This is a genomic window from Collimonas sp. NPDC087041 (assembly GCF_044745265.1).
Lineage (GTDB): Bacteria > Pseudomonadota > Gammaproteobacteria > Burkholderiales > Burkholderiaceae_D > Collimonas.
In genome coordinates this window covers 170125-226821 of sequence record NZ_JBIUZX010000008.1, presented here as the reverse complement: position 1 = coordinate 226821, position 56697 = coordinate 170125, and the positions used below count along the sequence as shown (strand labels likewise).

Sequence of the window (56697 nt, the reverse complement as noted above, 5' to 3'; positions counted from 1 at the left end):
GCCATCGGCTTGTGCACGCGGCCGTGAAAATCGACGCCGATGCCGATGTGCGGACCGACCGCTTCGCGCACCGCAGCGACGTTGGCCAGGGTAGCTTCCACTTTTTCATAGGAATCGACGAACTGCAATTCCTCGGTGCCGTTCATCTTCACTGCAGTAAAGCCGCGCGCCACGGCATCTTTGGCCGCAGCGGCGGTATCGGCGGGACGATCGCCGCCGATCCAGGAATAGACGCGAATGCTTTCGCGCACCGGGCCGCCCAGCAACTGGCTGACCGATACGCCGAGCGCTTTGCCCTTGATATCCCACAGCGCCTGGTCGATGCCGGCCAGTGCGCTCATGTGGATCGCGCCGCCGCGATAGAAGCCGCCGCGATACAGCACCGTCCAGTGGTCTTCGATATGGCGTGGATCCTTGCCGATCAGGTAATCCGACAATTCCTCGACCGCCGCCGCCACGCTATGCACACGGCCCTCCACCACCGGTTCGCCCCAACCAACGATGCCCTCATCGGTTTCGATCTTGAGGAAGCACCAACGTGGCGGTACGATGAAAGTGGTCAGTTTGGTGATCTTCATTAATGTTATCTCCTAGAGTCTGTTGCTGGTGCCGGGGCTGGCCCGCACCTGATTAATTTCTCTCTTGCGTCGCGCACCAGGCGGCAACGAATTTGTTCGCGTTATGGCCGACCTGCTCGGCGCTCAAACCGGGTTTGTACAGCGCCGAGCCGAGGCCGAAGCCGGAAGCGCCGGCGCTGATGAAGGTTGCCAGGTTGTCCGGCGTGATGCCGCCGACTGGCAGCAAAGCCACCTCATGCGGAATCACGGCACGCCAGGCCTTGACGACAGCGGCGCCGAGCTGCTCGGCAGGGAACATTTTCAATACATCGGCGCCGGCGGCAAGTGCGGCAAAGGCTTCGGTGACCGTGGCGACGCCTGGCGCGCACGCCAGGCCAGCCTGTTTGGCGGCAGCGATCACGTTGGCGTCGCTGTGCGGCATTACGATGATTTCGCCGCCGGCGTGCTTTACCGCAGCGACCTGGTCGGTGGTCAGCACGGTGCCGGCGCCAACCATGCAGTCGGCCGGCAAAGTGCCGCGCAGCGTGGCTATGCTGTGAAAAGGCTCGGGCGAATTGAGCGGCACTTCGATGATCCTGAATCCGGCTTCGTACAACTTGATGCCGATCGCCGCGACTTCATGCGGCTGGACCCCGCGCAGGATGGCGATCAGGCCACATTGTTTCATTGCAGTTTTAAGCATGGTGCGTTCCTGGAAATTGGGCATGGAATTGGGCTCGCATCAAACCGGCTTCAGCAGACCTGCGCTCAGCGCAAGCTGCCACAAACCGCGTTCGGTAGCTTGCGCCATGACATCGATTCGTTCAAAGCCATAGGTGCGTAACGCATGAGCATAGCGCTCGCACAATGCGGACTCGCCAACCAGTATCACGCGCCCCGGCCTGCGTTCCCGCTGTTGCAGCATGTCTTGCAAAGCCGCGATCTCATGGCCGATCAGCAGTCCCGACAGGTACTCGCGCTGGGCGGCGCCATCCAATTCGCCGGTCAGCCCCAATGTGCGGGTGCTGAATATGGTCGATAGTACGCCTGCCCGGCCGGCGGCGGTTTGCGGCACCTGCAGACCGCGATCGAAGGCGCTGGAGCCGGCGATCGCGTTCTCTGTCGTTTGCATGCCACGGCCGAGGATGGTGTGTCCGCAGAGTGCGGCAAATACTTCACCGGTCATGAAAGTGTCGAAGTGCGCCAGTTCGGCTTGTGTCTCCGTGCAGCGGATCTGCACCCATTTTGAATGTGTACCGGGCAAGCCGATCAGGACTTCGTCCCGTGGCAAGGTCTCTTTGCCAAGCGCGCCAAGGACGCCGACAACCTGGGTTTCTTCGCCACGCATCACGTTCGGCAGCAAGCTATTCTGGATCAGGCCGGGCACGATGTGGATCAATTGGCCGTGGCGATTGCGGACGATGCTCAAGTTGCCGCCGATACGTTCGACCGCAATCGGCACCGGCAAGTAGGGCGCTTCAAGCCATCCCTGGCGGCTGCCGACCATACCCGCTGCGATCACCGGCGTGCCTGGCGCGGCTTGCAGCCAGTCGCCGCAAGCCTGCTCGAAGGCCGCCTCGAATCCGTCTTTTTCACCGGCGCCGGCTTCAGGCAATTGCATCACGCCCCACGGCAACGCGCGCATTTCCAGGGTTTGTCCATCTGTTCCAAGCCGATATGCGCGTAGCGACGAGGTGCCCCAGTCGAGGGCGATCAAGCGCGTTTGTTGCGAGGCTGCATGCATGAGTCTTGTCAGTTTGAAAATTGTCGGCGAAATTGCAGGGCCGAAGTAGTGTGCCGTACTTTATTCTTGCTGCAATTTTCTGTCAATATATGATATCGTGTCCCAATATATGGGATTTAATTGTTTTCGACAGGCACATGCAATGCGTAAATCACTCGATTCATCCGACTCCAAGGCCGCCGGCATACATACCGATGAGCAAGCAGTTGCGGCGCCAAGTGGCACCCAGACATTGACGCGCGGCCTGGCAGTGCTGCAGGCAGTCGCTGGCGGCGCGCGTGATTTGAAAGAAATCGCGAAACTGCTCGGCACCACGCGCAGCACTACGCATCGATTGGCAAGCTGTCTGGTGCAGGAGCGTTATCTGCGGTTTACGCCGAATGCCGGTTATGTGCTGGGGCCGAAGTTGATCGAGCTGGGCTTCCAGGCGCGTGACGAAGTCTCGCTGGCGGTGGTGGCGCGGCCGTATCTGGAACAACTGGCGGAGCAGTCTGGCGACACCATACATCTGGCCTTGCAGGATGATGATGACGTGCTGTACCTGGATAAGATACCCGGCAAGAAAGGTTTGGAAATGCGTTCGCGCGTCGGCCATCGGATGCCTATTGCGACGACCGGCGTCGGCAAGGCCCTGATGCTGGGCATGGATGAAGAAGAGTGGAAAAGCTTGTATCAAAAGCGCAGTTCGGCAACCAGCGCCGATACCTCGCGCTTGCTGCCGAAGCGCAGCTGGAGCGAGTTTCGTGACCAGATGCGGCAGTACGCCAAAGGTGGTTACGCGTTCGACCTGGAAGACAACGAGCCGTCGATACGCTGTGTGGCGGCGCCGATCTATGATGCCGGCCACGCGATAGTAGCTGCGATCAGCGTCTCCAGCACTGTGCCTTATATGCCGCTCAAGCGGATGCAGACGCTGATCGCCGTGGTGCAAGCGGCGGCGGCCGGCATTTCAAGCGAACTCGGCGCCGGCCGCTAGATGAGTGCTCAGGTCGCCAGCGGCGGCAACTGGCGTGGTTTACGGTCTGCATCGGTAGCAACATACGTCAGCGTCGCTTCGGTCACCTTGACGATTTCGGTCTGCAGCCGGTTACGCTCGGCGTAGACTTCAACGTTGACCGTGATCGAGGTATTGCCGACCTTGACGATATCGGCATAAAACGACAGCAGGTCGCCGACAAATACCGGTTGCTTGAACAGGAACGAATTCACCGCAATCGTCGCGACCCGGCCGTTGGCGCGGCGCGTGGCCGGCAGCGAGCCGGCAATATCAACTTGTGCCATGATCCAGCCGCCGAACACGTCGCCGTGAACATTGGCATCGGCCGGCATCGGCATTACGCGCAGTTGCGGCATGGTGCCATGCGGTAGTTGGTTGTCTTTTTGGTCAGTCATCTTTTATTTTCCCCGAGGGCTACAATTAACCCTCGTAGCTTAAACCATTCTTTCAGATTGTCATTCATGCGCCACCATTCTTCGGGTCCGTCGGACGCTGCTCCTGCCGCGACGGCCAAGCCCAAACGCAGCGATTGGGCCACCATCAAGACCCTGCTGCCTTATTTGTGGACCTACAAATGGCGGGTCTCGCTGGCCTTGCTGTTCATGGTTGGCGCCAAGCTGGCCAACGTCGGCGTGCCGCTGGTGCTGAAGAAACTGGTCGACAGCATGACCATCACCGTCAGCCATCCGCAAGCGATGCTGGTGCTGCCGCTGGGTATCCTGGTGGCGTATGGCGCGCTGCGTTTGAGCACCACATTGTTTACCGAGTTGCGCGAGTTCGTGTTCGCGCGCGTCACCCAGCGCGCCGTGCGCACCATTGCGCTGCAAGTGTTCCGGCATCTGCATTCGCTGTCGCTGCGTTTCCACCTGAATCGTCAGACCGGCGGCATGACGCGCGATATCGAACGCGGTACGCGCGGCATCTCGTCGCTGGTGTCGTATGCGTTGTTCAGCATCTTGCCGACCTTGATCGAGATCTCGCTGGTGCTGGTTTATCTGGTGCTGCATTACGACATCTGGTTCGCCGGCATCACGCTGGTGGCGCTGGTCAGCTACATCCTGTTTACGATCACTGTGACCGAGTGGCGCACACACTTCCGGCGCACCATGAATGCACTCGATTCGAGCGCCAACACCAAGGCCGTCGATTCGTTGATCAACTACGAAACCGTCAAGTATTTCGGCAATGAAGAGTACGAAGCAAGGCGCTACGACGACGGCTTGATGCGTTATGAAACTGCGGCCGTGAAATCGCAGACTTCGTTGTCGCTGCTGAACACGGGACAATCGCTGATCATCGCGATCGCCGTGACCTTGATTTTATGGCGCGCCACGCAAGGCGTGATCGACGGCAAGATGACGCTGGGCGACCTGGTGCTGGTCAATTCCTTCATGATCCAGTTGTACATTCCGTTGAATTTCCTCGGCGTGATTTACCGCGAAATCAAGCAAAGCCTGGCCGACATGGAGCGGCTGTTCAATCTGCTCGATGAGAACCGCGAAATCGCCGACGCTGAAGGCGCGCGGCCGCTGCTGACCGGTGGCGCCCAAGTCCGTTTTTCGCATGTCGATTTCAGTTACGAGAGCAAGCGTCAGATCCTGTTCGACGTCGATTTCACGATCGCCGCCGGCACCACCACCGCGGTGGTCGGGCATAGCGGTTCCGGCAAGTCGACCTTGTCGCGCCTGCTGTTCCGCTTCTACGACATCAACAGCGGCCACATCACGATCGATGGCCAGGATTTGCGCGACGTCACACAAGCGTCGCTGCGCCAGGCCATCGGCATCGTGCCGCAGGATACGGTGCTGTTCAACGACAGCATCGAATACAACATCGCCTACGGCAAGCCGGGCGCCAGCAAGGACGAAATCATTGCAGTCGCCAAGGCGGCGCATATCCACGATTTCATCGAGTCGCTGCCGGACGGTTATGACTCGATGGTCGGCGAGCGCGGTTTGAAATTGTCAGGCGGCGAAAAGCAACGCGTCGCCATCGCCCGCACCTTGTTGAAAAATCCTGCGGTGCTGATTTTTGATGAAGCGACTTCGGCGCTCGATTCGAAATCCGAGCAGGCAATCCAGGCGCAGTTGAAGGAAATTGCCAAAGACCGGACCACGCTGGTGATTGCGCATCGGTTGTCGACGATTGCCGACGCCGCACAAATCCTGGTGCTCGATCACGGCCGGATTGTCGAGCGCGGTACGCACGCCCAGTTGTTGGCGGCAAACGGCGCCTACGCGCAAATGTGGTTGCGCCAGCAGGCGCATCCGGAAGAGATTGGCAGTCCGTCGCCGGCCGAATCCGGCGCCGACGACTATCCCGATAACGTAGTGCGGATGGTGTAGCGGCACAACGTGCGCAGCGATTTTCGATGCTGGAATTCCCGACTCGCGTTACGATAGCGGGATGGAAAGCAAATGGCTAGAAGACTTCATCTCATTGGCGGAAACCCACAGTTTCAGCCGCTCCGCAGAATTGCGTCACGTCACGCAGCCGGCGTTTTCACGCCGGATCCAATCGCTGGAGGCGTGGCTGGGCGCCGATCTGATTGATCGCACCTCGTATCCGACGCGCCTGACCGCGGCCGGCGAAGTGTTTTACGAGCAGGCGCTGGAAATGCTCGGGCAGATCAACAATGCACGGGCGCTGATGCGCGGCAAGCGGCCAACGGCGCTGAGCACGGTCGATTTCGCGGTGCCGCATACCTTGTCGCTGACCTATGTGCCGCGCTGGATACGGGTGCTGGAAGAGGGCTTCGGTCCGCTCAATACGCGCTTGCTGGCGCTGAATGTGCACGATGCGGTGATGGCGATGGTCGATGGCGGTTGCGATCTGCTGCTGTGTTACCACCATCCGCGCCAGCCGGTGCAACTCGATACCGGCCGCTACGATTTGATCACGCTCGGCAGCGAAGTGCTGCGCGCCTACGCGCATTGCAACAAGGCCGGTGTCCCGGATTACCTGTTTCCCGGCAGCGCCAGCGCGCCGCTGCCATTCCTGTCCTATACCAGCAATGCCTATCTCGGGCGCATGGTTGAACTGATCCTGGCAGATTCCAAGAAGCCGCTTTACCTGGAAAAACGCTACGAGACCGACATGGCGGAAGGCTTAAAAATGATGGCGCTTGAAGGACATGGCGTGGCATTTTTGCCGGAGTCGGCAGTGACGCGCGAGGTCAAGCTGAAGCAGTTGGCGAGCGTCGACCAGGATGCGCCGGAGTGGGAAGCGACGATGGAAATCCGTTTGTACCGCGAGCGTCCTACCGTGCAAAGGCCGGGCAAGCCGGTGGTTGCCAGGTTGTGGGCCTATCTGTTGCAGCAGCAGGAAGCGGCTGCCAAGGGTAGCAAGCGCAAAGTCGCCAATCCGGCCTCGAATTCCGTCTCGTAGTCATCCAATTGCGGTCAGTCCGGCTAGCGGGAGTTCGCCAAGCCGGATTCTTGCCACCAGGATTGCATTATTCATATCAATGCAAAAAATGCATAGTTACATGCGCACAAAGCATTGGCTTTGCCCTGTGCCGTTGTCCTACGATCTGCCACTAGACCGATTTAGCCCCGGTGTAGTCTCCTTAAAAGGGGCCGGCCTGCAATTTCAGGAGCGCGCAAAGAATGACTATCAAGCATGAAGTCCCATCCTATCTGACGCAACATGGCATTGGTCCATGGGGCGACTATCTCGAACAAATTGACCGTGTAACTCCCTATCTTGGCAACCTGGCCCGCTGGGTCGAGACCATGAAGCGTCCCAAGCGGATCCTGGTCGTCGATGTCCCGATCGAGCGCGACGACGGTACCATCGCCCACTTCGAAGGGTATCGCGTACAGCACAACACCTCGCGCGGCCCAGGCAAGGGCGGCGTGCGTTTCCACCAGGACGTGACCTTGTCGGAAGTGATGGCGCTGTCGGCCTGGATGACCGTCAAGAACGCGGCAGTCAACGTGCCGTACGGCGGCGCCAAGGGCGGTATCCGGGTTGACCCGAAGACCCTGTCGCAAGGCGAGCTGCAGCGCATGACCCGTCGCTACACCAGCGAAATCAACATCATCATCGGCCCGAACAAGGATATCCCGGCACCGGACGTCAACACCAACGAACAGATCATGGCCTGGATGATGGATACCTATTCCATGAACCAGGGCAGCACCGCATCCGGCGTAGTGACCGGTAAGCCGATCTCCTTGGGCGGTAGCCTGGGACGGCGCGAAGCTACTGGCCGCGGCGTGTTCGTGGTCGGCTGCGAAGCGGCTGCCAAGCGCGGCTTGAATATCCATGGCGCCAAAGTTGCAGTGCAAGGTTTCGGTAACGTCGGCGGCATCGCTGCGCGTTTGTTCTCGGAAGCCGGCGCCAAAGTGGTGGCGGTGCAGGATCACATTTCCACCGTAGTGCGTTCCAGCGGCCTGGATGTGGCGGCATTGCAGGCGCACGTCAATGAAACCGGCAGCGTTGCCGGCTTCACGGGCGGTGACGAGATCAGCGATCGTGCGCAGTTTTGGGCAGTCGACTGCGATATTTTGGTGCCCGCAGCATTGGAGCAGCAAATCACCGTGGAAAACGCCTCGTCGATCCGCGCCAAGATCATTCTCGAAGGCGCGAACGGTCCGACCAGCCCTGCCGCAGACGACATCCTGCATGAAAAGGGTGTACTGGTAGTGCCGGACGTAATCGCCAATGCTGGCGGCGTGACGGTCAGCTATTTCGAATGGGTGCAGGATTTCTCCAGCTTTTTCTGGACCGAAGATGAAATTAATCTTCGCCTTACCCGGATCATGCGCGAAGCCTTCACGGCCGTTTGGCAGTTGGCTGAAGAGAAGAAAGTCTCGCTCCGTACTGCGGCATTTATTGTCGCTTGTACCCGCGTACTGCAGGCGCGCGAAATGCGTGGTTTGTATCCTTGATTGATGTTGCGTTATAGTCGAAATATTTTTCTCACGCGCAACTGGCATGCTATATCGCCAGTTGCGCGTATTTGCGATCTGGCTCCGGTAGAATCCGGGGCCATTATTCCATTCGGCAGCACAATTAAGTTGCCCAAAGAAAATAAATTGGCTGGCTTGAATATTGCATGTTTAAGCACGTCCATTGCATAAAAGATATTTCGACATCATTAGCGCAAATTAACAGGAGAGTAATGTGGTGACTAGGGAATGTAAGGGGACCGATCATGCCGTATGGCGCAATTCCGGCTATGGCGTGGCGTTGGCATTGTTGCTCAGTGTCACAGCGACAGCTGCCCGAGCCGACGATGTATTGGCAAAAATACGCGACAGCAAGACGATTACTCTTGCTTATCGGGAGGCTTCTTTCCCATTCTCCTATTTGGATCAGGATAAAAAGCCGGTTGGCTATGCGATCGACCTGTGTCTCAAGATAGCCGATGCGGTCAAGCAGCAACTGAAGCTGCCGCAATTGAATATTGCGTATGTTCCGGTGACTTCGTCCAACCGGATTGACGTGATTGCAAGTGGAAAGGCCGACCTGGAATGCGGCTCGACGACCAACAACGCGGAGCGCCGCAAGCGTGTCGATTTCACGATTGCGCATTTCATGGCGTCGTCGCGCATGATCGTCCGGGTTGACGATAAGATCAAGAACTGGCCCGATTTGCGCAACAAGAAGGTGGTGACGACCAAGGGAACGACCAGCGTGAAGTCGCTGGAAGACCGCGGCCAGGTGCGTTCGCTGAACATGACTGTGCTGGAAGGCCACGATCACAACGAATCGTTCAAGATGGTGGAAGACAAGACTGCTGACGCGTTCGTGATGGATGACGTGCTGCTCTACGGCTTGAAAGCCACTGCCAAGAATCCAGCTGCCTATGCGATCGTCGGTGAGCCACTGACCACTGAACCATATGCCATCATGTTGCCGAAGGGCGATCCGGCATACAAGGCGCTGGTTGACCGCGAAATGGGCCGCATCATTCACGATGGAGAGATTTACAAGCTGTACACCAAGTGGTTCCTGAGTCCGATCCCGAGCAAAAATAATCTCACGCTGAACATGCCTATGGGCTATCTTTTCAGAGAGTCATTGCGGTTCCCGTCGGATCAAGTGGGCAACTAATCTATTGCGGGACAGAGTTGAAGAGTCACCGTAGGGTGGGCAAGTTTTTTGCCCACGTGTTGCTGAAATACTCGGCGCGGCTGAATTTGAGGTAACGCGTGGGCACACGTGCCCACCCTACGGCCTGATTGTATAAAGCGGTTAAATTGTAAAAAGTAGCAGAGTAGAGTTCAAGAGCCACCGCAGCGTGGCAAATTTTGACGGACCAGGCAAGAAATTGCCGTAGCAAGGTGGGCATCTTGATGGGGAGCATCAAGATGTTTCACGGCACCGAAGTAGAGAAAACGAAGTAGTTGAATGTTTTATAAAATGAAGGAGACGGGTATTTTTGGACCAGGAGTAAGAATAAAAAATAAGCATCAGTTTAAGTCTGCTTTTAAAGCAGTCATTTGTTAAACTACACAGATAATTTTTTTCGGGAGTTGTTATGAAGTCATCAAAATTAGTTGTTGCTTTGATTGGTCTGGGCATCATGGCTGGCGCCGTGCAAGCGCAAGAATTGACCGGTACCCTCAAGAAAATCAAGGACACCGGAACCATCACCCTGGGTGTGCGCGATTCTTCCATCCCTTTTTCGTACCTTGATGACAAGCAATCTTATCAAGGCTATTCGATCGACCTCTGCCTGAAAGCCGCAACCGCCATTCAGAAGCAACTGGGCCTGACCGCGCTGAACGTCAAGATGGTTCCAGTGACTTCGGCTACCCGTATTCCGCTGATCTCGAACGGTACGATTGACCTGTCTTGCGACTCCGCGACCAACAATGCCGATCGCCAGAAGGTTGTTTCCTTCGCCCCGACCATGTTTGTTACCGCTAACCGTATCCTGGCGAAGAAGACATCCGACATCAAGTCTTTGGCAGACTTGAAGGGCAAGACTGTCGTATCGACTTCCGGTACCTCGAACCTGAAGCAGCTCACCATCCTGAATGGCGAGCGTAACCTCGGCATGAACATCCTGGCAGCCAAGGACCACGCAGAAGCGTTCCTGATGGTTGAAACCGGCCGTGCAGTGGCATTCGTGATGGACGACATCTTGTTGGCTTCGCTGGCTGCCAGCTCGCGCGCGCCGACCGACTATATGATCACTTCGGAAGCCCTGTCGGTTGAGCCATACGGCATCATCGAGCGTAAGGACGACTTGCCTTTCAAGAAGGCTGTCGACACTGCATTGGCTAACTTGTACAAGTCGGGCCAGGTCAATGACATCTACAATAAATGGTTCTTGAAGGCAATCCCACCAAAGGGTGTCAACCTGAACGTGCCGATGAGCCCGCAATTGAAGGCCGCATTCGCCCATCCAACCGATTCCGGCGATCCGGCTGCCTATGATGTCGTGCCTGAAGCGCAAAAACAATCTTCGAAGAAAAAATAAGATTGGCAATCTAGCGAACTGAATAGGGAGGCGAAAGCCTCCCGTTTTGTTTCTGGATTCGAATTGCTGCGGCGCACAAATTCGTTTCTTGTGCGCTGGATTCAGACGGTAGCAGTGAGGATTTGAGTAATAAAGAGGGGACTTAATATGCATTACAACTGGAACTGGGGCATCTTCTGGCAAGAGTCTCCCGACGGTGTCAGTACTTACATGGACACCTTGCTGGCTGGGCTGAAATGGACGCTTGCGTTGTCCATATCCGCCTGGATCATGGCGCTCGTCATTGGTACGGTCATCGGTACGATTCGTACCATGCCGAACAAATGGGCAGTGCGCGTAGCCAATGGCTACGTTGAGTTATTTCGTAACATCCCGCTGATCGTGCAGATGTTTCTCTGGTATTTCGTCATGCCGGAAATCGTCCCTGCGGGCTTAGGCAACTGGCTCAAGAGCCTGCCAAACGCATCATTCGTCACCGCCTTCCTGGCGCTGGGTTTCTTTACGTCGTCGCGGATCGCTGTACAAGTCTCCGCTGGCATCAATGCACTGCCCCGTGGCCAAAAGCTGGCGGGTACTGCACTTGGCTTGACGTTGCCACAAACATATCGTTACGTATTGCTGCCAATGTCGTTCCGGATCATTATTCCGTCGCTGACCAACGAATTTGCCGCAATCATCAAGAACAGCTCGGTCGCACTGACGATTGGCCTGGTCGAACTGACCGCCGCCACCTACTCGATGCGCGAATTCACCTTCCAGACGTTCGAGTCCCTGACCGGCGCCACGGTGATTTACGTGATCATTTCGGGAATTGCCTTGTTACTGGCGCGCTGGCTTGAAAAAGCGATTGCGATTCCAGGATTTATTGCCTCCGGCAGTGCGAATACAGGAGGTCATTAATCATGTTTTCGAATTTCGACTTTGATGTAATCCAGCGCTCCTGGTTCTACCTGTTCACCACCGGCATGAAGTTCACGCTGACGCTGACCGTGGTGGCGATGATCGGCGGCATCCTGTTCGGCACCGTGCTGGCGATGATGCGGCTATCGCACAACAAGGTGATCTCGTTCGTTGCCACCAGCTATGTCAACCTGATTCGCTCGGTGCCATTGGTGCTGGTGATTTTCTGGTTCTATTTCCTGGTGCCGTTCATCGGCGCCTGGATCACGGGAGCCTCGCAACCGGTGCAGGTCGGCGCGTTTTCTTCCGCCCTGATCACGTTCATTCTGTTTGAAGCAGCTTATTATTGCGAAATCATGCGCTCCGGGATCCAGTCGATTCCGCGCGGCCAGGTTTCTGCCGGCTATGCGCTCGGCATGAATTACTGGCAAATGATGGGCAATGTGGTGTTGCCGCAGGCATTCCGCAACATGATCCCGATCCTGCTGACGCAAACCATCGTGCTGTTCCAGGACGTCTCGCTGGTCTACGTGTTGGGTTCGGTGCCGGACTTTGTGACCGTTGCCTCGAAGATCGCGCAGCGTGACGGCCGTCTGGTGGAAATGTATATGTTTGTCGCCGTGGTGTATTTCGTGATGAGCTTCGGTCTGTCGACGCTGGTCAAGAAGCTGCAGCACAGGGTTGCGATTATCCGATAGGGTGCAGTGCGCTGTCCCGATGCGCTCATCGGGGCTGCGCCTGACCTGCAAAACAGAATTCAGGAATTAGGAGAAACACGATGAGCAAGATGATTCAACTTAACAACGTCAGCAAATGGTACGGCCAGTTCCAGGTTCTGACCGATTGCACCACACAAGTGGGCAAGGGCGACGTGGTCGTGGTGTGCGGACCATCGGGTTCCGGCAAATCGACGCTGATCAAGACCGTTAACGGCCTGGAGCCTTTCCAGAAGGGCGAGATCATTGTCGACGGCATCTCGGTCGGCGATCCGAAGACCAACCTGTCGAAACTGCGCGCGCGCATCGGCATGGTGTTCCAGAACTTCGAACTGTTCCCGCACATGTCGATCCGTGAAAACCTGACCATCGGTCAGGTCAAGGTGCTCGGCCGTAGCCAGGATGAAGCCAACGAAAAAGGCTTGAAGTACCTGGACCGCGTCGGCCTGATCGCGCAAAAAGACAAGTTCCCAGGCCAGCTGTCGGGCGGCCAGCAGCAACGTGTGGCGATTGCCCGCGCGTTGTCGATGGACCCGATCGCCATGCTGTTCGATGAGCCGACCTCGGCGCTCGATCCGGAAATGATCAATGAAGTTCTGGACGTCATGGTTGGCCTGGCGCAAGAAGGCATGACCATGATGGTGGTGACGCATGAAATGGGCTTTGCCAAGAAGGTTGCCAATCGCGTGGTGTTCATGGACAAGGGCCTGGTAGTGGAAGATTGCACCAAGGAAGAGTTCTTTGGCGCACCGCGTTCCGACCGCGCCCGTGATTTCCTGGCCAAGATCATTCACTGATCAGCGCTTTTGCAGGACCAGAAGCCGCCGGGGGATATTCTCCCGGCGGCTTTTTTATTGACCGCAATTCGCATATCGGCCTCGTTGCGTGGGTACATCGGCCGCAATTCAGGCCAGTTGCCGCGGCTGCTGTAAAATGTCGCACAACAAACCTGCCGCAGCACGATGCTTTCCATTAAACCCTATCTCCGCAGCCTGAAGCTCAATCCCGACATGGCGATTGATTTCGATGCCTATCCGTTCAACATTCCGGCTGTGCGGGAGTTGGAACAGATCGATTTTCATCCTGAAGTCACGTTCCTGGTCGGTGAAAACGGTGCTGGAAAATCGACCTTGCTGGAAGCGATCGCGGTTGCATGGGGATTCAACGCCGAGGGCGGCACCAGGAATGCGAATTTCTCGACCGCGGAAGCGCATTCAGATCTGCATCGTTACCTAAGGACGGTGAAAAGCTTCAAGCGGCCCAGAACCGGCTATTTTTTGCGCGCCGAAAGCTTCTTCAATTTCGCCACCTATGAGGAAAACATGGAGGACGGCCAGCATCCGTCGTACGGCGACAAAGGGCTGCACCGGCAATCGCATGGCGAATCGTTCCTGGCGCTGCTGCAAAACAAATTCCGGTCCGATGGCTTCTACATGCTGGACGAGCCCGAAGCCGCGCTCTCGCCCAATCGCCAACTGACGGCGCTGGCGATCATTCATAAACTGGCGCAAAATCGCTGCCAGTTCATCATCGCCACGCATTCGCCGATTCTGCTGGCTTATCCGCACGCCAGGATCTATTTGCTGGACCAGGGCGGCTTGACGGAAACCCGCTACGAAGACACTGAACACTACACGACTACACGCCATTTCCTGAACAATCCGGCAGCCATGCTGGAACGACTTTTTGCAGAAGAGAACGAAGATGACTGATACCTTGACCATTACCCGTCCCGACGACTGGCACTTGCACCTGCGCGATGGCGTGGCCTTGGCCAGCGTGCTGCCGCATAGCGCGCGCCAGTTCGGCCGCGCCATCGTGATGCCGAACCTGAAGCCGCCGGTCACCACCACGGAGCAGGCCGCGGCCTATCGCGATCGCATCCTGGCAGTGTTGCCGCCCGAATTGAGTTTTGAACCGTTGATGACGCTGTACCTGACCAACAACACGCCGCCCGACGAAATCCGCCGCGCCAAGGACAGCGGCTTCGTGCATGCGGTCAAGCTGTATCCGGCCGGCGCCACCACCAATTCGGATGCCGGCGTGACCGATCTGAGCAAGTGCTACAAGACGCTGGAAGTAATGCAGGAACTCGGCATGCCGTTCCTGGTGCACGGCGAAGTGACTGACCCTGCCATCGACATTTTCGATCGCGAGGCAGTCTTCATTGATCGCGTAATGTTGCCATTGCGGCGCGATATGCCGGAACTGAAAGTGGTGTTCGAACACATCACCACCAAGGATGCAGCCCAGTACGTCGAGAGCGCGGAAGGCCCAGTTGCCGCCACCGTCACCGCGCATCACTTGCTGTACAACCGCAATGAAATTTTCAAGGGCGGGATTCGCCCGCATTACTACTGCCTGCCGGTGCTGAAGCGCGAAGAACACCGCCAGGCATTGGTGCGCGCGGTGACTTCCGGCAGCACGCGCTTCTTCCTCGGCACCGACTCGGCGCCACATCCGAAGGGCCTGAAGGAACACGCCTGCGGTTGTGCCGGTTGCTACACCGCGCTGCATGCGATGGAGCTGTATGCACAAGCCTTTGACCAGGCCGGCGCGCTGGACCAGCTGGAAGCCTTCGCCAGTTTCAACGGCCCGGCTTTCTACAATCTGCCGCGCAACCAGGGCAGCGTTACCTTGAAACGCCAGCCGTGGACGCTGCCTGCCGAACTGCCGCTGGGCGACGCCACGGTAGTGCCGTTGAATGGCGGCGAAACGATTGAATGGCAGATGGCATAACCGCATCTAACGTCGGATTTGATTCTCCCTGATCCCCGCGCACGCGGGGATTTACTTTGCTCCCCGCCTCTTAAAATGGATTCCCGCGTGCGCCGGCATGACGGAGCAGGAGCGGTTTGACCCTCTCTCAATTACACTTTTATCTACTATTCGCATCGACATGGTGCGATTTTTGCATGCCTGAATGACGGGATGGGCAATGGTGTGCCTCCAATCGGTCTAACCTCAGCTCATAGCCTTACTTCTGGACTCGGGTTTCAAGCATGCAAAGCCTCCGCATCGTTGTTGTCAATCCAGTCGCCATCGAGGGCGACGACGATCCTGCGTTCGAAGCGCAGGCGGCGCGTGGCAAGGCTTTGCGCATCGGTTTGCTGCAAGCCGGCTATGACATCGTCGCATCGCTGCCGGCCGACCTCTACCTGCCGGATCGGATTGCCCAGTTGCAACCGGACATGATCATTGTCGATGCCGAATCCGACGCTCGTGATGTATTGGAGCACGTGGTGGTGGCGACCCGCGACGCGCGCCGTCCAATTGTCCTGTTTACCGAAGACGACAAGACCTCCAGCATGGAAGCAGCCATGGCCGCTGGCGTCTCCGCCTATATCGTTGCGGGGTTGCAGGCGGCACGTATCAAGCCGGTGCTGGAAGTAGCGTTGGCGCGCTTCCGCCAGGAGCAGAAGCTGTTGACCGAGCTGTCCGACACCAAGCTGAAACTGGCCGAGCGCAAGGTTCTTGAGCGTGCCAAAGGCTTGCTGATGGAGCATCACAAGCTGAGCGAACAGGAGGCCTACCAAAGGCTGCGGCGGCTGGCGATGGACAAGAACCTCAAATTGTCCGAGGTGGCGCAACGGATCATCGACGCCGCCGATTTGCTGGGTTGATTCGACTCGCGCAGGTTCCGGTGCATCACGCCGGAATGCCCAAAGAAAGCGAGCATCTTTGGTGCAACGCACAAGGCGGGTGCAATTTCCGGGCGAAAAACCGTCGATCTGATACAAAAATCCTGGCATGTGGTTTGCATTGTTATTGGCAAGCGCCAGCGTTGGCGCCGCTGGAATCGGCTAACGGCGGTCTTTTCCACATAAGACAAAGGTGTCTTTCCGCATGACTTGGTCAGCGCGGGACGACGCCTTTTTTGTTGCCGAAAACAATGTGGAGCCATGCGATGGATTTGAAAAATGCACTGCCGCACGACGATACCCTTGATTCAGATGCGCCTGTCGACGGCAAGCGCCGTCAACTACTACAAACCGCAACCATCGCGGCAGGAGCCAGCATGTTGGGACTAACAAGCGCCGGGGCCTGGGCCGCCGGCTCGGACAAGCCGGAAAAGACCGAGGTCAAGATCGGCTTCATCCCGTTGACGGACTGTGCCTCGGTGGTGATGGCCTCGCTGCTTGGCTTCGATAAAAAATACGGTATCAAGATCGTCCTCAGCAAGGAAGCGTCGTGGGCAGGTGTGCGCGACAAACTGGGCAATGGCGAGCTGGACGCCGCGCATGTGCTGTCGGGTTTGATCTACGGCGTGCAAATGGGAATCGGCGGCCAGAAAAAAGACATGGCGATCCTGATGGGCCTGAACAACAACGGCCAAGCCATTACGCTCTCCAAAAAACTGGCGGACAAGGGCGCCATCGACGGCCCATCGCTGGCCAAGCTGATGGCCAGCGACAAGCGCGAATACACCTTTGCGCAAACCTTCCCGACCGGCACCCACGCCATGTGGCTGTACTACTGGCTGGCCGCCAACGGCGTCAATCCGCTCAAGGACGCCAAGGTGATTACCGTGCCGCCGCCGCAGATGGTGGCGAATATGCGGGTCGGCAACATGGATGGCTTTTGCGTTGGCGAGCCGTGGGGGCATAGGGCGATTGTCGATGGCGTCGGCATCACGGCGATCACTACCCAGGAAATCTGGAAAGACCATCCGGAAAAGGTGCTCGGCACCACTGCCGAATTCGCCGCCAAGAATCCGAACACTTGCCGCGCCTTGATTGCCGCCGTGCTGGAAGCCGGGAAATGGATCGATGCCTCGCTCGCCAACAAGAACAAGATGGCCGAGGCGATTTCCGACAAGTCCTACGTCAACACCAGCAAGGATGTGATCGACCAGCGCATCATGGGGCGTTACCAGAACGGCTTGGGCAAGACCTGGGACGATCCGAACTACATGAAGTTCTACAACGACGGCCTGGTCAACTTTCCCTATCTGTCGGACGGCATGTGGTTCATGACGCAGCATCGGCGCTGGGGCTTGTTGAAGAGCGATCCGGATTATCTGGCGGTGGCCAAGTCAGTCAGCCAGATCGATCTGTACAAGGACGCCGCGGCCATGACCAAGACACCGGTGCCGAAAGATGTGCTGCGCAGCTCGAAGCTGATGGATGGCATCGTGTGGGATGGCAAGAATCCGCAAGCTTACGCCGCTTCATTCAAGATCCACGCGTAAGCGCGGCGAATCTGGAACGGCGATTTATCTGGGAGCCAATATGAGTGCAATCATGGACACAGCGGCAAATGCGAATCGCCAGGCAGCGCTGGCGCAGGGCGAGACAGTCGACACTTCTGCCGAGGCGCCAACTGAAACCGATGGTGTTGCGGTCCGGCGGTTGGCGAGAACAGGCAGTCGGCGCAGCACCATGCCGCCATGGCTGATGCAGATTGTCGCGCCGGTGCTGGGCTTGGCATTCCTGGTGCTGCTCTGGCAGATCATCGCCATGAGCAACAGCCAGTTTCCGACGCCGCTGCTGACTTTGCAGGAAGCGCTCAAATTGTTCGCCGATCCGTTCTACCGCAACAGTCCCAACGACCAGGGCATAGGCTGGAACATCCTGGCTTCGCTGCAGCGGGTCGGTATCGGCTTTGGCCTGGCGGCGCTGGTCGGGATTCCATTGGGTTTCATGATCGGTCGTTTCAAGTTCCTGTCGAGCATGTTCGGCCCGATCATCAGTTTGCTGAAGCCGGTGTCGCCGCTGGCGTGGCTGCCGATCGGCCTGCTGGTGTTCAAGTCTGCCAATCCGGCAGCGATCTGGGCGATCTTCATTTGTTCGATCTGGCCAATGATCATCAACACCGCAGTCGGCGTGCAACGGGTGCCGCAGGACTACATGAACGTGGCCCGCGTGCTGAATCTGTCGGAGTGGAAAATCATCAGCAAGATTCTGTTTCCATCGGTGCTGCCGTACATGCTGACCGGGGTGCGGCTGGCGATTGGTACTGCCTGGCTGGTGATCGTTGCTGCCGAAATGCTGACCGGTGGTGTCGGCATCGGCTTCTGGGTTTGGGATGAATGGAACAATCTTAATGTGCCGCACATCATCATTGCAATTGTCGTGATCGGCGTGGTCGGGTTGCTGCTGGAGCAATTGCTGGTGGCCTTGGCGAAAGCGTTCACCTATGAGCAGGTTGCAAGCTAATTTAGCGGGGGAAAATATGGAACTGCGCGACGCCAAATTCATTGATATCCACCAGGTTGAAATGGTGTTCAACACCCGCAAGGGGCAGTTCCATGCGCTGCGCGATATCAACCTGACGGTGCGCAAGGGCGAGTTTGTCACCTTGATCGGACACTCCGGCTGCGGCAAATCGACGCTGCTGAATCTGATTGCCGGTTTGCTGATGCCGAGCGACGGCGTATTGATTTGTGCCGGCCGCGAAATCGGCGGCCCGTCGCCGGAGCGGGCGGTGGTGTTTCAAAACCATTCGTTGCTGCCTTGGCTGACCTGCCACGAAAATATTTACCTGGGCGTGGAGCGGGTATTCGCCGCGACCGAAAGCAAGAGCGCATTGAAGGAGCGCACCCAGGCAGCGCTGGCGATGGTCGGACTGAGCGCGGCCGGACAAAAACGTCCGCAAGAGATTTCCGGCGGCATGAAGCAGCGGGTCGGCATTGCCCGCGCATTGGCGATGGAGCCCAAGGTGTTGCTGATGGATGAACCTTTCGGCGCACTGGATGCATTGACGCGCGCGCATTTGCAGGACGAGTTATTGAAGATCGTCGCCAAGACCGGATCGACGGTGGTGATGGTGACGCATGATGTCGACGAAGCGGTGCTGCTGTCGGACCGTATCGTCATGATGACCAACGGCCCGGCCGCCACCATCGGCGACATCGTCCAGGTACGCCTGGCGCGGCCGCGTGAACGGGTGGCGCTGGCGCAGGACGCGCTGTATGCCGAATACCGTACTTCGGTACTCGAATTCCTGTATCGCAAGCAAGCTCATCCGGCGACGCAGGCGGCTTGAGTTCGGGCCATCAGGAAAAATGCGCACGGCTTGTTCGGCGACGGCCTTTTGCCGGCGGACGCACGCGAGGTAAAATGCGCGGCAAATGCATACTCCCGACGTCCCTCATTTTCCAGAAGCTCCGGCGGCGTTTCTCGACGCCATCGATTGGCAGCAGCCTTGGCTGCAGCCGTTTCGCGCGCTGGGCCGGCAACTGACGGCAGGCGGCGATTGGCGGGGCGCCCTGAATGCGCTCGCACAGGAGCGCAATATCCGCAATTTCCAGGATTTGCCGATCCGCTTTGTCGAACAGGCCGAATTACCTGCTGCGACGGCCTACGAAGCGTTCATCGGCAATAGCGGCAAGGTGCCGACGCGCGACAACCTCCACGACTTTCTCAATGCCTTGATATGGCTGTCGTTTCCATCGACAAAAGCGCAATTGAATGCCTTGCAAGCGGCGGAATTGGCGAAGGCCGGGACACTATCCGGCAGCAGCCAGCCGCGCGGCGCGGCGCGCGATGCCGTGACGATTTTCGATGAAAACGCGGCGCTGCTGCTGGTGCGCGACAATGCCGCCGGCCAAGCGTTGATTACGGCCTTGCGCAACCACCAGTGGCAGCAGGCGTTTCTGGAGCAACGCCAGATGTTTGGCGTGGATGCCGAAGTCTGGCTGTTCGGCCACGCCTTGCTGGAAAAGCTGGTGCGGCCATACAAGGCGATTACCGCTCACACCCTGGTGATCAGCGCGCCGCAACATGTTTTTACCTTGGCGGAAGATGCCAGGCTTGCCTGGATCGACCGTCATGTCGCGGCCGACCTGGCGCAGCAAGGTGCGCCGGTCAGGCGCCTGACGCCACTGCCGGTGCTGGGCGTGCCGGGCTGGGCAAGCGTTCAAGACGGCGATTTTTATGCCGACACGGCGGTGTTCCGGCCGAAGCGCGGTGGTTGAGGTCCGTTAATCGGGCCTGGCCTGATAAAATCCGGACATCTACTTTCATAAACGATCCTGAGCATGCCATTCATAGACAAAGCCATCGCCGATTTCGACAACGCCCTGCGCGTGATCACCGGGCAAGCCTCGGCCTCGCGTCCGAATCCGGCATTGCAGGCTCCGGATGGCATCCTGGATGCCGCCGAGCAGCGCCATAGCGCGGGCCTGATGCGGGTCAACCATGTCGGCGAGGTCTGCGCGCAGGCGTTGTATGACGCCCAGGGGCGTTTCGCCCAAGGCGAGTCGATCAAGCAGCAGTTTGCTGAAGCGGGCAGGGAGGAAGAAGATCACCTGGCCTGGACTGCCGAGCGTCTGCGCGAACTCGGTTCGCACGTCAGCCTGCTCAATCCGCTGTGGTACGCCGGTTCGTATGCGCTGGGCACGATCGCCGCGCGTTTGGGCGATGCGCGCAGCCTTGGGTTTGTCTCGGAAACCGAGCGCCAGGTCGAAAGGCACTTGAGCAGCCATCTGGAAAAGCTGCCGCTGCAAGACGCCAAATCACGCGCCATTGTCGAACAGATGCGCGACGACGAAATCGCCCACGGCGAGGCGGCGCGGGTTCTGGGTGGGACGGAAATGCCGGTGCCGGTGCAAAAGGCGATGCGGGCGATGTCCAAGGTGATGACGACAGTTGCCTATCACATCTGATGTTGTGCGGGAAATCGCGCCATGAGGATGGCGCGGTTGATTTGGTAGGGTGGGCATGTTTGCCCACGCGGATGGTTATGCTCCACGGTGGGCAGAAAATCCTGCCCACCCTACCCAAAATCAGGCGCTGGCAGCCGGTTCAGCCAAGTCGTCGACGATGTCGAAGGAATGGGTGATGACGGCCGTTTTTTCCAGCATGATCGAGGCCGAGCAATATTTCTCGTGCGACAGCTTGATCGCCCGCTCAACCAGGTTAGGTTTCAGGTCGCGCCCACGCACGGTGAAATGAAAGTGGATTTTGGTGAAGACTTTCGGCTCGGTTTCGGCGCGTTCCGCTTTCAGGGTGACATCGCAGCCGCGCACGTCCTGGCGGCCTTTACGCAGGATCAGCACCACGTCATAAGCGGTGCAGCCGCCGGTGCCGGCCAGCACCACTTCCATCGGCCGCGGCGCCAGGTCACGGCCACCGCCATCGGGCGCGCCATCCATTGCCAACATGTGGCCGGAACCGGTTTCGGCCAAAAACGTCATGCCGGACGAGCCGGTCCAGCGTACTGTGCATTCCATAAGATCTCGCTGAGTGATTGTAGTGTCGCAATATTCTAACTGCTCTTGGCGTGGCGGGTTTGCCGTGCTGAAGTATGGATAATTGTGTTTTTCTTATTAAATGACGGCGAACCAGGCGATAAATGTAAATTTTGGTAAAAGAAGGTTTTGTCACCTTGCGATGCACAATTCCGTTTGCTAAGATCAATTCATCAATTGCCGGATTGATCTCTGGCAATTATTGCAATGTCTCCTCCACCCTCCTCGGGAGTGGATTTAAACCCGATGCTTCACAGCAGATCGGGTTTTCTTTTGTGCGGAACGCCAGTTGCCTGTATTGCCGCGTTAATGCGCACGGATTTACAACAATCCCTAGCGCAAATGGCGAATTTATTCAATCAATTTGACGCCAAGTCCTTGAAAAGGCTATAATTTACGGCTTTTCCGTTTGCTCAGGAAAAGATAACAAGGAAGAGTCTGTCGTTAATGCAGGACGAAAATTGGGTGTAACAACCCGGTCTCCGATAACGATGGAACCACCATTTGAGCGAATTAAACTAGTTAGGAAGTCAACATGAAAACTTTTTCCGCTAAGGGCCATGAAGTCCAGCGTGATTGGTTCGTGATTGACGCGACGGACAAAGTCCTCGGACGTGTTGCCAGCGAAGTGGCACTCCGACTGCGCGGCAAACACAAACCGGAATTTACTCCACACGTTGATACCGGCGATTTCATCGTCGTCATCAATGCTGGCAAACTGCGCGTCACTGGCGCCAAGGCAACCGACAAGACATATTTCCGTCACTCCGGTTACCCAGGCGGCATCTACGAAACAAATTTCCAGAAAATGCAACAGCGTTTTCCAGGTCGTGCGTTGGAAAAAGCGGTCAAGGGCATGCTGCCTAAGGGTCCGCTTGGCTACGCAATGATCAAGAAGCTCAAAGTGTATGCAGATGGTTCCCATCCGCACACTGCGCAGCAACCTAAAGCACTTGAACTCTAAGGAATAGACATGATCGGTAACTACAATTACGGAACCGGCCGTCGCAAGAGTGCAGTGGCTCGCGTTTTCATCAAGTCCGGCTCGGGCCAGATCGTCGTCAACGGCAAGCCAGCGAATGAGTATTTTTCGCGCGAAACCGGTCTGATGGTGATCCGTCAACCACTGGAACTGACCAACCATGTCGAAACTTTCGACATCAAGGTAAACGTCAGCGGCGGCGGCGAGTCCGGCCAAGCTGGTGCAGTTCGTCACGGCATCACTCGTGCACTGATCGACTACGATGCAACTTTGAAATCGGAGCTGTCCAAAGCCGGCTTCGTTACACGTGATGCACGTGAAGTTGAACGTAAAAAAGTTGGTCTGCGCAAGGCACGTCGCGCAAAACAATTCTCCAAGCGCTAATCTACGCTTTCAGAATATCGAAAAGCCGCCAGGTTCGCGCCTGGCGGCTTTTTGTTTTATGCTTTTTGTTTTTTATTGTAGGGCTTTCCTGAAACGTAACATTGGACGAAGCGTGGCAATGCCTGTGGTCGCCGGCTGTTGCCATGGCGAATGTTAACCTGCCCGAACAATTCATAGACTGATAAAATAGTTCGCTCTGGACTGCAACTTGCCGGGTGTGTAGAGGCAAGTGGTCGTGCGATTTTTGCTGGCGATAGCCAATCAACAAGTACGAAACAAGTGCGCAACAAGCACAGTTTCATGCAAGGAAAAATGATGATCAAAGTCGGGATTGTAGGTGGTACCGGTTATACCGGGGTCGAGTTGCTGCGCTTGCTGGCGACCCATCCGAATGTGCAGCTGGAAGCGGTAACGTCGCGCAAGGAAGACGGCATGCCAGTGGCGGACATGTATCCGTCGCTGCGCGGACGCGTTTCGCTGGCATTTTCCTCTCCTGAAAAGGCACGCCTGACTGATTGCGATGTTGTGTTTTTTGCTACGCCGCACGGTGTCGCCATGGCGCAAACACCTGAGCTGCTGGAAGCCGGCGTCAAGGTAATCGATCTCGCTGCCGATTTCCGCTTGCAGGACACTGCGGTTTTCGAGAAATGGTACAAGCTGGCACACAGCTGCCCAGAATTGCTGAAAGAAGCCGTGTACGGCTTGCCGGAGTTGAATCGCGAAGCCATCAAGGGCGCGCGCATCATCGGCAATCCTGGCTGCTATCCAACTACGATGCAACTTGGCCTGGCGCCGCTGCTGAAGGCTGACGTGGTGGATGCCTCGCACCTGATCGCCGATTGCAAATCCGGCGTCTCCGGCGCTGGCCGCAAGGCCGAAGTCGCCATGCTGTTTTCCGAAGCCAGCGACAATTTCAAGGCCTACGGCGTATCCGGTCACCGGCATTCGCCGGAAACGCTGGAGCAACTGGGCAAGCTGACCGACAAGAAAGTCGGCCTGTTGTTTACGCCGCATCTGGTGCCGATGATCCGCGGCATGCATTCGACCATCTATGCACGCCTGACCAAGGATATCGACAATGCAGCGCTGCAGGCGCTGTTTGAAGATGCCTACAAGAATGAACCGTTTGTCGACGTCATGCCATTCGGCTCGCATCCGGAAACCCGTTCCACCCGCAGCTCGAACATGCTGCGCATTGCCCTGCATCGGCCGAACGATGGCGATACCGTGGTGGTGCTGGTGGTGCAGGACAATCTGGTCAAGGGCTCGGCCGGCCAGGCGGTGCAATGCATGAACCTGATGTTCGGACTGGAAGAAACCACCGGTCTGATGCACGTGCCGGTTATGCCATGATGCGCGCGGCCGGAGCGTCGCCTGTGGATCTCGCTGAGCGACGGATCCTGCCGCGATGAAGTACAAGTTGTGGGTTCGGCGCATGTCGATTTCGGCGCCGAAAATGACTGTAAAAAGCCATTTGCCATGGCCGCTGAAGGCGGCTTTCCTGGCGCTGGTGCTGGGTGTCGGCGGTGCGCTGGCAATGTCGATCTACGATCTTGGTCGCGACTTTACCGGCCACAAGCCGGTAGTCAGCAAGCAGCAGGTAGCCGAACTGAATGACAAAATCAGCGCCCTGACGGCGGAACGGGATCGTTTCTCGTCGACCGTCAACGCGGCTGAAAGCCAGCTTAATATCGAGAAGGCGACGCAGGAGCAATTAAGCCAACAGATAAGGACGCTGGAAGCAGAAAATGCCAAACTGAAGGAAGACTTGGCGTTTTTCGAGGGTTTGCTGCCGAATGCAACCGGCAGCCAGGGCATCACGATCCAGCGCCTGGCAGCCGAGCTGCTGACGCCGACGCAACTGCGTTATCGGATGCTGATCATGCAAGGTGGCAAGAGCAGTAGCGATTTTGTCGGGGAAGTGCAATTGCTGGTGACGGCAACGGTAGGTGGCAAAAGCACCGTATTGACGTTTCCTGCCGCGAATGCTGCGGCCGCTGACAAGACTGCTTATCGTTTGGATTTCAAGTATTACCAGCGGGTCGAGGCCATCCTGCCTTTGCCGGAAGGCGCTGTCGTCAAGGCAATCCAAGCCAAGGTCCTTGAAAAAGGGCAGACGCGGGCGCAGCAAACCACAAATTTGTAAAGGAAACAGCATGTTCAACCGTAAAGCAAAGAGCACGATTGAAAGTTTGATCGGCTCATCGACCAGCATCCAGGGCGATGTCCATTTCAAGGGTGGCCTGCGTATCGACGGCCACGTGAAAGGCAACGTGGTGGCAGAAGCTGGGCAGGCTAGTGTCCTGGTCATCTCCGAGAGCGCCAAGGTCGAAGGCGAAGTGCGGGTCGCGCATCTGGTGGTCAACGGCGAGATCGCTGGCAATGTCCATTCGTCCGAACTGCTTGAATTACAGCCGAAAGCCCGCATAACTGGAGATGTCAATTACAAGGCGCTGGAAATGCATAGCGGCGCCCTGGTAAGCGGCAAACTGACCCATGAACAGAGCGCAGCCGAGCCGGTGTTGAAACTTGCCATGTCGCAATCCGCTTGAGCGTTGTATTAAAACCGCCGTTTCGGCGTTGCGCTGCATGAATCCAGCCAAGAGCCTATAATGCAGTATTGTATGTCCCCCCGCAGGAGCCAAAAATGAATGCTGTCGCAGAAATCCAGGATGTTGTTGCATCCCCTATCGTCTTCACCGATAGCGCCGCCTCGAAGGTTGCGCAGCTGATCGAGGAAGAAGGCAATCCAGACCTCAAATTGCGCGTTTTCGTGCAGGGTGGCGGTTGCTCCGGCTTCCAGTACGGTTTCACTTTCGATGAAATCGTCAATGAAGACGACACCACCATGAGCAAGAACGGCGTGCAATTGCTGATCGATTCGATGAGCTACCAGTACCTGGTTGGTGCCGAAATCGACTACAAGGACGACCTGGAAGGCGCGCAGTTCGTGATCAAGAATCCGAACGCAACGACTACTTGCGGCTGCGGTTCCTCGTTCTCGGCCTGATTTTTACGGCTTGTTAAAAAAGGACGCCGGGGAGAAATCCTCGGGCGTCCTTTTTTTATACAAATCTGCTTCGTGTCAGTTTCCCGGATACAGCGCTCCCAGAATCCGGAAATCGCGCGCACCCGTCACCAGCGGTAAATTGCCAGGCAAGCGCTGGTCGAAACGCAGGGCCAGCCACGCAAATGCGATTGCCTCAACATGGTTCGGTGCAATCCCCAATGCTTCCGTCGATTCTACCGTGGCTGCCAGGCGCTGCCCTTGCAGCGCTTGCGCCAGCTGCAGCATCAGGTAAGGGTTATACGCCCCGCCGCCGCAGACATACACCGTTTTCACATCAGCTGCGTGGCGCGCTATTGCGTCGGCGATGGTGCTGGCGGTCAGCGCAGCCAACGTTGCCTGTACATCGGCGCTGGAAATCTGCGGGAAGTTTGCCAAATGCTTGTCCAGCCACGCTGCATGGAACAGGTCGCGGCCAGTGCTTTTCGGCGGTGGCGCGGCAAAATATTCTTCCTTGCGCAGTGCGTCGAGCAAGGCCTGTGACGGTTGGCCGCTGGCGGCCCATTGGCCGCTCGCATCGTAATCCTTGTCGTGATGGCGCTTGATCCAGAGGTCCATCAGCACATTGCCAGGACCGGTATCGAAGCCGATCACTTCGCGCTTGAGGTGACTGTGCAGCACGCTGATGTTGGCGATGCCGCCGATATTCACGACCACCCGGGTTTGCTGCGGATCGGCAAAAACGGCCTGGTGGAAGGCCGGCACCAACGGCGCGCCTTGGCCGCCGGCGGCGATGTCGCGGCTGCGGAAGTCGGCGATGACGTCAATGCCGGTCAATTCGGCCAGTAGCGCCGGGTTGTTGGCCTGGCGCGTGAAGCCGAGTTCTGGACGATGGCGAATGGTTTGGCCATGCACGCCGACGGCGCGGATCTGATCCGGCCGCAAGCCGGCATCGGCCAGCAGGCGCTCCACACAGGCCGCGTAGTGGGTGGTCAGGGTATTGGCGACCAGCGCCTCGCGCTCAATTTCGTTGGCGCCTGGGCTTTGCAGCGCCATCAGCTCCTGTCGCAATGTAGCTGAAAACGGCATGTAGGCCGATGCCAGAGTGGTCACAGGATGTTGCGTCGGCGCGCTCGGGAAGGCTGCGATGACGCCATCGACGCCGTCCAGGCTGGTGCCGGACATCAGGCCGATGTAGAGGGCGCTATGGGGAGTTTGAGTAGGCATAATAAAACCGTTGTGAGGTTGGCTAATTTTACTAGCGCTCCAACAACGGTTCTATGTTTATTCCAGATGTGCCTGGTATTTGCTTAGTTGCCGGGCAATCGGCGTTGGGCTATTTCGACGCCAGTTTTGCGGTCGGCGCCGTTGCGATTTCACTGCCGCTCAACAGGTTGAAACGATGCGTGATGTCGGCGGCGACGGTGCGGAAACGCTGCAGCTCGGCGCCTGCCAGCGGTGTCACGGTAGGCACTACCACCGACAACGGATCGCGTGGCTGGTTGTCGACACGGAATTCGTAGTGCAGATGCGGGCCGGTAGCCCAGCCGGTCATGCCGACATAGCCGATTACGTCGCCCTGGCTGACCTTGGCACCTTTGCGCGAAGTCGGCGCAAAACGGCTCATGTGGGCGTACACGGTCGAATATTTACCGTCATGCTTGATGATGACGACATTGCCATAACCGGTTTCGACGCCGGCAAAATCGATGGTGCCATCGGCGGTCGCATGGATTGGGGTACCAATGGTCGCGGCGAAATCGACGCCGGTGTGTTTTTTCCATTTACCCAGGATAGGGTGCATGCGCATCGAGAAGCCGGATGAAATGCGGGTAAAAGTCAGCGGTGATTTGAGGAAGGCCTTTTTCAGCGACTTGCCGTCGAAACCGTAGTAGCCGCCGCCCTGGGCGTTGCTCGGGTCGTCGAACCAGACTGCCTGGAACGGTTTGCCGGCATTCACGAATTCGCCCGCCAGGATGCGGCCGGCGCGCAGGAACTGGCCGTTTTGCCAAAATGTTTCATAAGCGACATTGAAATGATCGCCACGCTTCAGGTCGGAGGCAAAGTTGATGTCGGTGCCGAACATGGCGACGATCTGCGATGCCACGCTGTCCGGGATGTCGGCGGCATCCGTAGCGGCAAACAAGGAGGAGCGGATCACGCCGGTGTGCATTTCGACGCGGCGTTCAATGCTGGCGTTTTCCTGGCTGACGCTGAATTTGTCGCCGTCGCGGCGAATCAGCAGATTCCTGGTGGCGTCGCTGCCGCTGTCGGCGATGGTGGCGCGCAGCGTTTGCAGTACGCCATCGTTGCTGGTTTGGGCTTGCACGGTGGTGCCTGGCTTGAGGCGCAATATGGCGCGCGCAGCACTATCGGACTTGATGAAGCTGGTGGCAGCGTCGTCGTCAACTCCGAGCCGGGTCAGCAAGGTTGCCAATGTGTCACCGGCGCGCATCTTGTCTTCGGCGATGTACAGTTGCTGCTGGGCTTCAAGCTTGGCAATCTGCTCATTGAGACTCGGCAATGCCAGTTCGGCGGAAATCGCTCGGACCTGGACATCGTCAGAGTCTGTTGCAATTGGAGCAACGCCAGCAGCACCGAAGGCGACCAATGTCAGCACCGCTGCAGAGGCGGAGACAATGCGGGTTTTGCGTGAGGAATCGGTGATTCGTGCGACCGCTAGCCTGAAAAGCAACTTGACGTCGGAGCGCAAGTGAATGAATTTATCTTTAGGAGACATGCAATACGTTAAAATTTGCCGTTTGCTACCGATTCTCGTGCTGTTGCTTGTTGGAACGACTTGCGGCGGGATTAAAAGGGATCACGGATTATACCTTACCGGTCTGGGGCACTTTATAGGATTGGTCTGATTTGCGCTAGCGATCAATTCCTGCTGTTTTACGTGCAGAAGCAAGCATCACTTTTTAGATTTTACTTTCGCTGGATATATGGCTCACGATTCTCAAAACGCATCACCGACGGCAGCAGGAACTGCTGTTGAAAACACTCCCCTGATCCTGTCGGACCGGACCAAAGAGGCGCTGGAGATTACCAAGCGCGGCGTCGACGAACTGCTGATCGAGAGCGATTTTGCGCGCAAGCTGCAACGCTCCGAACAAACCGGCAAGCCGTTGCGCATCAAGTTGGGCCTGGATCCGACTGCGCCGGACCTGCATCTTGGCCACACCGTGGTGCTGAACAAGATGCGCCAGCTGCAGGATCTCGGCCATAACGTGATTTTCCTGATCGGCGATTTCACTTCGATGATCGGCGATCCGTCCGGACGCAACGTGACGCGGCCGCCGCTGACGCGCGAGCAGATCGAGGAAAACGCCAAGACCTATTTTGCCCAGGCCAGCCTGGTGCTGGACGCTGCGCGCACGGAAATCCGCTACAACTCGGAATGGTCGGACAAGCTCGGCGCCCGCGGCATGATCGAACTGTCTGCCAAGTACACCGTGGCGCGTATTCTGGAGCGCGAAGATTTCACCAAACGCTTCAAGGCCGGCACCCCGATTTCGGTGCACGAACTGCTGTATCCGCTGATGCAGGGCTACGATTCGGTGGCGCTGGAGTCGGACCTGGAGCTGGGCGGCACCGACCAGAAGTTCAACCTGCTGGTAGGGCGCGAGCTGCAAAAGGATTACGGCCAGGAGCCGCAATGCATCTTGACCATGCCGCTGCTGGAAGGCCTGGACGGCGTCGAAAAGATGTCGAAATCGAAGGGCAACTACATCGGCATCACCGAGCCGGCCAACACCATGTTCGCCAAGGTGATGAGCATTTCCGACGTGATGATGTGGCGTTACTACGAACTGCTGTCGTTCAAGTCGCTGGCACAGATCGCCGGCTACAAGGCGCAGGTCGAGGGCGGCCAGAATCCGCGCGACATCAAGGTTGCGCTGGCCCAGGAAATCGTGGCGCGCTTCCATAGCCAGCAGGCGGCGGAAGATGCGTTGGCGGACTTCAATAATCGCGCCAAGGGCGGCATTCCAGACGATATCCCTGAGCTGACGTTGAGCGGCGCGCCGCTCGGCATCGGCCAGTTGCTGAAGCAAGCCAACCTGTGCCCGTCGACTTCGGAAGCGTTGCGCATGGTGGAGCAGGGCGGCGTGCGCATCGATGGCGCCGTAGTCAGCGACAAGGGCTTGAAAGTCGAAGCTTCGACCTTCGTGATCCAGGTCGGCAAGCGCAAGTTTGCGCGCGTGACGCTGGCTTGATCGTCGCATGATTGGTTTGTTGCAGAGGGTCAGCCACGCCAGCGTGGTGGTGGATGGCACCACGGTCGGCGCCATCGAGGGTGGTTTGATGGTGCTGCTGTGCGCCGAACGTGGTGACAGCGAGAAGCAGGCCGATGCTTTGCTGACCAAGCTGCTCGCTTATCGCGTGTTCAGCGACGATGCCGGCAAGATGAACCGCAGCGTCAGCGATGTCGGCGGCGGTTTGCTGCTGGTGCCGCAGTTCACGCTGGCGGCGGATACCCAATCGGGCACCCGGCCGTCGTTCACGCCGGCGGCGGCGCCCGAAGATGGCCGCCGCTTATTCGATTATTTCGTCGCACAAGCTGCGAGCCGCCATGCGCAAGTGGCAACCGGCCAGTTTGGCGCCGACATGAAAGTGTCGCTGACCAATGACGGCCCGGTGACATTCTGGTTGCAGGTAAAGCCAGCGCCAGCCAAAGCGTAAGCGGTTTTTGCTGTAGTCTGGCAATTCTGCTGACAACTTCTCATTCATCGACAGGAGATCACCGTGAAACTCTGGAGCCATTCTTTCAATGACGGCGCGTATATCCCGGGCGAATTCGCCTTCGCGGTCGTCAATCCCGAAACCCATATCACCTTGTCGGCCAACCATAATCCGCATCTTGGCTGGGGCGAGCCGCCGGCCGGCACAAAGTCGCTGGTGCTGATTTGCCACGACCCTGATGTGCCGTCGCGCGGCGATGACGTCAACCAGGAAGGCAAGACCGTGCCGGCAGATTTGCCGCGCGTCGATTTCTTCCACTGGGTGCTGGTCGACCTGCCGCCGCATGCGGCATCGATCGAAGCCGCCTCGTTCAGCGATCGCATCACCTCGCGCGGCAAATCCGGCCCGGAAATTCATAACAGCCCGATTGCCGGCGCGCGCCATGGTTTGAACGATTACACCGGCTGGTTTGCCGATGATCCGGCGATGGGCGGCGACTACTTCGGCTATGACGGTCCGTGCCCGCCGTGGAACGATGAAATCATCCACCGCTACATTTTTACTGTCTATGCGCTGGATATTGCGCGTCTGCCGGTGGACGGCAAGTTCACCGGACAGCAGGCACTGGCGGCGATGCGCGGGCATATCCTGGGCGAGGCATCGATTGTCAGCATTTACACCTTGAACCCTGCTTTATAAAAAGCGCACCGAGACAACGCATCAATTCATGTCAACTACCGAAATCTTACTGATCCGCCACGGCGAAACCGACTGGAACCTGGAGCGCCGCCTGCAAGGCCATCTGGACATCCCGCTCAATGCGGAAGGCCAGCGCCAGGCGCAGGCGCTTGGCAGAAGCCTGGAAGGCGTCGCGTTGGACGGTATTTTTTCCAGTGACTTGCAACGGGCGCAGCAAACCGCGATGCCGTTGGCGCAGCTGCTTGGCATGGAGGTGACGATCGATAGCGGATTGCGGGAACGCTGTTACGGTGCGCTGGAAGGTTTGCGCTACACCGAGGCTGCCGAGCGTTATCCCGAAGCCTACGCGGCGCTGATGGCGCGCGACCTTGATACCCGTTTCCCGGCCGGTGTCCATGTCGCCGAAACCGTGCGCGAGTTTTCCCAGCGCGCTGTCGATACTTTGCTGCGCTTGCTGGAGAGCGGGAGTTTCCGACGCATTGCGGTGGTTACCCATGGCGGCGTGCTCGATTGCATTTACCGCTTTGCCCACAACCTGCCACGGGATCAGCCGCGCAGCTGCGACGTGTTCAATGCCAGCATCAATCGCCTGACCTGGCGTTCTGAGCAGCCCCGACAATTGCGGGTTGACGGCTGGGCCGACGTGGCGCACCTGGACGACATTTCACTTGACGAAATCGGCTGAGGAAGCCTGCTGCAAATGATGTCGCCGGCCGGCATGGGCGTGTTTATGTCGGCTATCACATTGCCGTGCCGACAACCGCTATAAATCTGTATAAGCAAGTGCACAATCAGTCACCATAAAAACGGTGTGCTTGTGCTAACCTTGCTGGCAAGAACTAAAACAATATTGGGGCTCAGGTGCCAGCATGAAACTCAATCTCTTTCCCCGGACCCAGCGCGGCGCTGATACAGAGCCGTTGGCGGAATCGACCGGCGCAAAAAAAACCACGCCACTTACATTGACGCCCAGCGATGAGCAAATGAAGCTGGTGGGGGTACTGCACCAACTCCTGCAAGTCTTGCCGCAAGCCTACAGCGGCCGCGAAAGCATCAAGCGTCTATGCCAGATGATCTTGCCTGCCAGCCCGCATATCCGTCTGGTATGGGTGGGTTTTTGCCAGGACGATTCCGGCCCGACGATCAAGCCGGCTGCAGTAGTAGGCAAGGCAGTCGGCGAAGCGGAGCACTGGCATCTGGCCAAGGATTGTTTCGACTACGCAGCGCCGTTCGCCCAGACCGTTGATTGGGATGCCGGCCACGAAAGCGATTTCCACGCACTGTTCGCGCCTTGGCAGGCGCATCCCGAAGCTTGTTCCGCCAAGGCCGCGCTGGCGATTCCGCTGCGCTCGGAAAAGGCGCGCATGCACGGCATGATGGTGTTCTATGCCGATAGCGAAGATTATTTTTCGGAAACCGGGTTTGCCTCGTTCCAGGCCTTCGGCCATATCTGCGAAGTGATCTGGAAGCAATCCAATCTGTCGCACTTGCTGACCCGCCAGGCGCAGCTCGACTCCCTGACTGGATTGCTGACGCGGCGCCGTATCGTGCACGTCTACGAAGAGGCGGTGGCGGCTACAGCAATGGATGAGTCGCCGCTGTCTATCCTGTATTGCCGGCTGGACGAATTTCACAAGATCAACGATCTGTACGGCTGGGCCGTGGCGGACAACATCCTCGCCGCCTTCGCCAAGGACACAGGGGCCCAGCTGCGCAAAGCCGACAGCGGCGGCCGTTGGAATGCGACGGAATTCCTGTACGTGTTGCCGGCCACCGATGCAGTCGATGCGGAAAACCTGGCCGCGGCATTCCTGAGCCATTTCATGCATCACCCGGTCAACATAGAAAACTGGTCGATCCGGCTGGCGTTATCGATCGGCGTTGCCACTTATGGCGCCGATGGCCGCGGACTGGACGAACTGATCCATTACGCAACACAGCATCTGCGAAGTTCGAGCAGCGTGCCGGAAGCGGACATCTGATTTGACGGAATCGGCCGAGAATAATCCGCCTGCTGCGGCAATCGCGATAAAATGACGCCTTTCCCCTGCAATTTCAATCCGAGTTATCGAAACCGCCGTGAATATTGGCCCTTACATCCTTCGCAACAATGTTTTTGTGGCACCCATGGCGGGCGTCACGGACAGGCCTTTCCGGCAGCTTTGCAAGGAATTGGGGGCCGGCTACGCCGTTTCCGAGATGGCGGCATCCAATCCGCGCCTGTGGCAGACCGAGAAGACCTCGCGCCGTATCAACCATGATGGCGAGATGGAGCCGCGCGCGGTGCAGATTGCCGGCGCCGATCCGCAGATGCTGGCGGAGTGTGCAAAATACAACGTTGACCACGGTGCGCAAATCATCGATATCAACATGGGTTGCCCGGTCAAGAAAGTCTGCAACAGCTGGTGCGGTTCGGCATTGTTGCAGGATGAGCAACTGGTAGCGCAGATCCTGGAGGCCGTGGTGAACGCGGTCAACGTGCCGGTGACGCTGAAGTTTCGAACCGGTTGGGATCGTCTCAACAAGAATGCATTGAATATCGCCAGGCTGGCGGAAGCCAGCGGCATCGCCATGCTGACCTTGCACGGCCGTACGCGTGCCGATGGCTACAGCGGAGATGCCGAGTACCAGACGATTGCCGCGGTCAAGGCAGCGGTGTCGATTCCGGTGGTGGCCAATGGCGACATCACGACGCCGGAAAAAGCGCGCCAGGTGCTGGAGTTCACCAAGGCCGATGCCATCATGGTCGGCCGCGCGGCGCAGGGGCGGCCGTGGATTTTCCGCGAGATCGATCATTACCTGCGTACCGGCGAGTATCTGCCGGCGCCGCTGGTGACGGAAGTGCAACACCTGATGGATGAACATTTGCGTGCGCATTACGGATTTTATGGGGATTACTTGGGGGTGCGTACCGCCCGCAAGCATATCGGCTGGTACGTGCGCGATTTGCCTGGCGGAGAGGCATTTCGGCAACGCATGAACCTGCTGGAAGACTGCGGCGAGCAGCTGGCCGCGGTAAATAGCTTCTTTGAATCGCAGTTTGCGTTTGGGGAAAGGTTACAATACGGGGTGGCCGAGCAGATGCTAGCGGCCTGAATCAGATCAACAAGACTTACGTTGCACGTCGTTGGCGACACCCGTCGGCGCTGATAGCAATGGCGCACGGCAATGCGGTTTCGGACCGCCGGCGAAATTCTGCGTAAGTCCTCAAAAAAAAAGAATAGTCAAAAGAATGAGTAAAGAAAGTATCCAAGACGTGGTCAAGCAAAGCCTTGAAAAATATTTCAAGGATCTGGGCGAGCAGCCGCCGTCGAACGTCTACGACATGGTGATTTCCACGGTTGAAAAGCCGGTGTTGGAAGCCGTGATCGCGCGCGCCGAGGGTAACCAGTCGCATGCGGCCGAAATGTTGGGCATCAACCGCAATACCTTGCGCAAGAAGCTGCAGCAGCACGGTCTTTTGTAATTTTCAGGCAGAGTCATGGGCGTGCCGGTCACGCCCGGTCAGCAGGCAATAAAGTTAGGCAACAAGGTCAGGCAATAAGGTCAGGCACAATCAGGATTAACGCCGGTAGCATGCCGCAGTTCCCGTCACGGGATGCAGCGTTTTCCCCGCAATGATGCATTTATTCGTTTCCCTTCCCGTCATTCATCTTCACTTCCAGAGTTTTCATTATGATTAAACAAGCCCTCATTTCCGTATCCGACAAAACCGGGATACTTGATTTCGCAAAAGAGTTGTCGGCGCTGGGCGTGAATATTCTGTCGACCGGCGGTACTGCCAAGTTGCTGGCCGATAACGGCATCAAAGTGACCGAAGTGGCGGATTACACCGGCTTCCCGGAAATGCTCGACGGCCGCGTCAAGACCCTGCATCCGAAGGTGCATGGCGGCATCCTGGCGCGTCGCGATTTTCCTGAGCATGTTGCCGCCTTGGCGCAACACCAGATTCCGACCATCGACATGGTGGTGGTCAACCTGTATCCATTCCAGCAAACCATTGCCAAGGAACAGTGCTCGCTGGAAGACGCGATCGAGAATATCGACATCGGCGGCCCGGCGATGCTGCGTTCGTCGGCCAAGAACCACAAGGACGTGATCGTCCTGTGTGATCCTAGCGATTACGCTGCGGTACTGGGCGAGTTGAAGGCCAATGACGGCGAAGTCTGTTACGCCACCAAGTTTGCGCTGGCCAAGAAGGTGTTTGCCCACACTGCGCAATACGATGGCGCCATCACCAACTACTTCACCTCGCTGGGCGAAGACAAGCAGCATGCGACCCGTAGTTCCTATCCTGCGACCTTGAACCTGCATTTCGAAAAAGTGCAGGAAATGCGTTACGGCGAAAATCCACACCAGTCGGCGGCGTTCTACCGCGACACCCGCCATGTCGAAGGCGCGCTGGCGAACTACAAGCAATTGCAGGGCAAGGAACTGTCTTATAACAACATCGCCGATGCCGATGCTGCCTGGGAATGCGTCAAGACCTTCAACGAAACCGCCTGCGTCATCATCAAGCATGCCAATCCTTGCGGCGTCGCCATCGGCGGCAATCCGCTGGAAGCCTACAGCAAGGCGCTGCAAACCGATCCGACCTCAGCCTTTGGCGGCATCATCGCCTTCAACCAGGAGCTCGACGGCAATGCCGCCGAAGCGGTGGCCAAGCAATTCGTCGAAGTGATCATCGCGCCATCGTTCACTGAGCAAGCCAAGCAGGTTTTCGCCGCCAAGCAGAACGTCCGCTTGCTGGAAATTCCGTTGGCGCATGACATCAACCTGCATGACTTCAAGCGCGTCGGCGGTGGTTTGCTGGTGCAATCGCCGGACGCTCGCAACGTTGCCTTGAGCGAATTGAAAGTGGTCAGCAAGAAGCAACCAACCCAGCAGCAATTGCAGGACCTGATGTTTGCCTGGCGCGTCGCCAAGTTCGTCAAGTCGAATGCCATCGTGTTCTGCGGCAATGGCATGACGCTGGGCGTCGGCGCCGGCCAGATGAGCCGGGTCGATTCCGCCCGCATCGCATCGATCAAGGCGCAGAACGCCGGCTTGTCGCTGGTAGGTTCGGCAGTCGCTTCGGATGCTTTCTTCCCGTTCCGTGACGGCCTGGATGTGGTGGTCAATGCTGGCGCCACCAGCGTGATCCAGCCGGGCGGTTCGATGCGCGACCCGGAAGTGATCGATGCTGCGGATGAACATGGCGTCGTCATGCTGCTCACCGGTACCCGTCATTTCCGTCATTAAGATTAGGAACGGGCTGCGCTTCATGTCTCGTATCGGGAGTCGATTGCCGGCGGCTCATATGCCAGAGCCGACGGGCAGGGTGGGCACAGCGTGCCCACGCGGTTCCCTGGCTGCATACTCTGCCCGCCCCACGGGGTTTCGTGCAAGCACCATATGAAAATCCTCGGCATCGACCCCGGCCTGCGGACTACCGGCTTTGGCATCATCGACAAGCAGGGCCACAAGCTCAGCTATGTCGCGTCAGGCACGATCAAGACGCCGGATGCCGACTTGCCGCAGCGCCTGAAGGTGATATTGGCGAGCGTTTCGGAAGTCATCCGCACTTACACGCCGGATTGCTCGGCAATCGAAAAGGTTTTCGTCAACGTCAATCCGCAATCGACGCTGCTGCTTGGGCAGGCCCGTGGTGCAGCGATTTGCGCGCTAGTGAGCGCTGACTTGCCGGTGGCGGAGTACACTGCTCTGCAGATCAAGCAGGCGGTAGCCGGGCACGGCAAAGCGCAAAAGCAGCAGGTTCAGGATATGGTGCAGCGCTTGCTGCTTTTGCCCGGCTTGCCCGGGACCGATGCTGCGGATGCGCTGGCGGTGGCGATTTGCCACGCGCATAGTGGCGATGCGCTGGCGCATTTGAGTGCGTTGGCGCCCGGCCTGGCAAAAAAAGGCTTGCGCGTGCGTGGCGGCCGCTTGATTGGGTAAGGTCATGGCGCCGTGACTGGTATATATTGTATCTGTATGTTTTTCGCTGCTCTGTAAGTGTTTAAGTGTTCTTTCTATTGAATCTTCCGCACAGTTCATTCCGCATCAACAGCCTGCCAACTTCCTTCTTTATCTGCGATCTGTAGCATTTTGAGCCTCTGAAATCCACCTCCAATTGTGAATCATTGTTTCGCATCTGCCGAAACAGATACATGTATATATCTAAGAGCTGACTTTTACATCATCCGGTAAGTCCTTCATTTATTTGATAATTCAATGTAAGCGCCATGTTGGGGCATCTTTAAATAGTCGCGCTAAGTCATTGACTTTACTCGAATATTTTGTGCGAGCCCGTTGTAAATGGCTTGACCTAGAATAGTGCATCCTCTAAAGTGGGCAGAAGTGTGGAAAAGTGTTTTTTTGTGGGGTGTTTTCTGATTCACAAAGAAGATTTTTCCGAAATTTAGCAGGTCAAAAAAAGGAGTAAGTGCGGTGTTTCAGGGTGCGTCGGCATTAAATCTCGATGCGAAAGGACGGATGGCGGTGCCATCCAAGCATCGTGACGCGCTGACCGTTCAGTGTGAAGGTCGATTGACGCTCACCAAGCACCCGCACGGCTGCCTGTTGTTGTTCCCGCGCCCGACCTGGGAAAGCCATCGTGAGCAAATCGCGGCCTGGCCGATGTCGGCACGCGCCTGGCAACGGATTTTCCTGGGAAATGCCTCTGACGTCGAACTCGATTCCGCTGGACGGATCCTGATTGCGCCGGAGTTGCGCTCCGCGGTCGGCTTGACGCGTGAAGTCATGTTGCTGGGCATGGGAAGCCATTTCGAGATTTGGGACGCGGCCAAGCTGGCTGAGAGCGAGTCGCAAGCAGTTGCGGCTGGCATGCCCGAAGTGTTAAGTAATTTTTCGTTCTGACGGGCCTGCCATGAGTGAACAAGTGGTGCCCGAATTCCAGCACCGCACAGTGTTATTGGACGAGGCTGTCAGTGCGTTGGCAATCGAAGGTGTGCGGGCGGACGGTATTTATGTGGACGGCACCTTCGGGCGTGGCGGGCATAGCCGCAAGATCCTCGAAAGCCTCGGGCCGCGCGGCCGCCTGATCGCCTTCGACAAGGATCCGCAGGCAATCGCCACCGCCGCCGGAATTGTCGACCCGCGCTTCGAGATCGTGCACGACAGCTTCGCCACGATGGCGCAGGCGCTGCAAGAAAAAGGGATAGAAAAGGTCGATGGCGTCCTGCTGGATCTGGGGATTTCATCGCCACAGGTGGACGATGCCAGCCGCGGCTTCAGTTTTCGCGCTGACGGTCCGCTCGACATGCGCATGGATACGACGCGCGGCATGTCGGCAGCGGAATGGCTGGCAATCGCGGATGAACAAACAATCGGAAAGGTGGTACGTGATTATGGGGAAGAACGGTTTGCTGTTCAGATTGCAAAGGCGATTGTTGCTGGCCGGGCAGTCCGGCCCATCATTGGCACACGACAGCTTGCCCAGATCGTGGCAGGCGCCGTCAAGACCCGCGAGAAAGGCAAAGACCCGGCCACTCGCACCTTTCAGGCTATACGGATTTTCATCAATCAAGAGCTTGAAGAACTCGAGGTAGTACTGGACCAGGCGTTTCGGCAAATGGCCCAGCAAGGGAGATTAGTCGTGATCAGCTTTCATTCGCTGGAAGACCGGATCGTCAAGCAGTTCATGGCTTCCAAAGCCAGGCTGCCGCAGCCCGACCGTCGCCTGCCGATTCGTGCTGTCGATCTGCCGCAGCCTGAAATGAAACTACTGGCGCGGATCAAGCCTTCCGACGCCGAAGTCGCGGAAAATCCGCGCGCACGCTCTGCCATCATGCGGGTCGGCGAACGCCTGGCCGGCATTGCCTCCAGCGGAGTCCGTCCGTGAGCGGGCGTCTCAATTTCGTCCTGGCGCTGGCCCTGGTGCTGTGCGCGCTGGCGCTGGTCAACGCGCAGTACCAGGCGCGTCAGCTGTTCATTGAGCTGGAGCGTTCGGCCAGCCAGTCGCGCCAGCTGGATATCGAATGGGCACAGTTGCAGCTCGATCAGTCGACCCTCGGTAAAAATTCCAGGATTGAAGCCAGCGCAACCCGCGACCTCAACATGGTGCCGTTGACGCCGGCCCGTACCCAATACCTGACGGTGGGGGAGAAATGACGCGAAATCCTCCGCGCACCTCTCATACCGCGCGCGTCGCTGCCGGCAAAGGCGTACCTTTTTCGTCGAGCCCGGTGCTGAAAGTCAAGTTGCCGGTATGGCGCTCGCGCGTCGTGCTGTTTGCCCTGTTCGCAGCTTTCCTGGCCCTGATCGCGCGGGCGCTGTGGCTGCAAGGCATGTCCACCGATTTCCTGCAGAAGCAGGGTGCTTCACGCTATGCGCGCACGCTGGAACTGCCGGCTACACGCGGCAAGATCCTCGATCGCAATGGCCAGGTGCTGGCTTCATCGGTGCCGGTCAAGGCGATCTGGGCGATTCCTGACGACCTCAAGGATGCGCCGAAGGAAAAGCTGCAAGCCCTGGCCAAGCTGCTTGACATGAGCGACGCCGAGCTCAACAAGAAGCTCGATTCCGATCGCAATTTCGTTTACCTCAAGCGCCAGGTCGAGCAGGAAACATCCGACAAGATCATCAAGCTCGGCATTGACGGCATTGAAACCCGCAAGGAATACAAGCGCTTCTATCCCGAAGGCGAGGTGATGGCGCACGTGGTCGGCTTTACCAATGTGGAAGACGCCGGCCAGGACGGCATGGAGCTGTCGCAGCAAAAGACCTTGGCCGGCACGACTGGCAGCCGGCGCGTGATCAAGGACCGACTCGGTCGTATCGTCGAGGATATCGAGGCAGTCAAGGAACCGCATGACGGCAAGGATCTGGTGTTGTCGATCGACAGCAAGATCCAGTACATCGCCTTCACCCAGCTCAAGGAAGCGGTGGAGAAGTTCAAAGCCAAGGCGGGCGGCATTGTCGTGGTCGACGCCAAGAGCGGCGAAGTGCTGGCGCTGGCCAACCTGCCCAGCTACAACCCTAACGATCGCTCGGTACTGACCGGCGCACAATTGCGCAACCGCGTGATGACCGATACCTTCGAGCCGGGTTCGACCTTGAAGCCGTTCACCATTGCGCTGGCGCTGGATACCAATCGCGTGCAGGCCACCACCACCTTCCAGGTGCCGGACAAGATGACCATCGGCACCGCCACCATCGGCGATTCGCATCCGCATGGTTTGTTGACCATGAGCGTGGCGCAGATCATCCAGAAGTCATCCAATCTTGGCACCGCGCAGATTGCGTTGAAGATGCCGGCCGAGGAAATGTGGGAGATGTTTACTACCGTCGGCCTCGGCCAGCAGCCGAAATTCGGCTTCCCGGGTGCGGTGGCGGGGCGCGTGCGTCCGGCCAAATCCTGGCGTCCGATCGAACAGGCGACCATGAGCTACGGCCATGGTATTTCTGTATCCCTGATCCAGATGGCCCACGCCTATACGATTTTTGCGCGCAATGGCGACCTGATCCCGCTGTCGTTCCAGAAAGTCACCGAGCCGCCGGTCGGCCAGCGCGTGGTTTCTGAAAAGACGGCATTGACCATGCGCGCCATGCTGGAAAGAGTCACTGCGCCTGGCGGTACCGCGCCGAAAGCGCAGGTGCCTGGTTACCGGGTCGGCGGAAAAACCGGTACTGCCTACAAGATCGAAGGCGGTAAATACGTCAAAAAATATATTGCCGACTTTGTCGGCTTTGCGCCGGCTTCCGATCCGCGCCTGATTATTGCCGTCATGGTGGATGAACCGACGGTCGGTTCGCATTACGGCGGCGACGTCGCTGCGCCAGTGTTTGCGACGGTCGCCGCGAACGCGCTGCGGGCCTTGAATGTACCGCCTGACACCAATGTCACGGACATCATCATTCCGGCGGATGGCCCGCAGGAGGGCTTGTGATGACGCGCAAAACATCGCAACTGCAGGACGCGCAGCAATGGCTGGCCGGGGTTATCCCGACTGGTGCGGAGCTGGTGTCCGATTCGCGCCGGGTCAAGCCCGGCGACGTGTTCTTTGCCTACCCGGGCGATGCTGCCGATGGCCGTACCTACATCGCGCAAGCCTTGAAAAACGGTGCGTCCGCGGTGCTGTACGAGAGTACGAATTTTAGTTGGGACGCGGCATGGAACGTGCCGCACCTGGCGGTGGCAGGCCTCAAGACGCTGGCCGGTACGATTGCCAACGGCCATTACGGACAGCCTGACAAGGATATGCAGATTGTTGCCGTCACCGGCACCAACGGCAAGACTTCCTGCAGCCAATGGCTGGGACATGCGCTGTCGCACCTGGGGCAAACCACCGGCGTCATCGGTACGCTGGGCGTCGGCATTTTCGCGCAGGGCCAGCGCGGCGAATTTGAGGAAACCGGTTACACCACGCCCGATGCGGTCCTGCTGCAGCGGGCGCTGGCCGACATGCGCAGCAAAGGCGTTAGCGCGCTGGCCATCGAGGCATCTTCGATTGGCCTGGACCAAGGGCGGCTGAACGGCATGCATGTCGATATCGCCCTGTTCACCAATTTCACGCGCGACCATCTGGATTACCACGGCGACGAACAGCATTACGAAGCTGCCAAGCGCATGCTGTTCGACTGGCCCGGGTTGCAGCAAGCAGTGCTTAACCTCGATGATGCGATGGGCTTGCGTCTGGTGACGCACCTGCAGCAGAAAAAAGCCGCCATGCCATTGATCGGTTACACCTTGGGCGATGCAGAGGCGCCGGGCGTAGCAGTATTACGTGCCTCGGCAATCCGCACCAATGCCAGCGGAACGGCATTTCACATCGATTCTCCGTTCGGCTCCGGCCAGGTAAAAACGCAGTTGGTGGGTTTGTTCAATGTCAGCAATGCGTTGGGCATTCTGGGCGTGCTACTGGCGAAGGGCATCGCGTGGGACGCCGCGCTCAAAGCGATTGAACTGTTGGTCGCGGTACCGGGTCGAATGCAGCAATTCGGCGGCCAGGATGCGCCGCTGGTTGTTATCGATTATGCACATACGCCCGATGCCCTGGAGAAAACCTTGATTACCTTGCGCCAGGTCGCGCAGCAACGCAACGGCGAGTTGTGGTGCGTGTTCGGCTGCGGCGGTGATCGCGATCCAGGCAAGCGGCCGCAAATGGGCGCAGTCGCCGAGTTGGCCGATCACGTCATCGTCACCAGCGACAATCCGCGCAGCGAAGAGCCGGGCGCCATCATCGCCCAGATCATGGCCGGAATGAAAGCGCCGCATAACGCGCAGGCGCTGGAAGACCGGGCTGCTGCGATCCTGTGGGCGGTACGCCATGCGGCCAAGGCCGATGTTGTGCTGCTAGCCGGCAAGGGGCACGAAACTTATCAAGAAATAAAAGGAAAGAAATTGCCGTTCTTGGATGCAGACCACGCCGCTGTTGCTCTCGCTGCACGGGCTACGATGAAAGGCGGTCACGCATGAACGCATCATTAGCTCAATTGCAATCCTGGCTGGGCCTAGCGGTCACCGCCGGAAACGAGGCACAACTGAAGATCAGCGGTTTGTCCACGGACAGCCGTGCGGTCACCTCGGGCGATCTGTTCGTTGCATTGCGCGGCGAACATTTCGACGCCCACGATTTCCTCGACCAGGTGATCGTGAAGGGTGCTGCGGCGGTGCTGGTCGAGCGCGTGCCAGCTGATTTGCCGGTGCCGGCGCTGGTCGTGCCAGACACCCGGGTCGCCCTGGGTGCGATCGCGAATCGCTGGCGCCGTCAATTTGCGCTACCGCTGATCGCCGTTACCGGCAGCAACGGCAAGACTACCGTCAAGGAAATGATCGCTGCGATCCTGGTCGCAGCGTTTGGCGTTGACAAGGCATTAGCGACGCGTGGCAACTTCAACAATGAGATCGGCTTACCGTTAACCCTGCTGCGGCTGGATGCGGGCCATCGCGCCGCGGTGGTTGAACTCGGCATGAACCATCCCGGTGAAATCGCCGTGCTGACCGCAATTGCCGAACCTGTTGTGGCGTTGGTCAACAATGCCCAGCGCGAGCATCAGGAATTCATGGCGAGCGTGGCTGCGGTTGCCGAGGAAAATGGCAACGTGATCCGCGGCTTGCCGGCAAACGGCATCGCCGTGTATCCGGCGGACGATCCGTACACCGATTTGTGGCGTGGCTACGCTGCCGACAAGGCCGGCAGCATCACGTTCGGGCTGAGTGCGGACGCGGATGTCAGTTGTAGTTATGCCGCTGCGGCCAATGGCTTCGGCAGCGAACTGGTGGTGATAGCCAAGACCGTCGCCGGCGTCCAGGAGTTCGTGGTGCAGCTGGCAGCGGCAGGTGAGCACAATGTGCGCAACGCGCTGGCTGCGATTGCATGCACGCTGGCGATCGGCGTCGATACCACGGCAATAAAGCGCGGCCTGGAAACGTTTGCTCCGGTCAGCGGGCGTCTGCAGCGCAAGCAGGCGACAGCCGCCGGTTGCGCCGGTGCGCTGGTGATCGACGACACCTACAACGCCAATCCGGATTCGGTGCGGGCCGCCATCGATGTACTGGCGCAGGCTGATGCCCAGCGCCTGTTGGTGCTGGGTGACATGGGCGAAGTTGGCAACGAAGGCCGCAAGTTCCATGAAGAAATCGGCGCCTACGCACAGCAACGCGGCATTACCCAATTATTCACGCTGGGCGACATGGCTGCGGATGCAAGCGCTGCCTTTGGTCCGCAGGCAAAACATTTTATTGACATCGCAGCGTTGCTAGCCGCGCTCGATGCCGTCATGACACCGGACACCACTGTGCTGATCAAAGGATCGCGCTTCATGAAAATGGAGCGTGCAGTTCAGCACCTGGTCGGTACAACTTCCGAGAGGATTCACTAACATGCTGCTTTGGCTGGCACAAAATTTTCAGCAGGATTTCAGTTTCCTGCGCGTATTCAACTTCATCACGTTCCGCGCGGTGTTCGCGACGTTGACGGCGTTGATGATTGGGCTGATCGCCGGACCTGGCGTGATCCGCATGCTGGCGCGCCTGAAGGTCGGGCAAGCGGTGCGTACCGACGGCCCGCAAACGCATTTGATCAAGTCAGGTACGCCGACCATGGGCGGCGTGCTGATCCTGATCGCAATCGGCATTTCGACTTTGCTGTGGAGCGACCTGAGCAACCGTTTTGTCTGGATCGTCCTGATCGTGACGCTGGGTTTCGGCACCATCGGCTGGGTCGATGACTACCGCAAGGTGGTCTACAAGGATCCGAACGGCATGCGTTCGCGCGAAAAATATTTCTGGCAATCGGTGATCGGCGTGGTTGCTGCGATTTACCTGGCGTTTTCGGTATCGGCGCCGAACAACACCCAGGTCTGGGATCTGTTCCTGGCCTGGGTCGAATCCGGATTCAGCCTGGATCTGCCGCCCAAGGCCGACCTGATCGTACCGTTCTTCAAGACCGTCAGCTATCCGCTCGGCGTCTGGGGCTTCATGGCCTTGACCTACTTCGTCATCGTCGGCACCAGCAATGCGGTGAACCTGACCGATGGCCTGGACGGCCTGGCGATCATGCCGACCGTCATGGTGGGGGCGGCGCTTGGATTGTTCGCCTATCTGACCGGTAACGTGACTTTCGCCAAATACCTGTTGATCCCGCATATCCCCGGCGCCGGCGAACTGTTGATCTTCTGCGGCGCGATGGCCGGCGCGGGGCTGGCCTTCCTTTGGTACAACGCCTATCCGGCCCAGGTATTCATGGGCGATGTCGGCGCACTGGCATTGGGCGGCGCACTGGGCACCGTGGCCGTCATCGTGCGCCAGGAAATCGTGCTGTTCATTATGGGCGGTATTTTCGTGGTTGAAACTTTGTCGGTGATGTTGCAGGTAATGTACTTCAAGTATACGAAGAAGCGCTTTGGCGTCGGCCGCCGCGTATTGCTGATGGCGCCGTTGCACCATCATTATGAACAAAAGGGCTGGAAGGAAACGCAGGTTGTGGTGCGTTTCTGGATCATCTCGATGATGCTGGTGTTGTTTGGACTTTCAACTCTGAAATTAAGGTAGCGAGCGGCAGTAATGGACTATACGGGTAAACATGTTCTGGTATTAGGCTTGGGCGAATCGGGCCTGGCATCCGCATTGTGGCTGGCACATTGCGGCGCCACCGTGCGCGTGGCCGATACGCGCAGTGCACCGGAACGCCTGCCATTGTTGCTGCAGGCAATCCCTGCAGTGGAATTCGTCGCATCCGGCGACGGCGGCGGTTTCGCCGCCAGCCTGCTGGACGGCATCGATTTTGCCGTGACCAGCCCGGGCCTGGCGCCCACCGGCGAATTGAAAGAAATTCTGTCGGCTGCGACCGATCGCAATATCCCGGTATGGGGCGAGATTGAAGTGTTTGCGCAAGCTCTGGCGGCGTTGCGCGAGAGCCAGGGTTATGCGCCGAAAGTGATCGCGATTACCGGCACCAACGGCAAGACCACCGTCACCAGCCTGACCGGCTTGCTGTGCGAACGCGCCGGCCTGACGGTGCAGGTGGCTGGCAACATCAGCCCGGCTGCGCTGGATGTGCTGCGCAGCGCGCTGGAAAAAGATGCATTGCCGCAGGCCTGGGTGCTGGAACTGTCGAGTTTCCAGTTGCATGCAACCTGCAGCTTGCAAGCCGATGCTGCCACCATCTTGAATATCAGCCAGGATCACCTCGACTGGCATGGCGACATGGAATCCTACGTCGCCGACAAGGCGCGCATTTTCGGCGCCAACACGATTCGCGTGCTGAATCGCGACGATCCGTTGACGATGCAATTCAATACCGGCAGCAGCCTCAGCTTCGGCTTCGATGAGCCGCTCGACGGCGATTGCTTCGGCCTGATCAGCGATAACGGCATGCAGTGGCTGTCGGTAGCGGTGCCGGGCGACGAAGAGGAGCGGGTCGAGAAACGGCGTAGCAAGAAAGAACAACTGGCATTGCTGCCGGTCACGCTCAAGCGTCTGATGCCGGCCGACGCGCTGCGCATTCGTGGCCGTCACAATGCTGCGAATGCCTTGGCGGCGCTGGCGTTGTGCCGGGCAATTGACTTGCCTTTCGCACCCCTATTGCACGGCCTGCGCGAATATCACGGCGAGCCGCATCGGGTTGAACTGGTCACCACCATTGGCGGCGTCGAATATTACGACGATAGCAAGGGCACCAACGTCGGCGCTACAGTGGCGGCATTGAACGGCCTTGGCCGCGGTTCGGATGGCGACGGCAATGCCAGCCGCCTGTTGCTGATCGCTGGTGGCGAAGGCAAGGGGCAGGATTTTGCGCCGCTGGCGGAACCGCTGGCAGCCTACGGCCGCGCACTGCTGCTGATCGGCCGCGACGCGCCGGCAATCCGTGCCGCCGTCGCCAACCGTCTGGAAACTGCCGGAATCGAGATTGTCGCCTGCGATACCTTGGAACAAGCCGTCACCCGCGCCGCTGAACTGGCCCAGCATGGCGATGCCGTGTTGCTGTCGCCTGCTTGCGCCAGTTTTGACATGTTCCGCAATTACGCGCACCGGGCGCAGGTGTTTGTTGACGCCGTACGTGAATTGGCCTTGTCGCGTGGCGAGGTCGGACTATGAAATTCGCCTTCCCATCATTTTCAGCGAAACCCGAGGCTGCGCCGGCAGCGCGGTCGCGTCCGCTCGACAGCCAGAAGCACGGCGTCCAGCGCTCGAAAATGATGGAATACGACCAGCCGCTGGTGTGGGTGGTCGTGCTGTTGATGCTGTTTGGGTTGGTGATGGTGTATTCGGCCTCGATCGCATTGCCCGATTCACCCAAATATGCGAACTATACGAATGCCCATTTCCTGGTGCGGCAGGCGATTTTCATCTGCGTCTCGCTGTTTGCCGGCATGCTGACTTTCCGCATTCCGATTGCGACCTGGCAGCGTTGGGCGCCATACCTGTTTGTGGTCACGCTGATTCTGCTGGCAGCGGTGCTGGTGCCGGGCCTCGGCCGTGGCGTCAACGGCGCCAAGCGCTGGCTGTCGTTCCGCGTCTTCAACCTGCAACCATCGGAATTGATGAAGCTGTTCATCGTCCTGTACGCCGCCAATTACACGGTGCGCAAACAGGAAGTGATGCACAAGCTGACCAAAGGCTTCCTGCCGATGACTGCCGCAGTCGGGCTGGTCGGCCTGTTGTTGATGCTGGAGCCGGATCTCGGCGCGCTCGGCGTGATCGTTTGCATCGCCATGGGCATCCTGTTCCTGGGTGGCATCAACGGTATCTGGTTCGGCGGCATCGGTGCGATGCTGGCCGGCATGTTTACGATGGTGATCTGGTTGTCGCCATGGCGTCGTGAACGGATTTTCGCGTATCTGAATCCGTGGGCGGAAGAAAATGCTTTGGGCAAGGCTTATCAGTTATCGCATTCGCTGATCGCGTTTGGACGCGGTGAATTGTTCGGCGTCGGTCTTGGCGCCAGCGTCGAGAAGTTGCATTACCTGCCGGAAGCGCATACCGACTTCCTGCTGGCGGTGATCGGTGAGGAATTGGGATTTGTCGGCGTGCTGGTGGTGGTCATGCTGTTCTATTGGATCATCAAGCGTTCGTTTGAAATCGGCCGCCAGGCGATTGCGATGGAACAGACGTTTGCCGGATTGACCGCCAAAGGCATCGGCATCTGGATCGGCGTGCAGACCTTCATCAACATGGGCGTCAATCTCGGCTTGCTGCCGACCAAGGGTTTGACCTTGCCGCTGATGAGCTATGGCGGATCCGGCGTGCTGATCAATTGCATCGGCCTGGCGATCCTGCTACGCATCGATTATGAAAACCGGGTTCTGATGCGCGGAGGCCGGGCATGACAGCGACGATGAAACGCTTGGTCATCATGGCCGCAGGCACCGGCGGCCATATCTTCCCTGGCCTGGCGATTGCCGACACCATGCGTGCGCGCGGCTGGCAAGTGACCTGGCTCGGCACCACGCACGGCATGGAATCAGACCTGGTGCCGCAACAAGGCATCGAGATGGACAAGATTGTATTTGCCGGCTTACGTGGCAAAGGGCTGGCGCACACGATGCGTGGCGTCTGGCGCATGTTGTTGAGCTTTCCGGCTTGCTTCCGCATTCTGGGGAAGCGTCAGGCCGATGTCGTATTGGGCATGGGCGGCTACGTGACGGTGCCGGGCGGCGCAATGGCGCGCTTGCGCGGTATACCGCTGGTGCTGGTGAATGCCGATGCGGCTTTGCTGCTGTCGAACAAGACCCTGACGCCGTTGGCCAAACGCGTGTTGTTCGGCTTCCCGGCCGATTTTGGCAAGGCGGCCGGCAAGGCGCTGGTCACCGGCAATCCGGTGCGCAAGGAAATCATGGCCTTGCCATTGCCTGAGCAGCGCTACAGCGGGCGTATCGGCCCATTGCGTTTGCTGGTAGTGGGCGGCAGCCTTGGCGCGAAAGCGTTGAATGATTGCTTGCCTGCGGCGCTGGCGTTGATTCCCGCCGAATCGCGCCCAAGCGTCACGCATCAGTCCGGCAAGCAACATATTGAAGCCTTGCGCAGCGCTTATGCTGCGGCGGGCGTTAGCGCGGAAGTGGTGGCGTTCATCGACGATATGCCGCGCCGTTATGCGGATGCCGATCTGGTGATCTGCCGTGCCGGCGCCATCACGGTGTCGGAATTGACAGCCGCGGGTGTCGCCAGCGTGTTGGTGCCGTTGGTGGCGTCGACCACGTCGCACCAGCGTGACAATGCCAAATGGATGGCGAGCCAGAAGGCGGCTATCCATTTGCCGCAAACAGAATTGACTAAAGAACGCCTGGCTGCGTTGTTGACGCGGATCTCGCGCGAGGACTGCCAGACAATGGCGCAGGCAGCATATGAAAACGGCCGACGCGATGCGAATCAAGCCATCGCGCAGGTCCTTGAAGAATTGGCAGGGACGTAGCATGAAACATAAAGTTAAAAATATCCATTTCGTCGGCATCGGCGGCAGCGGCATGAGCGGCATCGCCGAAGTGCTGCTCAATCTCGGCTACACGATTTCCGGCTCCGATCTTGGCGATAACGCCGCAACCCGCCGTTTGGCTGCTCTTGGCGCCAAGGTGAGCAGAGGCCATGCGGCCGCGAATATCGATCAGGCCCATGCAATCGTCACATCGACCGCGGTGCAGGCGGACAACCCGGAAGTTGTCGCCGCGCGCGAGAAACATATCCCGATCGTGCCGCGCGCAGTCATGCTGGCGGAATTGATGCGTTTGAAGCGCGGCATCGCGATTGCCGGCACCCACGGCAAGACCACCACCACCAGTCTGGTGGCCAGCGTGCTGGCGCAAGGCGGCCTGGATCCGACCTTCGTGATCGGCGGCCGCCTGACGAGTGCCGGCGCCAACGCCAAGCTGGGTTCGGGTGATTTCATTGTGGCTGAAGCCGATGAATCGGATGCCTCGTTCCTGAACCTGTCGCCGGTGATCGAAGTGATCACCAATATCGATGCTGATCACATGGACACCTATGATCACGATTTCGGCAAGCTGAAGCAGGCCTTCGTCGAATTCACACAGCGCCTGCCGTTCTACGGTGTCGCAGTGTTGTGCATGGACGACGCCAATGTGCGCGAAATCATGCCGCAGATATCCAAGCTGATCACCACTTACGGTTTCCATGAGGAAGCCGATGTGCGCGCCATCGACGCCAAGGCGGTCGCCGGCCACATGCAGTTCACGGTGATTCAAAAGGGCTATCCGGCGATGCCGATCAGCCTGAATCAGCCAGGCATGCACAACGTCCAGAATGCTTGCGCAGCGATTGCGATTGCGCGCGAACTGGGTGTGGCAGATGCGGCGATCCAGCAGGCATTGACTGAATTTAACGGCGTCGGCCGCAGGTTCACCCGCTACGGTGAAATCAAGCTGCAAGATGCGGCAGGCAAGCCGAACGGCGAATTCGCGCTGGTTGACGACTACGGCCACCATCCGGTGGAAACCGCAGCGACGATCCAGGCTGCACGCGGCGCTTATCCAGGGCGGCGTCTGGTGCTGGCATTCCAGCCGCACCGTTACACGCGCACCCGCGATCTGTTCGAGGATTTTGTGAAGGTGCTATCGACGGTCGATGTGCTGGTGCTGGCGGAGATCTATGCCGCCGGCGAGTCACCGATTGTGGCTGCCGATGGCCGCGCGCTGGCGCACGCGCTGCGGGTCGCCGGCATGGCAGAACTGGTGTTTGTGGAAGATATCAACGACATGCCGACCTCGATCCTGAATATCGCGCGCGACGGCGATGTGGTGATGACCATGGGAGCCGGGTCGATTAGTGGCGTACCGGGCAAGTTGGCGCAGCAGGTAGAGCAATAGGCGTGAGTGAAGACATGAGCAAAAAAATGACAGGCAAGCAATTCGGAAAAGTCGGCGTACTGTTCGGCGGGCGTTCGGCCGAGCGCGAAGTGTCCATCATGTCTGGAAATGGCGTGCTGAAGGCATTGCAAAGCCATGGCGTCGACGCCCATCTGTTTGATCCGGCTGAACGCAGCCTGGCGGAACTGGCGGCGGAAAAATTCGACCGCGTGTTCATCGCCCTGCATGGTCGCTACGGTGAAGACGGCACGTTGCAAGGCGCGCTGGAGCAGCTTGGTATTCCTTACACCGGCCCAGGTGTCATGGCATCGGCAATTGCGATGGACAAAGTGATGACCAAGCGCATCTGGCGCAGCGTCGATTTGCCAACGCCGCGTTTCCTGGTGTTGGATGCACACACCGCCACCCGTGAGGAGTTGCGTCAGGTGCCGGACGTGTTGGGCTTGCCGCTGATGTTGAAAGCGCCGCACGAAGGTTCGACCATCGGCATCAGCAAGGTGGCCGGTTATTCCGACATGGGCGAAGGGTTTGCGCTGTGCGCCAAATACGATGAGGTAGTGCTGGCGGAAGAGTTCGTCCGCGGCCGTGAGCTGACCGTGCCGGTGCTGGGCGCAGGCCGCACCGCGCGGGCGCTGCCGATCGTCGAGATTCGGGCGCCAGAGGGCAACTACAACTATCAGAACAAGTATTTTACCGACGACACCAAGTATTTTTGCCCGGCGCCGCTGGATGCCGCATTGACCGAGCGCATACAGTCGCTGGCGGTGCAGGCTTACAAGGCGATTGGATGCGAGGGTTGGGCGCGCGTGGATTTCATGTTGCGCGATACGGACAATGAACCGTTCCTGATCGAGATCAACACCTCGCCGGGCATGACCGGCCACTCGCTGGTGCCGATGGCGGCCAAGGCGGATGGCGTCAGCTACGAAGACTTGTGTCTTGAAATACTGGCCTCTGCCGAGCTGGATTTGAAGCCCAATGCAGATTGGAAGCCGGAGTGAGCGGCAAGTAAGACGAAAGATGTGAAGAGTTAAAAAAATTAGTTAAAGAAACACCTAACGATCCGGGCGATAAAGTCGATAACCATGTGGCAAGACATCAAAATGCTGAACGCAATCTCCAATGCCCTGCTGGGCCTGGCTGCGCTCGCATTGCTGGGGTCTGGCATCTGGTGGCTGGCGCAGCGGCCGATGTTCACGTTGAAGGAAATCCGCGTCGAAGGCGCCGGGCAGAGCGAATTGCGGCGGGTCAATCCCTTGATCATTCGCGCCAGTGCACTGCCGCGCATCAAGGGTAATTTTTTTACCGCCAACCTGGACACGGTGCGCGCCGCTTTTGAATCGGTGCCTTGGGTGCGCAAGGCGTCGGTGCAGCGCGAATGGCCGAACAAGCTGATCGTGACGATTGAAGAGCATCAGCCGCTGGCGACCTGGGATGACGATGGGCGTTTGCTGTCGGTGCATGGTGATTTGTTTACTGCCAATCTGGATGAGGCGGAAGAAGACGGCGAGTTGCTGCGCCTGTCCGGTCCGGATGGCAGCGAAAAGGATGTGGTGGCGCGGCTGGCGGATTTCCGCCGCTGGTTCGGGCCGCTTGAATTGAATCCGGTAGAGGTCGATTTATCAAGTCGATATGCGTGGACCCTCAAGCTGGACAACGGCATGACGGTGGAGTTGGGGCGTGAGCAAAACAAGGACACGCTGAAAGATCGTGTGGCGCGGCTGGTGCAGATTTATCCGCAATTGAAGTCGCGTTTGCAGGGCCGGATTGAGAGTGTGGATATGCGGTATCCGAATGGCTTGGCGCTGAAGGCGAGCGGTTTGTCCGGCGGATTGGGAAGCAAGAAAAAATAAGCGAAACATTATGACAAAAGACGCAAAAAATTTGATCGTCGGTCTCGACATCGGCACCTCCAAGGTGGTGGCCGTGGTAGCCGAGGTATTGTCGGATGGACGCCATGAAGTCATCGGCCTGGGCCAGGCGGAGTCGAAGGGCCTGAAAAAAGGCGTGGTGGTCAACATCGAGGCTACCGTCGAGTCGATCCAGCGTGCGCTGGAAGAAGCCGAGTTGATGGCTGACTGCAAGATCCGCAATGTATATACCGGGATCGCCGGCAGCCACATCCGCAGCTTCAATTCGAGCGGCATGGTGGCGATCAAGGACAAGGAAGTCAGCGCAGCCGATGTCTCGCGCGTTATAGAAACGGCGAAGGCGGTCAACATCCCGACCGACCAGCAGTTGTTGCATACCGTGCCGCAGGAATTTATTGTCGATAGCCAGGAAGATGTGCGCGAACCAATCGGCATGAGCGGCATCCGACTTGAGGTCAAGGTGCACATCGTCACCGGCGCCGTTTCTGCGGTGCAGAACATCGTCAAGTGCATTCGTCGTTGCGGACTGGAAGTGTCGGATTTGATCCTGCAACCGATGGCGTCGGCCGATGCGGTGCTGACTCCCGATGAAAAAGAGTTGGGCGTGGTGCTGGTCGATATCGGCGGCGGTACGACCGACGTCGCGGTGTTCACGGAAGGCGCGATTCGGCATACCGCGGTAATCCCGATTGCCGGCGACCAGATCACCAACGACATCGCGATGGCCTTGCGCACGCCGACCACGGAAGCGGAAGAAATCAAATTGCGTTACGGCGTGGCCAAGCAAATTCTGGCCGATCCGGGCGAAACGCTGGAAGTGCCGGGGCTGGGCGATCGTAATCCGCGCACCTTGTCGCGCCAGGCGCTGGCGGCAGTGATTGAGCCGCGCGTCGAGGAATTGTTTGCGCTGGTGCACCAGGTGGTGCGCGAGTCGGGCTACGAAGAAGTGCTGTCGAGCGGTGTGGTGCTGACCGGCGGTTCATCGATGATGCCGGGCATGATCGAACTGGCCGAGGATATTTTCCTCAAGCCGGCGCGTCTGGGTACACCGGAGTACCACGGGCAACTGGCCGATGTGGTGCGCAGCCCGCGTTATTCGACCGTACTGGGTTTGCTGCTGGAAGCGAAGAAGCAATACCTGCGCGGCTACATCGTGACACGCCAGGAAGGTTCGGCGAAAGCGATCTGGCAGCGCATGAAGGAATGGTTTTTGGGGAATTTTTAATAATTGCGGGACAGAGTTGATAAGCCGCCGAAGCGCGGCGAATTACTCTGTCCTCAACGAATCAGATGCGATATGCAATGTGCAGAGAACGACTGGTTGGTACGACGTGTATTTGTTTAAATGGTTAAGTTTTATTTTTAATGTTGTTTGTGTAACGCGCAGTTGTCAGTTGCTAGGCCTCACAGAGCGTGATGCCTACTGACTGGATGCTGCAACTTTATGAGGAAATATCATGGAAATCGATATGCTTGACAATGCAACTTTGGGTACCGTGATTAAAGTCGTCGGCGTCGGTGGTGCTGGCGGCAATGCGGTCCAACATATGATCAATAAAGGGGTGTCGGGGGTCGAGTTCATCGCCGCCAATACCGATGCACAGGCGCTCAAGCAATCGAAGGCGCATAACGTCATCCAGATCGGCGAGACCGGCCTGGGCGCGGGTATGAAACCGTCGGTTGGCCGTCAGCTGGCTGAAGAATCGCGTGGCCGCATCGAAGATGCATTGCGCGGCGCACACATGGTGTTCATCGCAGCCGGCATGGGCGGCGGCACCGGCACCGGCGCTGCGCCGGTGGTGGCGCAGATCGCCAAGGAGCAAGGTGCGTTGACCGTCGCGGTGGTGTCGAAGCCGTTCTCGTATGAAGGCCAGAAGTGCATGGACATCGCCGACGAAGGCCTGGAAGCGTTGTCCCAGCACGTCGATTCGCTGATCATCATTCTTAACGAGAAGCTCGAAGAGATTTATGAAGACGACAGCATGATGGAATGGCTGCAACACGCCGACGACGTGCTCAACAACGCGGTTGCCGGTATTGCCGAAATCATCAACGTGCCTGGTCACATCAACGTCGACTTCAATGACGTCAAGACCATCATGGGTGAGCAGGGCAAGGCGATGATGGGAACCGCCACGGCATCCGGCGTGGATCGCGCTCGCCTGGCAGCCGAGCAGGCAGTTGCCTCGCCGCTGTTGGATGGCATCGATCTGTCCGGCGCGCGCGGCGTGCTGGTCAACGTCACTGCCAGCCGCAGCCTGAAGGGTAAGGAAATCAAGGAAGTCATGGCGACCGTACGTGCGTTTGCCGCGCCGGATGCGTCGATTGCGCAAGGTATCGCCTACGACGAAGCAATGGGCGACGATATCCGCGTGACCGTGGTTGCCACTGGCCTGGGCCGTGCTCGCAAGGCGGTGCAGTTGGTGCAAGCGCCGATGATGCGTACCGGTACCCACAATGAGCCGCTGATGCAGCATGGTCAGGCATCGGTGGGTCACGGCAGCTCGTCGTTCGAAGGCATGAAGGCGCCGGCAGTATGGCGTCGCGAGTCGGCTTCCGACACCGTGCGTGCATTGGAAAAGAACGGCATGGAAACCTACGACATTCCGGCTTTCCTGCGCAAGCAGGCGGATTAAGTAGGCGCACTAAGCGGATAAACGCAGCGCGCCGGCTGGCGCTACCGAGTGTTTTATATACTCGGTATCAATGGCCGGGTTCTGCATAAATGTGCGGAACAAGGCATACTGCGGATTCCACGCCGCGTCGCAAGGCGCGGCGTTTTCTTTTGTAGTCCCCATTCATCATTAATTCGGGGTTGCCAAGAATTGGTTGTGCGGCTTGAGTGAGGTCGACTCTAAGCCCCTGGTCATCCAGCGCTCGCGGGATGGCGTTGCAGGAGCTTTTCGAGATACCTACCGGGCATGCGCCACAGGTTTTTGGAGGCCCCATCACCTAGATAAGGATTTATCATGACTATCAAGATCGGCGATCGCCTGCCAGAAGGCAAATTAGCAGAATTCATCGAAACCGAAACCGAAGGTTGCTCACTCGGACCGAATTCGTTCAACGTCAGCGACCTGGTCAAGGGCAAGAAGATTGCCTTGTTCGCCGTACCGGGCGCATTCACGCCAACCTGTTCCGCCAAGCATCTGCCTGGCTATATCAAGCATGCAGCGGACTTCAAGGCCAAGGGCGTCGATGAAATCTGGGCGATCTCGGTCAATGACGCATTCGTCATGGGCGCATGGGGCCGTGACCAGAAAGCCACTGGCATCGTTCGTTTGCTGGCTGACGGCAATGCGGATTTCGTCAAGGCGCTGGGTCTCGATGCAGATTTCGGCAAGTTCGGCATGGGCGTTCGTTCGCAACGTTTTTCGGCATTGGTCGAAGACGGCGTGGTCAAGCAGTTGAACGTGGAAGAAGGCGGCAAGTTTGAAGTGTCCAATGCAGAAACCCTGCTGGCGCAATTGGGCTGATAGTTCGTCCTGCTAGATAAGAAGACGGCGCCTCGGGCGCCGTTTTTTCTTTCTAAAAAAACATCGCGTGTTTTTTACCCAACAGCGACAACACATCGTTACAGAATAATTATCAGTCAGACTTATAATGTCATCATGTTGAAACAACGCACCATTAAGAAAATTGTCAAGACGACAGGCATTGGCGTCCATTCCGGCACCAAGGTCGAGTTGACCTTGCGTCCTGCGGCCATCGATACCGGAATCGTTTTCCGTCGTGTCGATATCGACCCGCCCATCGACTTCCCTGCGAAAGCGACCGAGGTCGGCGATACGCGCATGGCATCGGTTCTGGTCAAGGACGGGGTGCGGGTATCGACCATTGAGCATTTGATGTCTGCCTGTTCCGGACTCGGGATCGATAACCTGTATGTCGACGTCACCGCCGAAGAAATCCCGATCATGGATGGTTCGGCGTCGTCGTTCGTATTCTTGCTGCAGCAAGCCGGGCTGGAAGAACAGAACGCCGCCAAGAAATTTGTCCGCATCAAGAAAACCGTAGAAGTACGCGAAGGCGAAGGCAACCGTGAAAAATGGGCGCGCCTGGATCCATGCAACGGTTTCAAGCTGAAATTTTTCATCGAGTTCAATCACCCTGCCGTGGATGGCACCGGCCAGACCGCGGAAGTGGATTTCAGCATCGAGTCGTATGTGAAGGAAGTGGCGCGCGCGCGCACCTTCGGGTTCATGCAGGATGTAGAAACCATGCGCGGCCTTGGATTGGCGCGTGGCGGCTCACTGGAAA

57 protein-coding genes (2 of these 57 cut by a window edge) are annotated in these 56697 nt (G+C 58.1%); 49 read left to right on the top strand and 8 right to left on the bottom strand.

Translation table 11 applies throughout. The features are described 5' to 3' along the window. The 3 genes in view from dgoD to ACIPF8_RS16400 are tightly spaced (at most 52 nt apart) and all read right to left on the bottom strand, a layout consistent with a single transcriptional unit that may run on beyond the window. On the bottom strand, nucleotides 1–578 hold the 5' portion of the coding sequence (dgoD, locus tag ACIPF8_RS16410; protein WP_400422965.1) for a galactonate dehydratase. Its footprint begins 571 nt before the window's first position; only the first 578 of its 1149 coding nucleotides appear in the window; the start codon lies at nucleotides 576–578; its stop codon lies off the left edge, out of view. A gap of 52 nt (nucleotides 579–630) precedes the next feature. Then, nucleotides 631–1260, bottom strand: coding sequence for a 2-dehydro-3-deoxy-6-phosphogalactonate aldolase (locus tag ACIPF8_RS16405; protein WP_400422963.1), 630 nt, complete (start codon nucleotides 1258–1260; stop codon nucleotides 631–633). 39 nt (nucleotides 1261–1299) lie between these two features. Next, entirely contained in the window at nucleotides 1300–2301 is a 1002-nt protein-coding gene (locus tag ACIPF8_RS16400; protein ID WP_400422960.1) for a 2-dehydro-3-deoxygalactonokinase, read from the bottom strand. A 142-nt stretch (nucleotides 2302–2443) separates the two neighbouring features. Between ACIPF8_RS16400 and ACIPF8_RS16395 the strand changes: the two genes are divergently transcribed. Beyond that, nucleotides 2444–3277 carry an IclR family transcriptional regulator gene (locus ACIPF8_RS16395; protein ID WP_400422957.1) on the top strand — a complete coding sequence of 278 codons (834 nt, stop codon included), beginning with the start codon at nucleotides 2444–2446 and terminating at the stop codon, nucleotides 3275–3277. 8 nt (nucleotides 3278–3285) lie between these two features. On the opposite strand, the gene ACIPF8_RS16390 is transcribed toward ACIPF8_RS16395, so the two are convergent. After that, complete coding sequence (locus ACIPF8_RS16390; RefSeq protein WP_400422954.1) at nucleotides 3286–3693, bottom strand: acyl-CoA thioesterase; 408 nt, start codon at nucleotides 3691–3693, stop codon at nucleotides 3286–3288. Between the two features lie 66 nt (nucleotides 3694–3759). Between ACIPF8_RS16390 and ACIPF8_RS16385 the strand changes: the two genes are divergently transcribed. From ACIPF8_RS16385 to ACIPF8_RS16350, 8 genes are all read left to right on the top strand, one after another. Next, nucleotides 3760–5643: an ABCB family ABC transporter ATP-binding protein/permease gene (locus ACIPF8_RS16385; RefSeq protein ID WP_400422953.1), complete on the top strand. Its 1884-nt coding sequence runs from the start codon at nucleotides 3760–3762 to the stop codon at nucleotides 5641–5643. Nucleotides 5644–5704: 61 nt separating this feature from the next. Continuing rightward, a complete protein-coding gene (locus tag ACIPF8_RS16380; RefSeq protein ID WP_400422951.1) occupies nucleotides 5705–6685 on the top strand; it encodes a LysR family transcriptional regulator in 981 nt (326 codons plus the stop codon). A gap of 221 nt (nucleotides 6686–6906) precedes the next feature. Further along, nucleotides 6907–8193: a Glu/Leu/Phe/Val dehydrogenase gene (locus ACIPF8_RS16375; RefSeq protein WP_400422948.1), complete on the top strand. Its 1287-nt coding sequence runs from the start codon at nucleotides 6907–6909 to the stop codon at nucleotides 8191–8193. Nucleotides 8194–8431: 238 nt separating this feature from the next. Further along, entirely contained in the window at nucleotides 8432–9361 is a 930-nt protein-coding gene (locus ACIPF8_RS16370) for an amino acid ABC transporter substrate-binding protein (RefSeq protein ID WP_400422946.1), read from the top strand. 427 nt (nucleotides 9362–9788) lie between these two features. Then, a complete protein-coding gene (locus ACIPF8_RS16365) occupies nucleotides 9789–10736 on the top strand; it encodes an amino acid ABC transporter substrate-binding protein (protein ID WP_400422943.1) in 948 nt (315 codons plus the stop codon). A 147-nt stretch (nucleotides 10737–10883) separates the two neighbouring features. Beyond that, entirely contained in the window at nucleotides 10884–11636 is a 753-nt protein-coding gene (locus tag ACIPF8_RS16360; protein ID WP_400422940.1) for an amino acid ABC transporter permease, read from the top strand. 2 nt (nucleotides 11637–11638) lie between these two features. Beyond that, a complete protein-coding gene (locus ACIPF8_RS16355; protein ID WP_400422937.1) occupies nucleotides 11639–12334 on the top strand; it encodes an amino acid ABC transporter permease in 696 nt (231 codons plus the stop codon). Nucleotides 12335–12423: 89 nt separating this feature from the next. Next, nucleotides 12424–13149 carry an amino acid ABC transporter ATP-binding protein gene (locus tag ACIPF8_RS16350; RefSeq protein ID WP_400423026.1) on the top strand — a complete coding sequence of 242 codons (726 nt, stop codon included), beginning with the start codon at nucleotides 12424–12426 and terminating at the stop codon, nucleotides 13147–13149. On the opposite strand, the gene ACIPF8_RS16345 is transcribed toward ACIPF8_RS16350, so the two are convergent. Further along, nucleotides 13143–13325, bottom strand: a complete 183-nt coding sequence (locus ACIPF8_RS16345; RefSeq protein WP_400422935.1) for a hypothetical protein — start codon at nucleotides 13323–13325, stop codon at nucleotides 13143–13145. The two genes, ACIPF8_RS16350 and ACIPF8_RS16345, sit on opposite strands and share 7 nt — an antisense overlap. Between ACIPF8_RS16345 and ACIPF8_RS16340 the strand changes: the two genes are divergently transcribed. The 8 genes from ACIPF8_RS16340 to coq7 all read left to right on the top strand — a co-directional run bounded on the left by ACIPF8_RS16340 (nucleotide 13315) and on the right by coq7 (nucleotide 20960). Continuing rightward, nucleotides 13315–14064 carry an AAA family ATPase gene (locus ACIPF8_RS16340; RefSeq protein ID WP_400422933.1) on the top strand — a complete coding sequence of 250 codons (750 nt, stop codon included), beginning with the start codon at nucleotides 13315–13317 and terminating at the stop codon, nucleotides 14062–14064. The genes ACIPF8_RS16345 and ACIPF8_RS16340 overlap by 11 nt on opposite strands. Continuing rightward, nucleotides 14057–15091, top strand: a complete 1035-nt coding sequence (gene pyrC / locus ACIPF8_RS16335) for a dihydroorotase (protein WP_400422930.1) — start codon at nucleotides 14057–14059, stop codon at nucleotides 15089–15091. The genes ACIPF8_RS16340 and pyrC overlap by 8 nt, the downstream gene beginning before the upstream one ends. A 263-nt stretch (nucleotides 15092–15354) precedes the next feature. After that, on the top strand, nucleotides 15355–15975 hold the full coding sequence (locus ACIPF8_RS16330; RefSeq protein WP_400422928.1) for an ANTAR domain-containing response regulator: 621 nt from the start codon (nucleotides 15355–15357) through the stop codon (nucleotides 15973–15975). Nucleotides 15976–16259: 284 nt separating this feature from the next. After that, nucleotides 16260–17543 (top strand): CmpA/NrtA family ABC transporter substrate-binding protein, encoded by a 1284-nt coding sequence (locus ACIPF8_RS16325; protein ID WP_400422926.1) that lies wholly within the window; start codon nucleotides 16260–16262, stop codon nucleotides 17541–17543. Nucleotides 17544–17748: 205 nt separating this feature from the next. Beyond that, nucleotides 17749–18510, top strand: coding sequence for a nitrate ABC transporter permease (gene ntrB, locus ACIPF8_RS16320; protein ID WP_400423023.1), 762 nt, complete (start codon nucleotides 17749–17751; stop codon nucleotides 18508–18510). Between the two features lie 16 nt (nucleotides 18511–18526). After that, entirely contained in the window at nucleotides 18527–19339 is an 813-nt protein-coding gene (locus ACIPF8_RS16315) for an ABC transporter ATP-binding protein (RefSeq protein ID WP_400422924.1), read from the top strand. 85 nt (nucleotides 19340–19424) lie between these two features. Beyond that, on the top strand, nucleotides 19425–20270 hold the full coding sequence (locus tag ACIPF8_RS16310; protein WP_400422921.1) for a DUF3025 domain-containing protein: 846 nt from the start codon (nucleotides 19425–19427) through the stop codon (nucleotides 20268–20270). Between the two features lie 63 nt (nucleotides 20271–20333). Then, nucleotides 20334–20960, top strand: coding sequence for a 2-polyprenyl-3-methyl-6-methoxy-1,4-benzoquinone monooxygenase (gene coq7, locus ACIPF8_RS16305; protein ID WP_400422918.1), 627 nt, complete (start codon nucleotides 20334–20336; stop codon nucleotides 20958–20960). A gap of 120 nt (nucleotides 20961–21080) precedes the next feature. On the opposite strand, the gene ACIPF8_RS16300 is transcribed toward coq7, so the two are convergent. Continuing rightward, on the bottom strand, nucleotides 21081–21527 hold the full coding sequence (locus tag ACIPF8_RS16300) for an OsmC family protein (protein WP_400422915.1): 447 nt from the start codon (nucleotides 21525–21527) through the stop codon (nucleotides 21081–21083). A gap of 553 nt (nucleotides 21528–22080) precedes the next feature. On the opposite strand from ACIPF8_RS16300, the gene rplM reads away from it, so the two are divergent. The 6 genes from rplM to erpA all read left to right on the top strand — a co-directional run bounded on the left by rplM (nucleotide 22081) and on the right by erpA (nucleotide 25921). Then, nucleotides 22081–22509, top strand: a complete 429-nt coding sequence (rplM, locus tag ACIPF8_RS16295; protein ID WP_014007943.1) for a 50S ribosomal protein L13 — start codon at nucleotides 22081–22083, stop codon at nucleotides 22507–22509. Between the two features lie 9 nt (nucleotides 22510–22518). Then, nucleotides 22519–22911 carry a 30S ribosomal protein S9 gene (gene rpsI, locus ACIPF8_RS16290; protein ID WP_061534642.1) on the top strand — a complete coding sequence of 131 codons (393 nt, stop codon included), beginning with the start codon at nucleotides 22519–22521 and terminating at the stop codon, nucleotides 22909–22911. A gap of 315 nt (nucleotides 22912–23226) precedes the next feature. Beyond that, nucleotides 23227–24264 carry an N-acetyl-gamma-glutamyl-phosphate reductase gene (gene argC, locus ACIPF8_RS16285; protein ID WP_400423020.1) on the top strand — a complete coding sequence of 346 codons (1038 nt, stop codon included), beginning with the start codon at nucleotides 23227–23229 and terminating at the stop codon, nucleotides 24262–24264. A gap of 103 nt (nucleotides 24265–24367) precedes the next feature. Further along, nucleotides 24368–25057, top strand: a complete 690-nt coding sequence (locus ACIPF8_RS16280) for a DUF6776 family protein (RefSeq protein ID WP_400422912.1) — start codon at nucleotides 24368–24370, stop codon at nucleotides 25055–25057. Between the two features lie 10 nt (nucleotides 25058–25067). Continuing rightward, on the top strand, nucleotides 25068–25463 hold the full coding sequence (locus ACIPF8_RS16275; RefSeq protein WP_400422909.1) for a polymer-forming cytoskeletal protein: 396 nt from the start codon (nucleotides 25068–25070) through the stop codon (nucleotides 25461–25463). A 95-nt stretch (nucleotides 25464–25558) separates the two neighbouring features. Next, nucleotides 25559–25921: an iron-sulfur cluster insertion protein ErpA gene (gene erpA / locus ACIPF8_RS16270; RefSeq protein ID WP_400422906.1), complete on the top strand. Its 363-nt coding sequence runs from the start codon at nucleotides 25559–25561 to the stop codon at nucleotides 25919–25921. Between the two features lie 75 nt (nucleotides 25922–25996). Here the strand turns inward: erpA and ACIPF8_RS16265 are convergent, their stop codons facing one another. Together ACIPF8_RS16265 and ACIPF8_RS16260 are read right to left on the bottom strand one after the other, a co-directional pair. Further along, nucleotides 25997–27145, bottom strand: a complete 1149-nt coding sequence (locus ACIPF8_RS16265) for an anhydro-N-acetylmuramic acid kinase (protein ID WP_400422903.1) — start codon at nucleotides 27143–27145, stop codon at nucleotides 25997–25999. A 109-nt stretch (nucleotides 27146–27254) separates the two neighbouring features. Then, nucleotides 27255–28658: a M23 family metallopeptidase gene (locus ACIPF8_RS16260; protein ID WP_400422900.1), complete on the bottom strand. Its 1404-nt coding sequence runs from the start codon at nucleotides 28656–28658 to the stop codon at nucleotides 27255–27257. A gap of 208 nt (nucleotides 28659–28866) precedes the next feature. On the opposite strand from ACIPF8_RS16260, the gene tyrS reads away from it, so the two are divergent. The 26 genes from tyrS to lpxC form a co-directional block, all read left to right on the top strand. Then, on the top strand, nucleotides 28867–30138 hold the full coding sequence (tyrS, locus tag ACIPF8_RS16255) for a tyrosine--tRNA ligase (RefSeq protein ID WP_400422898.1): 1272 nt from the start codon (nucleotides 28867–28869) through the stop codon (nucleotides 30136–30138). Nucleotides 30139–30145: 7 nt separating this feature from the next. After that, nucleotides 30146–30604, top strand: a complete 459-nt coding sequence (gene dtd / locus ACIPF8_RS16250) for a D-aminoacyl-tRNA deacylase (RefSeq protein ID WP_400422895.1) — start codon at nucleotides 30146–30148, stop codon at nucleotides 30602–30604. Between the two features lie 63 nt (nucleotides 30605–30667). Beyond that, complete coding sequence (locus tag ACIPF8_RS16245) at nucleotides 30668–31303, top strand: YbhB/YbcL family Raf kinase inhibitor-like protein (RefSeq protein WP_400422892.1); 636 nt, start codon at nucleotides 30668–30670, stop codon at nucleotides 31301–31303. Between the two features lie 28 nt (nucleotides 31304–31331). Then, the gene (locus ACIPF8_RS16240) at nucleotides 31332–31988 is read left to right on the top strand and encodes a histidine phosphatase family protein (RefSeq protein ID WP_400422890.1); all 657 of its coding nucleotides are present in this window, start codon (nucleotides 31332–31334) and stop codon (nucleotides 31986–31988) included. A 184-nt stretch (nucleotides 31989–32172) separates the two neighbouring features. Beyond that, on the top strand, nucleotides 32173–33285 hold the full coding sequence (locus ACIPF8_RS16235) for a GGDEF domain-containing protein (RefSeq protein ID WP_400422887.1): 1113 nt from the start codon (nucleotides 32173–32175) through the stop codon (nucleotides 33283–33285). A gap of 97 nt (nucleotides 33286–33382) precedes the next feature. Further along, a complete protein-coding gene (gene dusB, locus ACIPF8_RS16230; protein WP_400422885.1) occupies nucleotides 33383–34399 on the top strand; it encodes a tRNA dihydrouridine synthase DusB in 1017 nt (338 codons plus the stop codon). Between the two features lie 136 nt (nucleotides 34400–34535). Next, a complete protein-coding gene (locus tag ACIPF8_RS16225) occupies nucleotides 34536–34769 on the top strand; it encodes a Fis family transcriptional regulator (protein WP_014007929.1) in 234 nt (77 codons plus the stop codon). 209 nt (nucleotides 34770–34978) lie between these two features. Further along, nucleotides 34979–36544 carry a bifunctional phosphoribosylaminoimidazolecarboxamide formyltransferase/IMP cyclohydrolase gene (gene purH, locus ACIPF8_RS16220; protein ID WP_400422882.1) on the top strand — a complete coding sequence of 522 codons (1566 nt, stop codon included), beginning with the start codon at nucleotides 34979–34981 and terminating at the stop codon, nucleotides 36542–36544. 153 nt (nucleotides 36545–36697) lie between these two features. Continuing rightward, nucleotides 36698–37240, top strand: a complete 543-nt coding sequence (gene ruvC / locus ACIPF8_RS16215; RefSeq protein WP_400422880.1) for a crossover junction endodeoxyribonuclease RuvC — start codon at nucleotides 36698–36700, stop codon at nucleotides 37238–37240. Nucleotides 37241–37732: 492 nt separating this feature from the next. Continuing rightward, nucleotides 37733–38161 carry a division/cell wall cluster transcriptional repressor MraZ gene (gene mraZ / locus ACIPF8_RS16210; protein WP_400422878.1) on the top strand — a complete coding sequence of 143 codons (429 nt, stop codon included), beginning with the start codon at nucleotides 37733–37735 and terminating at the stop codon, nucleotides 38159–38161. Between the two features lie 10 nt (nucleotides 38162–38171). Next, nucleotides 38172–39146 (top strand): 16S rRNA (cytosine(1402)-N(4))-methyltransferase RsmH, encoded by a 975-nt coding sequence (gene rsmH, locus ACIPF8_RS16205; RefSeq protein WP_400422875.1) that lies wholly within the window; start codon nucleotides 38172–38174, stop codon nucleotides 39144–39146. Beyond that, nucleotides 39143–39415 (top strand): cell division protein FtsL, encoded by a 273-nt coding sequence (gene ftsL / locus ACIPF8_RS16200; protein WP_400422873.1) that lies wholly within the window; start codon nucleotides 39143–39145, stop codon nucleotides 39413–39415. Before rsmH ends, ftsL begins: the two co-directional genes overlap by 4 nt. Beyond that, nucleotides 39412–41193 carry a peptidoglycan D,D-transpeptidase FtsI family protein gene (locus ACIPF8_RS16195; protein WP_400422870.1) on the top strand — a complete coding sequence of 594 codons (1782 nt, stop codon included), beginning with the start codon at nucleotides 39412–39414 and terminating at the stop codon, nucleotides 41191–41193. Before ftsL ends, ACIPF8_RS16195 begins: the two co-directional genes overlap by 4 nt. Then, nucleotides 41193–42722, top strand: coding sequence for a UDP-N-acetylmuramoyl-L-alanyl-D-glutamate--2,6-diaminopimelate ligase (locus ACIPF8_RS16190; RefSeq protein ID WP_400422867.1), 1530 nt, complete (start codon nucleotides 41193–41195; stop codon nucleotides 42720–42722). The genes ACIPF8_RS16195 and ACIPF8_RS16190 overlap by 1 nt, the downstream gene beginning before the upstream one ends. Next, the gene (gene murF / locus ACIPF8_RS16185) at nucleotides 42719–44128 is read left to right on the top strand and encodes a UDP-N-acetylmuramoyl-tripeptide--D-alanyl-D-alanine ligase (RefSeq protein WP_400422864.1); all 1410 of its coding nucleotides are present in this window, start codon (nucleotides 42719–42721) and stop codon (nucleotides 44126–44128) included. The genes ACIPF8_RS16190 and murF overlap by 4 nt, the downstream gene beginning before the upstream one ends. A gap of 1 nt (nucleotide 44129) precedes the next feature. Further along, nucleotides 44130–45299: a phospho-N-acetylmuramoyl-pentapeptide-transferase gene (gene mraY, locus ACIPF8_RS16180; protein WP_061537438.1), complete on the top strand. Its 1170-nt coding sequence runs from the start codon at nucleotides 44130–44132 to the stop codon at nucleotides 45297–45299. A gap of 12 nt (nucleotides 45300–45311) precedes the next feature. Continuing rightward, complete coding sequence (murD, locus tag ACIPF8_RS16175; RefSeq protein WP_400422860.1) at nucleotides 45312–46844, top strand: UDP-N-acetylmuramoyl-L-alanine--D-glutamate ligase; 1533 nt, start codon at nucleotides 45312–45314, stop codon at nucleotides 46842–46844. Then, nucleotides 46841–48076 (top strand): putative lipid II flippase FtsW, encoded by a 1236-nt coding sequence (gene ftsW / locus ACIPF8_RS16170; RefSeq protein WP_061534622.1) that lies wholly within the window; start codon nucleotides 46841–46843, stop codon nucleotides 48074–48076. Before murD ends, ftsW begins: the two co-directional genes overlap by 4 nt. Before the next feature lie 8 nt (nucleotides 48077–48084). Then, on the top strand, nucleotides 48085–49158 hold the full coding sequence (gene murG / locus ACIPF8_RS16165) for an undecaprenyldiphospho-muramoylpentapeptide beta-N-acetylglucosaminyltransferase (protein ID WP_400423017.1): 1074 nt from the start codon (nucleotides 48085–48087) through the stop codon (nucleotides 49156–49158). Between the two features lies 1 nt (nucleotide 49159). Then, nucleotides 49160–50566 carry a UDP-N-acetylmuramate--L-alanine ligase gene (murC, locus tag ACIPF8_RS16160; protein ID WP_400422857.1) on the top strand — a complete coding sequence of 469 codons (1407 nt, stop codon included), beginning with the start codon at nucleotides 49160–49162 and terminating at the stop codon, nucleotides 50564–50566. A 14-nt stretch (nucleotides 50567–50580) separates the two neighbouring features. After that, the gene (locus ACIPF8_RS16155; protein ID WP_400422854.1) at nucleotides 50581–51567 is read left to right on the top strand and encodes a D-alanine--D-alanine ligase; all 987 of its coding nucleotides are present in this window, start codon (nucleotides 50581–50583) and stop codon (nucleotides 51565–51567) included. Nucleotides 51568–51651: 84 nt separating this feature from the next. Continuing rightward, the gene (locus ACIPF8_RS16150; RefSeq protein WP_400422851.1) at nucleotides 51652–52419 is read left to right on the top strand and encodes a cell division protein FtsQ/DivIB; all 768 of its coding nucleotides are present in this window, start codon (nucleotides 51652–51654) and stop codon (nucleotides 52417–52419) included. A 10-nt stretch (nucleotides 52420–52429) separates the two neighbouring features. Then, nucleotides 52430–53662, top strand: coding sequence for a cell division protein FtsA (ftsA, locus tag ACIPF8_RS16145; protein WP_061534617.1), 1233 nt, complete (start codon nucleotides 52430–52432; stop codon nucleotides 53660–53662). 232 nt (nucleotides 53663–53894) lie between these two features. Continuing rightward, on the top strand, nucleotides 53895–55073 hold the full coding sequence (gene ftsZ, locus ACIPF8_RS16140; RefSeq protein ID WP_400422848.1) for a cell division protein FtsZ: 1179 nt from the start codon (nucleotides 53895–53897) through the stop codon (nucleotides 55071–55073). A 333-nt stretch (nucleotides 55074–55406) separates the two neighbouring features. Next, nucleotides 55407–55913, top strand: a complete 507-nt coding sequence (locus ACIPF8_RS16135) for a peroxiredoxin (RefSeq protein WP_400422846.1) — start codon at nucleotides 55407–55409, stop codon at nucleotides 55911–55913. A 135-nt stretch (nucleotides 55914–56048) separates the two neighbouring features. Continuing rightward, nucleotides 56049–56697, top strand: the 5' portion of a protein-coding gene (gene lpxC / locus ACIPF8_RS16130; protein ID WP_400422843.1) for a UDP-3-O-acyl-N-acetylglucosamine deacetylase. 287 nt of this gene lie beyond the right edge of the window; only the first 649 of its 936 coding nucleotides appear in the window; the start codon lies at nucleotides 56049–56051; the stop codon falls past the right edge of the window.

Coding starts and splice junctions, on each gene's coding strand:
- ACIPF8_RS16405 (WP_400422963.1), bottom strand. CDS start 1,260: ATGCTTAAAACTGCAATGAAACAATGTGGCCTGATCGCCATCCTGCGC.
- ACIPF8_RS16400 (WP_400422960.1), bottom strand. CDS start 2,301: ATGCATGCAGCCTCGCAACAAACGCGCTTGATCGCCCTCGACTGGGGC.
- ACIPF8_RS16395 (WP_400422957.1), top strand. CDS start 2,444: ATGCGTAAATCACTCGATTCATCCGACTCCAAGGCCGCCGGCATACAT.
- ACIPF8_RS16390 (WP_400422954.1), bottom strand. CDS start 3,693: ATGACTGACCAAAAAGACAACCAACTACCGCATGGCACCATGCCGCAA.
- ACIPF8_RS16385 (WP_400422953.1), top strand. CDS start 3,760: ATGCGCCACCATTCTTCGGGTCCGTCGGACGCTGCTCCTGCCGCGACG.
- ACIPF8_RS16380 (WP_400422951.1), top strand. CDS start 5,705: ATGGAAAGCAAATGGCTAGAAGACTTCATCTCATTGGCGGAAACCCAC.
- ACIPF8_RS16375 (WP_400422948.1), top strand. CDS start 6,907: ATGACTATCAAGCATGAAGTCCCATCCTATCTGACGCAACATGGCATT.
- ACIPF8_RS16365 (WP_400422943.1), top strand. CDS start 9,789: ATGAAGTCATCAAAATTAGTTGTTGCTTTGATTGGTCTGGGCATCATG.
- ACIPF8_RS16360 (WP_400422940.1), top strand. CDS start 10,884: ATGCATTACAACTGGAACTGGGGCATCTTCTGGCAAGAGTCTCCCGAC.
- ACIPF8_RS16355 (WP_400422937.1), top strand. CDS start 11,639: ATGTTTTCGAATTTCGACTTTGATGTAATCCAGCGCTCCTGGTTCTAC.
- ACIPF8_RS16350 (WP_400423026.1), top strand. CDS start 12,424: ATGATTCAACTTAACAACGTCAGCAAATGGTACGGCCAGTTCCAGGTT.
- ACIPF8_RS16340 (WP_400422933.1), top strand. CDS start 13,315: ATGCTTTCCATTAAACCCTATCTCCGCAGCCTGAAGCTCAATCCCGAC.
- ACIPF8_RS16345 (WP_400422935.1), bottom strand. CDS start 13,325: ATGGAAAGCATCGTGCTGCGGCAGGTTTGTTGTGCGACATTTTACAGC.
- pyrC (WP_400422930.1), top strand. CDS start 14,057: ATGACTGATACCTTGACCATTACCCGTCCCGACGACTGGCACTTGCAC.
- ACIPF8_RS16330 (WP_400422928.1), top strand. CDS start 15,355: ATGCAAAGCCTCCGCATCGTTGTTGTCAATCCAGTCGCCATCGAGGGC.
- ACIPF8_RS16325 (WP_400422926.1), top strand. CDS start 16,260: ATGGATTTGAAAAATGCACTGCCGCACGACGATACCCTTGATTCAGAT.
- ntrB (WP_400423023.1), top strand. CDS start 17,749: ATGCAGATTGTCGCGCCGGTGCTGGGCTTGGCATTCCTGGTGCTGCTC.
- ACIPF8_RS16315 (WP_400422924.1), top strand. CDS start 18,527: ATGGAACTGCGCGACGCCAAATTCATTGATATCCACCAGGTTGAAATG.
- ACIPF8_RS16310 (WP_400422921.1), top strand. CDS start 19,425: ATGCATACTCCCGACGTCCCTCATTTTCCAGAAGCTCCGGCGGCGTTT.
- coq7 (WP_400422918.1), top strand. CDS start 20,334: ATGCCATTCATAGACAAAGCCATCGCCGATTTCGACAACGCCCTGCGC.
- ACIPF8_RS16300 (WP_400422915.1), bottom strand. CDS start 21,527: ATGGAATGCACAGTACGCTGGACCGGCTCGTCCGGCATGACGTTTTTG.
- rplM (WP_014007943.1), top strand. CDS start 22,081: ATGAAAACTTTTTCCGCTAAGGGCCATGAAGTCCAGCGTGATTGGTTC.
- rpsI (WP_061534642.1), top strand. CDS start 22,519: ATGATCGGTAACTACAATTACGGAACCGGCCGTCGCAAGAGTGCAGTG.
- argC (WP_400423020.1), top strand. CDS start 23,227: ATGATCAAAGTCGGGATTGTAGGTGGTACCGGTTATACCGGGGTCGAG.
- ACIPF8_RS16280 (WP_400422912.1), top strand. CDS start 24,368: ATGACTGTAAAAAGCCATTTGCCATGGCCGCTGAAGGCGGCTTTCCTG.
- ACIPF8_RS16275 (WP_400422909.1), top strand. CDS start 25,068: ATGTTCAACCGTAAAGCAAAGAGCACGATTGAAAGTTTGATCGGCTCA.
- erpA (WP_400422906.1), top strand. CDS start 25,559: ATGAATGCTGTCGCAGAAATCCAGGATGTTGTTGCATCCCCTATCGTC.
- ACIPF8_RS16265 (WP_400422903.1), bottom strand. CDS start 27,145: ATGCCTACTCAAACTCCCCATAGCGCCCTCTACATCGGCCTGATGTCC.
- ACIPF8_RS16260 (WP_400422900.1), bottom strand. CDS start 28,658: ATGTCTCCTAAAGATAAATTCATTCACTTGCGCTCCGACGTCAAGTTG.
- tyrS (WP_400422898.1), top strand. CDS start 28,867: ATGGCTCACGATTCTCAAAACGCATCACCGACGGCAGCAGGAACTGCT.
- dtd (WP_400422895.1), top strand. CDS start 30,146: ATGATTGGTTTGTTGCAGAGGGTCAGCCACGCCAGCGTGGTGGTGGAT.
- ACIPF8_RS16240 (WP_400422890.1), top strand. CDS start 31,332: ATGTCAACTACCGAAATCTTACTGATCCGCCACGGCGAAACCGACTGG.
- ACIPF8_RS16235 (WP_400422887.1), top strand. CDS start 32,173: ATGAAACTCAATCTCTTTCCCCGGACCCAGCGCGGCGCTGATACAGAG.
- ACIPF8_RS16225 (WP_014007929.1), top strand. CDS start 34,536: ATGAGTAAAGAAAGTATCCAAGACGTGGTCAAGCAAAGCCTTGAAAAA.
- purH (WP_400422882.1), top strand. CDS start 34,979: ATGATTAAACAAGCCCTCATTTCCGTATCCGACAAAACCGGGATACTT.
- ruvC (WP_400422880.1), top strand. CDS start 36,698: ATGAAAATCCTCGGCATCGACCCCGGCCTGCGGACTACCGGCTTTGGC.
- rsmH (WP_400422875.1), top strand. CDS start 38,172: ATGAGTGAACAAGTGGTGCCCGAATTCCAGCACCGCACAGTGTTATTG.
- ACIPF8_RS16195 (WP_400422870.1), top strand. CDS start 39,412: ATGACGCGAAATCCTCCGCGCACCTCTCATACCGCGCGCGTCGCTGCC.
- ACIPF8_RS16190 (WP_400422867.1), top strand. CDS start 41,193: ATGACGCGCAAAACATCGCAACTGCAGGACGCGCAGCAATGGCTGGCC.
- murF (WP_400422864.1), top strand. CDS start 42,719: ATGAACGCATCATTAGCTCAATTGCAATCCTGGCTGGGCCTAGCGGTC.
- mraY (WP_061537438.1), top strand. CDS start 44,130: ATGCTGCTTTGGCTGGCACAAAATTTTCAGCAGGATTTCAGTTTCCTG.
- murD (WP_400422860.1), top strand. CDS start 45,312: ATGGACTATACGGGTAAACATGTTCTGGTATTAGGCTTGGGCGAATCG.
- ftsW (WP_061534622.1), top strand. CDS start 46,841: ATGAAATTCGCCTTCCCATCATTTTCAGCGAAACCCGAGGCTGCGCCG.
- murG (WP_400423017.1), top strand. CDS start 48,085: ATGAAACGCTTGGTCATCATGGCCGCAGGCACCGGCGGCCATATCTTC.
- murC (WP_400422857.1), top strand. CDS start 49,160: ATGAAACATAAAGTTAAAAATATCCATTTCGTCGGCATCGGCGGCAGC.
- ACIPF8_RS16155 (WP_400422854.1), top strand. CDS start 50,581: ATGAGCAAAAAAATGACAGGCAAGCAATTCGGAAAAGTCGGCGTACTG.
- ACIPF8_RS16150 (WP_400422851.1), top strand. CDS start 51,652: ATGTGGCAAGACATCAAAATGCTGAACGCAATCTCCAATGCCCTGCTG.
- ftsA (WP_061534617.1), top strand. CDS start 52,430: ATGACAAAAGACGCAAAAAATTTGATCGTCGGTCTCGACATCGGCACC.
- ftsZ (WP_400422848.1), top strand. CDS start 53,895: ATGGAAATCGATATGCTTGACAATGCAACTTTGGGTACCGTGATTAAA.
- ACIPF8_RS16135 (WP_400422846.1), top strand. CDS start 55,407: ATGACTATCAAGATCGGCGATCGCCTGCCAGAAGGCAAATTAGCAGAA.